Genomic DNA, 57,671 nt, shown 5'->3' on the forward strand with positions numbered 1-57,671 from the left:
AACGCTATCGCCAATGGCGTGGACATCGCGCACGTCAACATCATGGCGATGGACTATTTTGACCCGAGTCTGCCGTACGAGGGCAAGATGGGTGACTATGCGATTCAGGCGGCAACGGCTGTGCACGATCAGTTGGTGCCGTTGTATCCGTCGAAGACCGATGCGGAGATCTGGGCGATGGTCGATGTGACGCCCATGATCGGCGTCAACGACCATACGGTCGAAGTGTTCACCCTTGCCGACGCGCAGAAGCTCACCACGTTCGCCGAGGAAAAGGGCTTGGGTGGACTGCACATGTGGTCGATCAACCGCGACTACCCGGGTCCAGTGGGCACCCTGTCAAACACCAGCAGTGGCGTCTCGCAAGACGCCTGGGCTTACTCGCACATCTTCGGGGAGTTCGACGACTGATCCCAGACGTGGGCAGCACTGGACGAACGGGTCCATGACTTATGATCGGCACTTGCGCCATACCCGTGCCGTGAACCCACCCGCCCGCCCAGGGGACGGACCGAGGTGCGGTACCTCCCCTGCGTGGGGAGGACCGGGCGGTCCGATCAGCCTCGTCAGCAAGGAGAGTGTCGCCGCGTGGGTGATCCCCCCCTCGAGACGATAGTGTCGATGTCGTCGCCGGAAGCACTGACGAAGGCGGTCAACGCCGCCCAGCAGGCCATCGCCCTGGCGGACAATCTGGACGCGCTGGCGCGCATCAAGACCGAACACCTCGGTGACCGCTCGCCGCTGGCGCTGGCGCGACAAGCACTAGCCAGCCTGCCCAAACAAGAGCGCGCCGACGCCGGCAAGCGGGTCAACATCGCGCGCGCCGACGCCCAGCGCAGCTACGACGAACGGTTGGCGACGCTGCGCGCGGAGCGTGACGCGGCGGTTTTGGTCGCCGAACGAATCGACGTCACCCTGCCATCGACGCGACAGCCGACCGGGGCCCGACATCCGATCACGATCCTGGCCGAGCACATCGCCGACACATTCATCGCGATGGGATGGGAACTGGCCGAAGGCCCAGAGGTTGAGGCCGAACAGTTCAACTTCGATGCCCTGAACTTCCCTGCCGATCACCCAGCCCGCAGCGAACAGGACACCTTCTACATCGCGCCCGAGGATTCCCGCCAGCTGCTGCGCACCCACACTTCGCCGGTGCAGGTGCGCACCCTGCTGCAGCGCGAATTGCCGGTCTACATCATCTCGATCGGCCGCACCTTCCGCACCGACGAACTTGATGCCACCCACACGCCGGTCTTCCATCAGGTCGAGGGGCTGGCGGTGGATCGCGGACTGACCATGGCGCATTTGCGCGGAACTCTGGACGCTTTCGCGCGCGCCGAGTTCGGACCGTTGGCGCGAACCCGAATCCGGCCGCATTTCTTCCCGTTCACCGAACCCTCCGCCGAAGTTGATGTCTGGTTCGCCAACAAGAAGGGCGGCGCCGACTGGGTGGAGTGGGGTGGCTGCGGAATGGTGCATCCAAACGTGTTGCGTGCCGCTGGAATTGACCCCGAGGTCTACTCCGGCTTCGCGTTCGGGATGGGCTTGGAGCGAACCTTGCAGTTCCGCAACGGGATTCCCGACATGCGCGACATGGTCGAGGGAGACATTCGATTCACGTTGCCGTTCGGGGTGGGGGCGTAATGCGCGTTCCGTACAGCTGGCTGCGCGAGGTCGTTTCCGTCGGCGCACCCGGTTGGGATGCTGACCCCGGCGAGCTTGAGCAGACGCTGGTGCGCATCGGCCACGAGGTCGAAGAGGTGATCACCCTGGGTCCGGTCGACGGCCCGCTGATCGTGGGTCGGGTACTCGAGATAGAAGAGCTCACCGGGTTCAAGAAGCCGATCCGGGCCTGTCTGGTAGACACCGGCGACGGCCAACAGCACGAGATCGTGTGTGGTGCAACTAATTTCGTGGCCGGCGAGCTGGTCATGGTCGCGCTACCCGGCGCCGTGTTGCCCGGCGCCGTTACCATCACGTCCCGCAAAACCTATGGCCGCAACTCCGACGGCATGATCTGCTCGGCGGCAGAACTCGGGTTGGGCGCAGACCACTCCGGCATTCTGGTGCTACCACCCGGAACGGCCGTACCCGGAACCGCGGGCGCCGGGGTGCTCGGACTCGACGATGTCGTCTTTCACCTAGCCATCACCCCTGACCGCGGTTACTGCATGTCGGTGCGTGGCCTGGCCCGTGAAATCGCCTGCGCATACGACTTGGATTTTGTGGACCCGGCGGCAGTGCCGTCGTTGCCGGTCCAGGGGGAGGCGTGGCCGCTGACGGTAGAGCCGGAAACCGGGGTGCGCCGCTTCGCGTTGCGCCCGGTAACCGGGATTGACCCGACCGCCATATCGCCCTGGTGGCTGCAGCGCCGGCTGCTGCTTTCCGGCATTCGCCCCACCTCGCCGGCGGTGGACGTGACCAACTACGTGATGCTCGAACTTGGCCACCCGATGCACGCGCACGACCGTGGCCAGATCACCGGGGGTTTCGGCGTGCGCTTTGCCCGGCCCGGCGAGACCGTCGTCACGCTTGACGACGTCGAGCGCCGGCTCGCCCCGGCCGATGTGCTCATCGTCGACAACGTCGCAACCACGGCGATCGGCGGCGTGATGGGGGCGGCGAGCACCGAGGTGCGCTCCGATTCCACCGACGTGCTGCTGGAGGCCGCGGTATGGGACGCCGCCGCGGTGTCGCGCACCCAACGGCGGCTGCACTTGCCCAGCGAGGCAGCCCGTCGTTACGAGCGCGCGGTAGACCCGGCCATTTCGGTGGCCGCCCTGGACCGGTGCGCCGCGCTGCTCGCCGACATTGCCGGCGGAGCGGTGGACCCGACCCTGACCGATTGGCGTGGGGAGCCGCCGCGCGATGACTGGTGGTTGCCGCCGATCCGGATTGCCGTCGATCTGCCGGATCGCGTCGCCGGAGTGGCGTATCCGCACGGCACGGCCGCACGCCGGCTGGCCCAAATCGGTGCCCGGGTAACCCGAGACGGCGACAACTTGACTGTGACGCCGCCGAGTTGGCGACCGGATCTGCTGCAGCCTGCCGACCTTGTCGAGGAGGTGCTGCGGTTGGAGGGCCTGGAGGTGGTTCCGTCGGTCCTTCCGGCGGCACCCGCGGGTCGCGGGCTCACCGCGGTACAAAAGCGTCGCCGTGCGATCGGTAAGTCGCTTGCGCTGTCGGGTTACGTCGAGATTCTGCCGACGCCTTTTCTGCCCGCGAGTGTGTTCGACGTGTGGGGGCTTCCGACGGACGATCCGCGACGCATCACGACGCACGTGCTGAATCCGCTGGAGGCCGATCGTCCGCAGCTGGCTACCACGTTGTTGCCAGCTATGTTGGAAGCGTTGGGGCGCAACGTATCCCGAGGTCTCGTTGACGTCGCGCTGTTCGCCGTCGCCCAGGTGGTACAGCCCACCGAGCAGACTCGCGGCGTTGGGCTGATTCCAGTAGACCGACGACCGACCGAAGCCGAGATCGCCATGCTGGACGCTTCCTTGCCTCGGCAACCACAGCATGTCGCCGCGGTACTGGCCGGCCTGCGCGAACCGCGCGGTCCGTGGGGGCCTGGGCGGCCGGTGCAAGCCTGGGACGCGTTCGAAGCGGTGCGAATCATCGCACGCGCCAGTGGAGTTGACCTAACCCTACGGGCGGCCCAGTACCTGCCGTGGCACCCGGGCCGGTGCGCGGAAGTACGTATCGGTGAAACCGTCATTGGTCACGCGGGGCAGTTGCATCCCGCGGCGATTGAACGCTCGGGCCTGCCTCAGGGAACCTGTGCGATGGAGCTGAACCTGGACGCGATTCCGATCGTCGAGGGAGTGCCGGCGCCCTCGGTCTCGCCCTTCCCGGCCGTGTTCCAGGACGTCAGCTTGGTGGTGTCCGCGGATGTTCCCGCTCAGTCGGTGGCGGATGCCGTTCGGGAAGGGGCCGGCGACCTGCTCGAGCACATTGAGCTGTTCGACGTGTTCGCGGGCCCGCAGATCGGCGAGCACCGCAAGTCGCTGACGTTCGCCCTGCGATTCCGTGCGCCGGATCGCACGCTGACCGAAGACGACGCGAGCGCCGCCCGCGATGCCGCGGTGCGGAACGCGGCCGAGCGGGTCGGCGCTGTACTGCGCAGCTAAGCCGCGCCGATCCAGCCAAAATGCATTCACATTTGTTACTTGTGTACCGCTGACGAACGCCTGTTCTGGCATCGCCTGTCTAGGCCGAAGTTGCGTCGGGTGAGATGGCGAATTTGGCGGTTGAGCTGGGATCTGTGTGGGTTTGGGGCCTGGATATGTAGCCAGTGAATGTGGCGTGTTGATGACGCATATTGGTGAATTTGCCTGGTAGTATCCGGTTATGGTGAAGCCGATGCGAATGCATGTAGCCCGAACACCGAGCAGGTACGTGGACAAGGCCGGCAACGTGCACCGCTACGAGTCGGTGCTGGTGCGCCGCACCTACCGCGAGGGCAAGAAGGTCCGCCACGAGACCCTGGCCAATCTGTCCAAGCTGCCCGCGGAGGCGATCGCCGCGATCGAGGCAACGCTGAAGGGGCAGGCACTGGTACCCGCCGAGGCGGCGTGCACCATCACTCGCTCGCTGCCGCACGGGCATGTGGCCGCGGTCGCCGCGATGGCCCGCCGATTGGGGTTTCCGGGCCTGTTGGGCCCGGCCTGCCGATCTCGGGACCTGGTGCTGGGGTTGATTATCTCGCGGGTGATCCGCCCGGCCTCCAAACTGTCCACGCTGTCGCGATGGGCCGATTGCACCCTGGGGCCCGACCTGGCGGTGGCAGATGCGTCTACCGATGAGGTGTATGCCGCGATGGACTGGTTGGCCAATCGCCAGGACGCAATCGAGAAGAAGCTAGCCGCCAAACACCTTGGGCCAGAGGCGAACCCAAGCCGGATGGCGTTGTTTGATCTGACCAGCTCGTGGGTGACCGGGCGGTGCTGTGAGCTGGCCGCCTATGGCTATTCCCGCGACGGCAAGAAGGGCCTGCCGCAGATTGAATACGGGGTGCTCACCGACCCGGCCGGGCGCCCGGTGGCGGTACGGGTAGTGCCCGGGGACACCGCCGACCCGGTCGCGTTCAGCGACATCGTCGAGGTGATCCGCGACCGCTTCGGGTTGACCCGGCTGGTGCTGGTCGGCGATCGCGGCATGATCACCTCCGCGCGCATCGACGCGCTGCGCAAGCTCAACGACAGCCCCGACACCGCAACGGCTTTCGGGTGGATCACGGCGCTACGCGCCCCGGATATCGCCACACTGGCCGCCGAGCAGGGACCGCTGCAAATGAGCCTGTTCGACACCCAAGACCTCGCCGAGATCAGCCACCCCGACTACCCGGGGGAACGGTTGATCGCTTGCCGCAACCCCGCCCTGGCCACCGAGCGGGCCCGCAAACGCAACGAACTGCTGGCCGCCACCGACGCCGACCTGGCCGCCATCGCCGCCCGGGTGGCATCCGGGCGCCTGCGCGGAGCGGGCAAAATCGGCGAGGCCATCGGCCGGGTAATCGCCAAACGCAAAGTAGGCAAGCACTTTCGCCGCGAGATCACCGACACCACCTTCACCTACCACCGCGACCAGGCCGCCATCGATGCCGAAGCCGCCCTCGATGGCATCTACGTGCTACGCACACCGGTACCCGCCACCGAACTCGATCCGACCGCGGTCGTAGAAAGCTACAAGAACCTGGCCCACGTCGAACGCGACTTCCGCAACATCAAAACCGACGACCTGGATCTACGACCCATTCACCACCGCCTCGACGAGCGCGTCCGCGCCCACGTACTGATCTGCCTGCTAGCCTGCTACCTCATCTGGCACCTGCGCAAAGCCTGGGCGCCACTGACCTTCACCGACGAACACCCACCCACCCGCGACAACCCCGTCGCCCCCGCGCAACGCTCACCGCAGGCCCAAGCCAAGGCCTCCACCCAACACGACGCCAACGGCAACCCGCTACGCAGCTTCCGCGGCCTACTCGACCACCTAGCGACCCTGACCCGCAACGACATTCACTACCACGGCACCAACGCCACGGTGCCCACCTTGGCCGAACCCACCCCCGATCAACGCCGCGCCTTCGACCTCATCGGCACCCCGATCCCACTAACCGCAGCGTAGCCAGAACCACCACCCCAACAAGACCAGCAAAACCCCAGGTCAACTAGAAATCCACTCACCCATAACGCCGCAACTTCGGTCTAGAACCGTACAGATTACTGGCAATTTGCTGACAATTCGACACATGTAGAGCTGGGTGGGCAACGTGAGATTTAGATTCATCTTTGGGTGACCATCGGTCATTTTGGGATGAATCAGGGAGATGAATATGTCGTATGTGATCGCGGTGCCGGAACTCGTCGAGGCGGCGGCCCAAGAACTTGCCGGTATTCGTTCGGCGCTGAGCGTGGCCGCCGCGGTCGCCGCCGGCCCCACGACTGGGGTTGCTGCGGCGGCGGCCGACGAGGTGTCGATAGCGATCTCGCAATTGTTTGGTGCGCATGGCCAGGAATTTCAAGCCCTTAGCGCGCACGCTGCGGCGTTCCATGACGAGTTCGTCAGCTTGCTCAACGCTGGTGCCGCTGCCTACAGCAACGCCGAGGCCAGTGGTATGCAGGCCCTGCTGAGCGCGGTGACGGTGCCCGCACCGCTTCAGGCGGTCGCCGCTCCATATGAAAACCTCGTGTCGAATACCGCTACCAACCTGCAAAGCCTCGGAACTGCCGTCGCCGCCAACCCGGCGCCTTTCCTGCGACAGCTCGTCAACAACCAGATCGGCTACGGCCAGCTAATCGGCACTTCGTTGCAGAACACGGTTACCAACTTGCCTGCGGAATTGGCGGATTTGCCGGCGGACGTCCACGTTGCCTTCCATGGCGTGCAGGCCGCAAATCCGGCTGCCTTCGTGCAGCAGCTGGTAACTAACCAGGCGGGCTTCGCCCATACGATTTCCTCGGCGCTGCAGAGCGCCGGCCAGGACTTTGCCGCGGGGGTGCAAGCTTTGCCGGCGAGCTTCCAAGCCGCGTCCCAGGCCCTTGCGGTGGGTGATATCACCGGTGCGGCGAACGACATTGGCACCGGCATAACAAAGCTATTCATAACGGAATTCGACGTGACGGCGGGGGCGAATGGGGTCTTAACCATTACGCCCACGGGCACGTTGGGAGACTTGTTACCGATCTTCTCCGTCCCCGGACAGATGGCGCAGAACTTCACCAACCTGTTGCCCGCAGGTTCCGTCCCGGCAATGGTGTCGCAGAACATCACCAACTTGGTCCAGACCGCCACGGACACCGGCGTCACGTCAACAATCAGCATCTTCCTCGACCCAACGACCCCGACGGGCATTGGAGTGGGTATCGACACCGCCATGGGGTTGCCTCTGGCGTTGGGTATCGATGCGCTCGGTGGGCCCGTAAACGGGCTGAGCGCACTGGGTGCTAGCGCAACCACGTTTGTCAACGCGGTGCAGACCGGAAATGCGTTCGGAGCCGCCACCGCAGTGCTGGATGCGCCAGCCGTCGTCGCCAACGCCTTCCTCAATGGCCAGTCAACGTTCCCCCTCACAATCGACGCGCTGGGGATTCCCACCACCCTCAACCTGCCTTTGGATGGGGTTCTTGTTCCGCCGGGGCCCTACACCGCAACGATTCCGCTTCTTGGTTCAACCGCTACCGTCACGGGCACGCCCCTTGGCGGCATCGTTCCCGCGCTGCTGACGTTCCTGCCCGAACAGCTTGCGGACGTAATCGGCGCCGCTGCGTAACCTCTGGTGCCAAGTCGCTATGGGTTGACAACCCTCAGCGTATGCTACGCAGCGCCGCCCACGTACTTGCGCGCAAATGTTTGCTGTGCGCCTCTGCGGGGAGTGTGGATGACCGTCGAGTTTCGGTTGCTCGGCGACGTCGAAGTTCTAGTCGACGGGCGCCGGCTCGAGGCTGGCCATGCGCGGCAGCGATGCGTCCTTGCGGCCCTGCTGATCGATGTGAACCATCCGATCTCGCCAGAGCAGCTGATAGATCGAGTGTGGTCGGATCGGGCCCCCTATTCCGCACGAAGTTCGTTGACCAGTTATCTGTCCCGGCTAAGGAGTTTGATTGCACCTGTTGATGGCGTGGTGATTTCACGTGGGCCGGGGGGATATGTGCTCATGACGGATGCGTCTTCAGTCGATTTGCACCGGTTCCGAAACTTGGTCTCTACGGCGAGGGCTACCGACAACCCTGTTGAGGCGGCTGCACTGTTCGATCGTTTGCTGGCTCTGTGGTCTGGTGAGCCGTTCGCGTCCTTGGACACGCCGTGGGTAAACGATTTGCGCGGCGCTCTTGTTGCCGAGTGGCGGGTGGTGTCGCCGGGGCCTATCTTCGATCGGCCGCCTTCGGGCCTGCTGCGGCGGGCTACCAGCTTCGTTGGGCATGACGAGGAGGCGACGCGTGTCGCCGAGGCGCTGCGTGCCGGACCGCTGGTGACGTTGACCGGGGTTGGGGGCGTCGGAAAGACACGGCTGGCTATTGAGTCGCTCGCCACGAGCAAGAGCGGTTCAGCGATGGCGTATCGATTTGCGAACTGGCGCCGGTGGAGCACGGAAACGCGATCGGGCACACCATCGCAGCGGCCTTGCGGTTGCGCCAACAGTCACGCATGGACATCGAGGAATCGGTAGTCGAGTACCTGCGGTGGCGTCAGGTCCTGTTGGTTGTCGACAACTGCGAGCATGTCCTGGACGAGGCCGCTGGGTTGTCGGAGCGCATCGTGCAGCACTGTCCGGGCGTGTCGGTCCTGGCGACCAGCAGACAACCGTTGGGCGTCGATGGGGAGCGGATTGTCGTCCTGCCGCCGTTGCCGGTGGAGGACGCCACGCGGTTGTTTGCCGATCGGGCCCGGGCCTGCCGGCCGGACTTCAACCTCGACCAGCAGCCGAAAGGTGTGGTGGGTGAGATTTGTCGGCGGGTTGACTGCTTGCCGCTGGGTGTCGAGTTGGCCGCAGCGCGGATGCGGGTGATGAGCACGTCGGATGTGGTCCGGCGGTTGGACGGCCTGGGCATGTTGCGCGGCGGTCTGCGAGGCGGCCTTCCCTGGCACCAGAGCCTGACGGCGACCATCGACTGGTCGTATCGATTGCTCACCGAATCCGAGCAAGCGTTGTTTGCGCGGCTTTCGGTGTTCGCGGGCTCGTTCGACCTGGATGCCGCCCACGGTGTGTGTGGGGCCGACGGCGGCCCCGGGGACGAAGCCGCCGACGCGCTCGAGGACACGTTGGAGTCGCTTGTCGGTCTGGTCGACAAGTCGATGGTAATTGTACGCAGTGTCACTGACCGGACGCGCTACGGCGTCTTGGAAACGTTGCGTGCCTACGGTCGGGACCGTCTGAAAGAGCAAGGGATTGACAAGCAATTGGCCAAGCGCCACGCCGTCTACTTCACCGAGCTTGCCGAGCGTGCCGGGGCCGGCCTGCACACCGCCGAGGAGCGGGACTGGGTCCAGCGGCTGTTGCCCGACTACGACAACCTGCGCACGGCGTTCGAGAATGCGATGGCCGACAACGACGCCGATCTGGCGTTGCGATTGGTCGCCGCTAGTACTGAGCTAGTGGGCGTTCGCGTCGGGTACGAGCTGGGGGATTGGGCCGAACGCGCCGTCGCGGTCGCGGATCCGGACCATCCGCTATTCGCCGCGGTGGTGGGTGCGGCCGCCCGGGTTGCCTGGGTTCGCGGTGATTTTTCGCGTGCGCGACGCTTCGTGGCCTTGGCGGACGGGCGTGTTCCGGGCCGCGGCACCGGGCGAGTGGCCTACCCCGAAGACGTGCTCGCGGACGTGGTCCTCTTCGAGGGTGACGCGAGCGGATTCCTCGCGTACTGGGACAGGGAGGTTACCCGCGCACGTAGTAACGACGATCCGATCCGGCTGGTGCATACGATCTGCGTGCTCGCCACTTGTCAGGTTGTGTTGGGCAATCCCGATACGGCGTTGCCCGCCGCGTAGGAGGCCGTGGAAGTCGCCGACAAAACGGCAAACTCCACCGCGCAGTCGACGGCCTACTTCACTCTTGCCTACTTGCTGAAGAAGTCTGAACCCGCGCGTGCGTTGGGACTGTTCGACGAGGCGGCGCGGCTGGCTGGTGGGGTGCAAAACTTCTGGTGGTACGGCATCGCGTTGATGGAGGCAGCGGCCACGCGTGCCGTACACGGTGGTCCTGTAGTAGCCGCGGGATTGTTTATCGAAGTGCTCGACCACTGGGACCGGGTCGGGGACTGGGCCCAGCAGTGGATCACGCTGCGGCACGTCACCAGGTTGTTGGCTCGGCTCGGCGCCGACGATGACGCGGTGTTCGTGCACTGTGCATTGGTGAAAGCGGGCAAGCCGTCACCGTTGCACGCCGCGCAGTTGAGCATCTTGCAGGACCGCCTGGGCGCAGACCGGTTCGATGCCCACGTTGCATCGGCCGCCGACGGCACTGCCGCGGTCGCTCGGGCGCGATCCGGACTGCAGCAATTCGCCGAACGTACCGCGATGCTTGTGGTGTGACAGCTAGATTGAGCCGAGGGAATTGCGCCGGTGGATTCAGCCAGAAATATGGTGCAATTTGGGAGTTTGAATAGTGGGTCTCGGCGGGTATAGACCGCAGCAATACCCGCTGTCGTGTCGAGACGACGGGTTGAGGGTGCCCGGTTGAGTCGAGGAGAGGCCAAAATGTCGTTTGTTATCGCGCCGGAATTGGTGAGTGCGGCGGCTGGGGAAATGGAAGGAATTGGGTCCGCACTTGGCGCAGCAGCCGCGGCGGCGGCGGCTCCCACGACAGGGGTGGCCGCGGCGGCCGCCGATGAGGTATCGGCTGCCATCTCGCGGCTTTTCGGCATTTATGGGCAAGAATTTCAAGCAATCAACGCACAGGCGGCGGCATTTCATGCCGAATTCGTGCGGCTGTTGAACGGTAGTGCGGCCGCCTATCTCAGCACAGAAATCGCCAACGCTGAGCGGAATCTTCTCAACGCGCTCAGTGCTGGTGGCCTGGCCGCCGCGTCGAGCGGCGCGGCTGCGGCCGCGTCGAGCGGTGCGTCTGCGGCCGAGCCCCTTCTTGGCTTGCCGATCCTCGGCGGCGGCAGCGGGGGAATCGGCGGGCTTCTCGGCGGTAGCGGCGGGTTATTGGACCCGATCCTCTTCGGTGGCACTGGTGGACTGCTAGGCCCGCTCATCGGCGGCAATGGCTTCCTCACTTCGCTTGTCTCGGGTGGTCCCGTGGGCCCGTTCTTCGGCAGCCTTGGTCAGCAATTCGGTGCCGCCCTGTCTGCTCTGATCAGCGGCAACGGGGCCAGCCTGCTGGCCAACCCCCTTCCGCTGCTAACCGGCAGCCTCCCCAGCCTTCCCGTGCTGGGACCCCTACTTCCAGGGCTGCTACCCGGGCTGTTCCCGACGCCGCCCACCGGTGGTGCTCCGGCACCCGTCAGCCCGTGGGCGCTGCTCATCACGAACACCAACAACAACTTGTCAGCGCTCATTAGTGACTGGGCCGCTGACCCGTTCCCGTTCCTGCGCCAGATCATCGCCAACCAACAGGGCTATGCGGTGCAGGCTGCTAATGAGCTAGCACTTTTCGTCCAGAACCTGCCCAACGAGATTGCGCACCTGCCGGAGAACATTCCACTTCGTCTGCAGGCCCTCGCGGCTGCTAACCCGGGCGTATTCGTGCAGATGGCTGTCAACGACACTGTCAATGACTGGCAGACCATCGTCACGTCGCTCGACGCGGCGAACAGAGACCTACAGGTCGGATTGGCCGGCTTCCCGGCCGATTGGCAGGTCGTCCAACAGGACATTGCGACAGGCCAGTACAACCTCGCCGTTGTTGACGGGACGAAGGCGTTTCTGAACGTGTTCGTCACCGGATTCGATACCAGCAACCTGAACGACGTCAGGATGCTCGGTCCGGTGGCAGACCTGTTCCCGATCCTCGCCATCCCCGGCGAAAACGTGCAGGGCCTCGCCAGCCTCCTGCCTGCCGGCTCCATCCCCGCAAAGATGACCCAAAACCTCGCCAACGTGCTCAATACCCTGACGGATACCAGCATCTCGACGACGATCACCGGAACCCTGGACCCGCCGGCCTTGGTGCTTGGTGCCAACTTCGGATTGCCGCTGTCGGTTCTCTTTGGGGTAGCGGGTCCGCCGGTCGCCGCTCTCGATGGGCTGGCTACTGCCGCAACGATCATTGGAACCGGCGTAGCGACCGGAGATCCGTTGATGGTGCTCGGCGGCTTCGGGGACGCTCCGGCCTACGTGCTGAACGGCTTCCTCAACGGCGAAGTCATTGTCGATATGGCGTTGCCGGTGACGTTCAACGTGCCGATTATCGGGGACGTCAACATTCCGGTCGTCGTCCATCTGCCCTTCCAAGGGCTGCTCGTTCGACCGCACGCCATAACGGCGACGGTGCCGCTGGAGATCCTTGGCATCGATATCCCCATCAATCTGACCCTTGGTGGAACGAAATTTGGCGGACTGCTTCCCGCGCTGGTGAACACCGTCCCCCGGGCCCTAGCCGATTCGATTACACCCGCCGCATAGTCGCCCCCGACCTGACCGAGTATTGGGCGGTTGCGCCGCCAAATACGTCCCCGGAGCTGACCGCTCAGAAGCGCCGCTATTGCGGCGGCGGATCGGCCGTCGGCCGTAGTTTCACAAATCGGTTTGTCTGCCGACTCTATTCCTGCGTAAATGTCGCAGAACGTGCCAATGTGACCATGACGCTAGCCGACACAACTATCGCGACAAAAAGTCACCGAAACACATATGGTCAATTTCCCCGCGTGAGAGATGGACGCCTTGTTGGGGTTACTGTTGTCGCTCGGCTTCGCATCGGCGCGTCGGCTGATGGCGACCCTGAACGGCAACCTCGGAGCAGCCGTCGGTGCTTTCATCGCTGCACCGGGCGTCGTCGTGAACGGGCTTCCCCAATGGCTAAGACATGCTCGATCCGAGCATCAGTGTGGATGTCCTCGGCGTCTGCGCCCGTGACGATGCATCCGCAGGTCGATCGGATTCTCGTTGCGCCGCAGGACATTACGTCTCCGGCAACAGCTTCGCTTTCGCTGCTGAGCGCATTGCCCTTTCGCTGGGTGGCGCGCCCTTCCCGGGCTGTTCCTTCGCTGGTGAACTACATGACTCAACAGCTCGCCGGGCAGTCACACCCACGGGGTAGTCGGTCCTGATCCCGACTTGGGCATCGGGTCGTACCCTGCGTCGGCGCCGAGCGTCACAACCGAACTGCGCGCATTCTTGAGTCGACGTCTGCTCATACTTTGATGGTTAATTCGTGCACATTTATTCACAAATCTGCACATATCTGACCCTCGACGCGAAATGCCCCGACTCCTATTGCTCTGATCAACATGGCGCCGTTCTGCCCGCGATGGCAATTGAGTGAATGCTAATTTGCATCGACACGTGGCAGAATATGTCGTTCGTCCAACCCACACCAACGCCTGCCGTGTGATCGCAACCAAGGGCTGCCAGCGTGCGACGTGTCCTTGCACTACTGCGTTTGCTGTGCACCTTTGTCAGGCGGCCGTACCGGATGGCGGTTGAGTTTCGGTTGCTCAGTGACGTCGAGGTGCGAATTGATGGGCGAACGATGGTCGATTTGTCGGTGCGTTTCGTGGCGTAGCTGTATCGGGTGTGGTCGGATCGGCCGCCGCGTGGTGCATCGCATCGGTGGCGGGGTGTGTGTACGCCAGCCTGTGAGATCTTCCGGCGGTTGATTGCGGTCTAGGCGGCCGCGTTGAACCCGATGCTGGCCCTCAAGGCCGCTTCAAGAGCGAGTTGAAGGTTGATCAGGATATCGCGAACGTTGGCTGCAATTGCAACACCCGCACCGTTCACCGCCGTTAAGAACGCGACGCCGGTTTCGCCGAGCTCAGCCACGGCACCCTCAACGCTCGCCACCAGGGCCTCGCCGGTTTGTCCAAGGCCGGACAGCCCGACACCGAAGCTCGCACCCGTTGCTCCCTCAATTGCGGCGACTATTTGGGAAGTAGCGTTCAACCAAATCCTCGCGAGCGAGTTACCGGTTTGGGCAACGCTCGTCAGCCCCGCGCCGAGGCCGCCGGCTAGGGCCTCACCCGTCTGTACCAGCCCCGTCAACCCTGCACCCAAGTTGGTTACCAGCGTGCCCCCCGTTTGCACCAGCCCGGAAAGCCCGCTGCTAAGGCTCGCAGACAATGCCGCACTGATCTCCGCAGCCAGTTCGGCGCTGAGGCTAGCCGATAGGGCTGCGTTGAGTCCGCTGAAGGCGGCGTTCACCGCAGCGCTGAGGCCTGAGAGCCCGCCGGTAAACATGGCACTGAGGGCAGCGGACAGGCCGTTGAGTCCGCTGCCGAAGGCGCCATTGAGGGCGGCGTTGAGGCCCGCGAGGCTGGCGCTGAAACTACCGCTGAGGGACGCGGCCAGGTTGGGTAGGAGGGCGTTGAAGCCGGCGGCCAGGTTTTGGCTGGCGTTGATGAGTCCGGTCAGACCGGCCTGCAGCGCCGGTAGCCCCCCGGTGAAGGCGGCGTTGAAGGCACTGTTGATCGCGGCGTTGAGGCTGGCTAGGCCGGTGCCGAAGCCGCCGGACAGTTGAGCGGCCAGGGCGGGCAGGGTGGCGCTAAAGGTACCGGCTAGGTTTTGCCCAACGTTGATCAGCCCGGAGAGGGCGGCCTGGAATGCCGGCAGGCCGGCGCCGAAGGTTGCGTTGAAGGCGGCGCTGAGTTGGGCGGCCAGGTTGGGCAGTGCCGCGGTGAAGCTGGCGGCCAGGTTTTGGCTGGCGTTGATCAGCGCGGTCAGCGCCGCTTGCAGGGCCGGGGCGCCGCTCAGGGCGGCGTTGAGGGCGGCCTGGAACGCCGCGTTCAACCCGCTCAGGCTGGCCTGGAAGGCGGGCAGGTTGCCCGATAGTGCGGCGTTGAGGGTGGCGTTGAAGGCGGCGGTGAGGGCGGGCAGGGTGGCCCCGAAGGCCCCCGAGAGCGCGGCATTGAGTTGAGCGGCCAGGTTGGGCAGTGCCGCGGTGAAGCTGGCGGCCAGGTTTTGGCTGGCGTTGATCAGCGCGGTCAGCGCCGCTTGGAAGGCCGGGGCCCCGCTCAGGGCGGCGTTGAGGGCGGCCTGGAACGCCGCGTTCAACCCGCTCAGGCTGGCCTGGAAGGCGGGCAGGCTGCCGGACAGGACGGCGTTGAGGGTGGCGCTGAAGGCGGCGCTGAGGGCGGGCAGGCTAATGCCCAAACTGGCCGACAGCTCAGCGGCCAGGTTGGGCAGTGCCGCGGTGAAGCTGGCGGCCAGGTTTTGGCTGGCGTTGATCAGCGCGGTCAGCGCCGCTTGCAGGGCCGGGGCCCCGCTCAAAGCGGCGTTGAGGGCGGCCTGGAACGCCGCGTTCAACCCGCTCAGGCTGGCCTGGAAGGCGGGCAGGCTGCCCGACAGGACGGCGTTGAGGGTGGCGTTGAAGGCGGCGCTGAGGGCGGGCAGGGTGGCCCCGAAGGCCCCCGAGAGCGCGGCATTGAGTTGGGCGGCCAGGTTGGGCAGTGCCGCGGTGAAGCTGGCGGCCAGGTTTTGGCTGGCGTTGATCAGCGCGGTCAGCGCCGCTTGGAAGGCCGGGGCCCCGCTCAGGGCGGCGTTGAGGGCGGCCTGGAACGCCGCGTTCAACCCGCTCAGGCTGGCCTGGAAGGCGGGCAGGCTGCCCGACAGGACGGCGTTGAGGGTGGCGTTGAAGGCGGCGCTGAGGGCGGGCAGGGTGGCCCCGAAGGCCCCCGAGAGCGCGGCATTGAGTTGAGCGGCCAGGTTGGGCAGTGCCGCGGTGAAGCTGGCGGCCAGGTTTTGGCTGGCGTTGATCAGCGCGGTCAGCGCCGCTTGGAAGGCCGGGGCCCCGCTCAAAGCGGCGTTGATGGTCGCGCTGAACGCTGCACTCAAGGCGGACAGTGTGGCCCCGAAGCTGCCCGAGAGGGCTGCGGTGATGGCGGGGAAAGCCGCGCTGAAGTTAGCGACTAGGTTTTGGCTGGCGCTAATTAGTGCGGTCAGCGCCGCTTGGAAGGCCGGTGCGCTGGCGAGGACGGCGTTGAGGGCGGCCTGGAAGGCGGCGTTGAGTCCTGGGAGGCCGGCCTGGAGCGCGGCCAGGCTGCCCGATAGTGCGGCGTTGAGGGTGGCGTTGAAGGCGGCGGTGAGGGCGGGCAGGGTGGCCCCGAAGGCCCCCGAGAGCGCGGCATTGAGTTGGGCGGCCAGGTTGGGCAGTGCCGCGGTGAAGCTGGCGGCCAGGTTTTGGCTGGCGTTGATCAGCGCGGTCAGCGCCGCTTGCAGGGCCGGGGCCCCGCTCAAAGCGGCGTTGAGGGCGGCCTGGAACGCCGCGTTCAACCCGCTCAGGCTGGCCTGGAAGGCCGGCAGGCTGCCCGATAGGACGGCGTTGAGGGTGGCGTTGAAGGCGGCGCTGAGGGCGGGCAGGGTGGCCCCGAAGGCCCCCGAGAGCGCGGCATTGAGTTGGGCGGCCAGGTTGGGCAGTGCCGCGGTGAAGCTGGCGGCCAGGTTTTGGCTGGCGTTGATCAGCGCGGTCAGCGCCGCTTGGAAGGCCGGGGCCCCGCTCAGGGCGGCGTTGAGGGCGGCCTGGAACGCCGCGTTCAACCCGCTCAGGCTGGCCTGGAAGGCGGGCAGGTTGCCCGACAGGACGGCGTTGAGGGTGGCGCTGAAGGCGGCGCTGAGGGCGGGCAGGCTAATGCCCAAACTGGCCGACAGCTCAGCGGCCAGGTTGGGCAGGGCCGCGGTGAAGCTGGCGGCCAGGTTTTGGCCGGCGTTGATCAGCGCGGTCAGCGCCGCTTGGAAGGCCGGGGCGCCGCTCAGGGCGGCGTTGAGGGCGGCCTGGAACGCCGCGTTCAACCCGCTCAGGCTGGCCTGGAAGGCGGGCAGGCTGCCCGATAGTGCGGCGTTGAGGGTGGCGTTGAAGGCGGCGCTGAGGGCGGGCAGGGTGGCCCCGAAGGCCCCCGAGAGCGCGGCATTGAGTTGGGCGGCCAGGTTGGGCAGGGCCGCGGTGAAGCTGGCGGCCAGGTTTTGGCTGGCGTTGATCAGCGCGGTCAGCGCCGCTTGCAGGGCCGGGGCGCCGCTCAGGGCGGCGTTGAGGGCGGCCTGGAACGCGGCGTTCAACCCGCTCAGGCTGGCCTGGAAGGCGGGCAGGCTGCCCGATAGGACGGCGTTGAGGGTGGCGTTGAAGGCGGCGGTGAGGGCGGGCAGGCTAATGCCCAAACTGGCCGACAGCTCAGCGGCCAGGTTGGGCAGTGCCGCGGTGAAGCTGGCGGCCAGGTTTTGGCTGGCGTTGATCAGCGCGGTCAGCGCCGCTTGCAGGGCCGGGGCGCCGCTCAGGGCGGCGTTGAGGGCGGCCTGGAACGCCGCGTTCAACCCGCTCAGGCTGGCCTGGAAGGCGGGCAGGTTGCCCGATAGTGCGGCGTTGAGGGTGGCGTTGAAGGCGGCGGTGAGGGCGGGCAGGCTAATGCCCAAACTGGCCGACAGCTCAGCGGCCAGGTTGGGCAGTGCCGCGGTGAAGCTGGCGGCCAGGTTTTGGCTGGCGTTGATCAGCGCGGTCAGCGCCGCTTGGAAGGCCGGGGCGCCGCTCAGGGCGGCGTTGAGGGCGGCCTGGAACGCCGCGTTCAACCCGCTCAGGCTGGCCTGGAAGGCGGGCAGGTTGCCCGATAGTGCGGCGTTGAGGGTGGCGTTGAAGGCGGCGGTGAGGGCGGGCAGGGTGGCCCCGAAGGCCCCCGAGAGCGCGGCATTGAGTTGGGCGGCCAGGTTGGGCAGGGCCGCGGTGAAGCTGGCCGCCAGGTTTTGGCTGGCGTTGATCAGCGCGGTCAGCGCCGCTTGGAGGGCCGGGGCCCCGCTCAGGGCGGCGTTGAGGGCGGCCTGGAACGCCGCGTTCAACCCGCTCAGGCTGGCCTGGAAGGCGGGCAGGCTGCCCGATAGGACGGCGTTGAGGGTGGCGTTGAAGGCGGCGCTGAGGGCGGGCAGGGTGGCCCCGAAGGCCCCCGAGAGCGCGGCATTGAGTTGGGCGGCCAGGTTGGGCAGGGCCGCGGTGAAGCTGGCGGCCAGGTTTTGGCTGGCGTTGATCAGCGCGGTCAGCGCCGCTTGGAAGGCCGGGGCCCCGCTCAGGGCGGCGTTGAGGGCGGCCTGGAACGCCGCGTTCAACCCGCTCAGGCTGGCCTGGAAGGCGGGCAGGCTGCCGGACAGGACGGCGTTGAGGGTGGCGTTGAAGGCGGCGCTGAGGGCGGGCAGGGTGGCCCCGAAGGCCCCCGAGAGCGCGGCATTGAGTTGAGCGGCCAGGTTGGGCAGGGCCGCGGTGAAGCTGGCGGCCAGGTTTTGGCTGGCGTTGATCAGCGCGGTCAGCGCCGCTTGCAGGGCCGGGGCCCCGCTCAAAGCGGCGTTGAGGGCGGCCTGGAACGCCGCGTTCAACCCGCTCAGGCTGGCCTGGAAGGCGGGCAGGCTGCCCGATAGTGCGGCGTTGAGGGTGGCGTTGAAGGCGGCGCTGAGGGCGGGCAGGGTGGCCCCGAAGGCCCCCGAGAGCGCGGCATTGAGTTGAGCGGCCAGGTTGGGCAGGGCCGCGGTGAAGCTGGCCGCGAAGTTTTGGCCGGCGTTGATCAGCGCGGTCAGCGCCGCTTGGAAGGCCGGGGCCCCGCTCAGGGCGGCGTTGAGGGCGGCCTGGAACGCCGCGTTCAACCCGCTCAGGCTGATCTGCAGGGCCGGCAGGTTGCCCGACAGGACGGCGTTGAGGGTGGCGTTGAAGGCGGCGCTGAGGGCGGGCAGGGTGGCCCCGAAGGCCCCCGAGAGCGCGGCATTGAGTTGGGCGGCCAGGTTGGGCAGGGCCGCGGTGAAGCTGGCGGCCAGGTTTTGGCCGGCGTTGATCAGCGCGGTCAGCGCCGCTTGGAAGGCCGGGGCCCCGCTCAGGGCGGCGTTGAGGGCGGCCTGGAACGCCGCGTTCAACCCGCTCAGGCTGGCCTGGAAGGCGGGCAGGTTGCCCGACAGGACGGCGTTGAGGGTGGCGCTGAAGGCGGCGCTGAGGGCGGGCAGGCTAATGCCCAAACTGGCCGACAGCTCAGCGGCCAGGTTGGGCAGTGCCGCGGTGAAGCTGGCGGCCAGGTTTTGGCTGGCGTTGATCAGCGCGGTCAGCGCCGCTTGCAGGGCCGGGGCCCCGCTCAAAGCGGCGTTGAGGGCGGCCTGGAACGCCGCGTTCAACCCGCTCAGGCTGGCCTGGAAGGCCGGCAGGTTGCCCGACAGGACGGCGTTGAGGGTGGCGTTGAAGGCGGCGCTGAGGGCGGGCAGGGTGGCCCCGAAGGCCCCCGAGAGCGCGGCATTGAGTTGGGCGGCCAGGTTGGGCAGTGCCGCGGTGAAGCTGGCGGCCAGGTTTTGGCTGGCGTTGATCAGCGCGGTCAGCGCCGCTTGGAAGGCCGGGGCCCCGCTCAGGGCGGCGTTGAGGGCGGCCTGGAACGCCGCGTTCAACCCGCTCAGGCTGGCCTGGAAGGCGGGCAGGTTGCCCGACAGGACGGCGTTGAGGGTGGCGTTGAAGGCGGCGCTGAGGGCGGGCAGGGTGGCCCCGAAGGCCCCCGAGAGCGCGGCATTGAGTTGGGCGGCCAGGTTGGGCAGGGCCGCGGTGAAGCTGGCGGCCAGGTTTTGGCTGGCGTTGATCAGCGCGGTCAGCGCCGCTTGGAAGGCCGGGGCCCCGCTCAAAGCGGCGTTGAGGGCGGCCTGGAACGCCGCGTTCAACCCGCTCAGGCTGGCCTGGAAGGCGGGCAGGTTGCCCGACAGGACGGCGTTGAGGGTGGCGTTGAAGGCGGCGCTGAGGGCGGGCAGGGTGGCCCCGAAGGCCCCCGAGAGCGCGGCATTGAGTTGAGCGGCCAGGTTGGGCAGGGCCGCGGTGAAGCTGGCGGCCAGGTTTTGGCTGGCGTTGATCAGCGCGGTCAGCGCCGCTTGGAAGGCCGGGGCCCCGCTCAGGGCGGCGTTGAGGGCGGCCTGGAACGCCGCGTTCAACCCGCTCAGGCTGGCCTGGAAGGCGGGCAGGCTGCCCGACAGGACGGCGTTGAGGGTGGCGTTGAAGGCGGCGCTGAGGGCGGGCAGGCTAATGCCCAAACTGGCCGACAGCTCAGCGGCCAGGTTGGGCAGTGCCGCGGTGAAGCTGGCGGCCAGGTTTTGGCTGGCGTTGATCAGCGCGGTCAGCGCCGCTTGGAAGGCCGGGGCCCCGCTCAGGGCGGCGTTGAGGGCGGCCTGGAACGCCGCGTTCAACCCGCTCAGGCTGGCCTGGAAGGCGGGCAGGCTGCCGGACAGGACGGCGTTGAGGGTGGCGCTGAAGGCGGCGCTGAGGGCGGGCAGGGTGGCCCCGAAGGCCCCCGAGAGCGCGGCATTGAGTTGAGCGGCCAGGTTGGGCAGGGCCGCGGTGAAGCTGGCCGCGAAGTTTTGGCTGGCGTTGATCAGCGCGATGAAACCAGCTTGGAAAGCCGGGGCCCCGCTCAAGGCGGCGTTGAGTGCGGCGTTGAGGCTTGCTAGGCCAGTGCCGAAGCCGCCGCTGAGTTGTGCGGCCAGCTCCGGCAGGGTGGCGCTGAAATTGCCGGCCAGGTTTGCCCCGGCCGTGATCAGCCCGTCCAAACCGGCGCCAAAATTGGCCGCCAAGGCGCCACCGGTGGTGGCGAGCTGTGACAGCGCAGCAGAGAAGTTGCCTATCAGGATCCCGCCGGTTTGGGCGAGTTCAGCGAGCGTGGGGAGCTGAGCATTCAGGCTTGCCGTGAGGGCCGCACTGAGGTTGGCCCCCAGCGCACCATCGAGGAGCGCCGAAAGGGCAGCATTGCTCTGGGCGGTCAACGCGGCGCCGGTTTGCGACATACCGGCACCGATGTTCTCGAAGGCCAACCCAGCGTTGATGATGGCTTGGCCGGTCTGGGTGAGCCCACCGCCGAAGCCCGACGCAAGCGCACCACCGGTTTGGAGGGCGAGCCCTGCGGCGAGGCTCGGAAGGGCGTTCAGAGCGCGGAGAAGAAGCGAAATATCGAGGCCAAACGACAGCGTGCCGCCGAGTTCGCCGCTGACGCCAGCAGCGGCGGCGACGGCGTTTGATGCGGCTGCCGCGAAGGAGCCACCGCGGAGCAGCGACGCGACATTAGCTGCCTCGGCGGCGACATACGAGGACGCACCACGGCTCAACAAATTGACGAAGTCGTCGTGAAACGCGGTCGCCTGGGCGCTCATGGCTTGGTAGTCCTCGCCGAAGGTGCCGAACAGCGCCGCGATCGCGGTCGATACTTCGTCGGCGGCCGCAGGCGCCAACCTGGTAGTAGCGCTTGCCGCTGATGCAGTAACCTCGGCCAACGCCGTCCGAATGCCTGCCAAATCCCGGGCTGCTTCCTCTACGAGCTCCGGCACCGTGACCACAAAAGACATGTCCACCACCCCGTTGGACGCACCTGAATAAGCTCTGACAGTGACCCGACGACCCCGCGACCATCGAGGCAACATGTGCCCAATTGGTGCCCCGTTGCGGGCCTGGCTAAACCGACAATTTCAATAAATGTTTTTTCCCAATACGCAGGCATTTCGGGCGATCGAGCGGTACGATCCACCCCCCGAATTCGGCTGCGCGAAAGAGCAACTGCTCCAGTCGTAGGCCCGCATGCGTGCGCGTAGAACCGCGATTGCCCGAGCTAGGCCCGAACTGGCGGTAGCGCTGAACCGGCTACGAATGGATTTGCAAACAACTGTATAATCATGCAGAATCAGCGAAATGGCCGATCCGACAAAGGTAGCGGTTGCAGGTGCCAGTGGATACGCGGGCGGTGAGATCCTACGGCTGCTGCTGGGCCATCCGGCGTATCTGGATGGCCGGCTGATAATCGGTGCGCTGACCGCCGCAGCCAGTGCGGGCAGCGGGCTCGGTGAGCATCATCCACACCTGACGCCGTTGGCCCAACGGATACTCGAACCCACCGAGCCAGATGTGTTCAAAGACCACGATGTTGTCTTCTTGGCTCTGCCGCACGGGCATTCGGCTGTGCTGGCCGAGCAACTTGGCACGCAGACCCTGATCATCGACTGCGGTGCGGACTTCCGCTTGACGGACCCCGCGATGTGGGAGCGCTTCTACGGATCGCCCCACGCCGGCAGTTGGCCGTACGGGCTGCCCGAGTTGCCCGGCGCGCGGAAGCGGTTACAAGCAGCGCGCCGCGTCGCAGTGCCCGGCTGCTATCCGACCGCGGCGCTACTAGCGTTAGTACCCGCCGTGGCCGAGGATCTCGTCGAGGCCGCGGTCACTGTGGTCGCCGTCAGCGGCACCTCCGGTGCCGGTCGCTCGGCCAAGACCGAATTGCTGGGGTCGGAGGTCATCGGGTCGGCGCGGGCTTACAACATCGCCGGTGCCCACCGGCACACTCCCGAGATCGCGCAAGGGCTGCGGACGGTAACCGATCGCGATGTCACGGTGTCGTTCACACCGGTGCTCATCCCGACCTCACGCGGCATCTTGGCGACCTGCACCGCACGCACCCGCGCCCCGCTGTCGCAGCTGCGAGCTGCCTACGAAAAGGCCTACCAGGCCGAACCTTTCATCTATCTGATGCCCGATGGGCAGCTGCCCCGTACCGGAGCGGTGATCGGCAGCAACGCCGCGCACATCGCCGTAGCCGTCGACGACGACGCAGAGACGTTTGTCGCGATCGCGGCGATCGACAATCTGGTCAAGGGCACGGGCGGCGCCGCGGTGCAATCGATGAACCTGGCACTGGGATGGCCCGAGACCCACGGCCTGTCGGTGCTGGGGGTGGCGCCGTGACCCGCGCCGAGGACGATGATGCCGGCGCAGCCGGGATTGAGGAGTGGCTCCAAACGGGCGGAGTGATCGATGCAACAAGGCTGGTACGCGCCCAAGGCGTTACCGCACCGGCGGGCTTTCGCGCCGCCGGCATCGCAGCTGGGATCAAGGCATCCGGTGCGCCGGACCTGGCACTGGTGTTCAATGAGGGCCCGGACTACGCGGCCGCCGGAGTGCTCACCCGCAATAAAGTCAAAGCGGCGCCGGTGCTTTGGACTCAGCAAGTACTGACCACCGGGCAGCTTCGCGCAGTGATCCTCAACTCCGGCGGCGCCAACGCTTGCACGGGGCCGGCGGGCTTTCAGGACACTCACGCTACCGCGGAGGCGGTAGCGGCCGCGTTGTCGGATTGGGGGACTGAGACCGGGGCCATCGAGGTCGCCGTCTGTTCCACCGGCCTGATCGGCGACCGGCTACCCATGGACAAGGTACTCAACGGCGTTCGCGACATCGTGCACGAGATGCACGGTGGGCTAACCGGTGGAGATGACGCCGCCCACGCCATCATGACCACCGACACCGTGGCCAAACAGGTTGCACTGCACCACCAAAACAATTGGACCGTCGGCGGGATGGCCAAAGGAGCAGGTATGCTGGCGCCCTCATTGGCCACCATGCTGTGTGTGCTCACCACCGACGCGGTTGCCGAACCGCCAGCGCTCGAGCAAGCGTTGCGTCGGGCCACTGCCCGCACCTTCGATCGCCTCGACATTGACGGCAGTTGCTCCACCAACGACACCGTCCTGGTTCTTGCTTCGGGAGCCAGTGAAATCACCCCTACCCAAACAGATCTCAACGATGCAGTGCTCAAGGTCTGCGACGATCTGTGTATACAGCTACAAGCTGACGCCGAGGGCGTCACCAAGCGCGTCACCGTGACTGTGACTCGGGCCGCCACCGACGACGATGCCCTGATTGCCGCTCGGGTAGTCGCACGCGACAGCCTGGTCAAGACCGCGGTATTCGGGTCTGACCCCAACTGGGGCCGGGTACTTGCAGCCGTCGGCATGGCCCCAATAGCCCTTGATCCGAACCGAATTAGCGTGTCGTTCAACGGGTCTGCGGTGTGCATCGACGGTGTGGGGGCCCCGGGTGCGCGTGAGGTGGACCTGTCGGCCCCAGACATTGACATCACCGTCGACCTCGCTGTCGGCGACGGCCGGGCCGCGATCCGCACCACCGACCTGTCGCACGCCTACGTCGAAGAGAACTCGGCCTATAGCTCATGAGCGTGGAAGCGTTGCCCACCGAGATCAAGGCGCAGGTGCTGGCTGAAGCCCTGCCTTGGCTCAAGCAGCTGCATGGCAGGATCGTTGTCATCAAATACGGCGGCAACGCGATGACCGATGACACCCTGCGGCAGGCGTTCGCCGCGGACATGGCGTTCCTGCGCAACTGCGGTATCCACCCAGTGGTCGTCCACGGCGGCGGACCACAAATCACCACGATGCTGCGGCGGCTTGGCGTCGAAGGTGACTTCAAAGGCGGATTTCGGGTCACCACACCGGAAGTGCTTGACGTGGCGCGGATGGTGCTGTTCGGACAGGTGGGCCGCGAACTGGTCAACCTGATCAACGCGCACGGACCCTACGCCGTCGGAATCACCGGCGAAGACGCACAACTGTTCACCGCGGTACGGCGCAGCGTCACCGTTGACGGCGTCGCCACCGACATCGGCTTGGTCGGTGACGTTGACCAAGTCAATGCCGCAGCCGTTCTGGATCTCATTGCGGCGCGGCGGATTCCGGTGGTATCGACGCTAGCCCCGGATATCGACGGCGTGGTGCATAACATCAACGCCGACACCGCTGCGGCGGCCCTGGCCGAAGCCCTGGGAGCCGAAAAGCTGTTGATGCTCACCGATGTGGAGGGTCTGTACACCAGCTGGCCGGACCGCGCTTCGTTGGTCAGCGAAATCGATACGGCCACGTTGGCGCAACTGCTGCCCACACTGGAGGCCGGCATGATCCCCAAAATCGAAGCGTGTCTACGGGCGGTCACAGGTGGCGTACCCAGCGCGCACGTGATCGACGGGCGGGTCAAACACTGCGTGTTGGTGGAGCTGTTCACCAATGAGGGCACCGGCACCAAGGTGGTATCTGCATGACCAACACCGACACGATGCAGGCCAGATGGCAAGCAGTGATGATGAACAATTACGGAACTCCACCGATGGCGCTGGCCAGCGGTGACGGCGCGGTCATCACCGACGTGGACGGCAAGGCCTACGTTGACCTACTCGGCGGCATTGCCGTCAATGTACTGGGCCATCGGCATCCGGCCGTCATCGAGGCCGTCATGCACCAGATGTCGACGCTTGGACACACCTCGAACTTGTATGCCACCGAACCGGGGATCACTCTGGCCGAGGAGCTGGTAGCCCTGCTGGGGGCCGAAACCCAAGCGCGAGTGTTCTTCTGCAACTCTGGCACCGAGGCCAACGAGGTGGCGTTCAAGTTGTCGCGGCTTACCGGACGGACGAAACTGGTTGCTGCACAAGAAGCTTTTCACGGCCGCACGATGGGATCGCTCGCTTTGACAGGCCAGCCCGCCAAACAGGCGCCATTCGAGCCGCTGCCCGGCTATGTCACACATATTCCGTATGGCGATGCCGACGCACTGAGTGCCGCGGTCGATAACGACACTGCCGCAGTATTTCTCGAACCGATCATGGGGGAGAGTGGAGTCGTGGTCCCTCCCGAGGGCTACCTGGTGGCCGCCCGTGAGATCACCGCACGATACGGCGCCCTACTAGTCCTCGACGAAGTGCAAACCGGAATGGGCCGCACCGGAGCCTTTTACGCGCACCAGCACGACGGCATCACACCGGACGTGGTGACGCTGGCCAAGGGACTCGGCGGTGGCCTGCCGATCGGGGCGTGCCTGGCCGTGGGGCCAGCTGCGGAGCTACTGACTCCCGGTTTGCACGGCAGCACATTCGGCGGAAATCCGGTATGTACCGCGGCGGCGCTGGCGGTGCTGCAGGTGTTGGCCGCCGACGATCTAGTCCGCCGCGCCGAGGTGCTGGGCAAATCGCTAAGGCACGGCGTCGAATCGCTCGGCCACCCGCTGATCGACCATGTCCGTGGCAGGGGATTACTGCAAGGAATTGTACTGACGGCACCAGCTGCCAAGGGTGCCGAGGAAGCCGCCCGCCGCGCGGGCTACCTGGTAAATGCAGCCGCGCCCAACGTCATTCGGCTGGCGCCGCCGCTGATCATCACAGAGCCTCAGCTGGACGGCTTCGTCGCCGCCCTGCCGGGCATTCTCGACAGGGCCGGGGAGGCAAGGTGATACGGCATTTCCTGCGCGACGACGATCTCTCGCCGCAAGAACAAGCCGAGGTCCTGGAGCTGGCCGCCGAACTGAAAAAGGACCCGTTCGGCCGGCGTCCCCTTGGCGGTCCGCGCGGAGTGGCGGTTATTTTCGACAAGAACTCCACCCGTACCCGATTCTCCTTCGAGGTGGGCATCGCGCAGCTCGGAGGTCACGCTGTTGTCGTCGACGGACGTAGCACCCAGCTGGGACGGGACGAAACTCTGCAGGACACTGCAAAAGTGTTGTCCCGCTATGTTGATGCCATCGTCTGGCGGACTTTTGGCCAGGAGCGGCTCGCCGCAATGGCGTCCACCGCGACGGTTCCGGTCGTCAACGCCCTCTCCGACGAGTTCCACCCTTGTCAGGTGCTGGCCGATCTCCAGACCATCGCCGAACGTAAGGGGGCACTGAAAGGCGCGCGACTGTCCTACTTCGGAGACGGTGCCAACAACATGGCCCACTCGCTCATGCTCGGCGGGGTTACCGCGGGCGTGCACGTGACCGTTGCCGCGCCAGAAGGCTTTACGCCCGATCCGAAGGTGCTCGCCGCGGCCGAGCGGCGTGCCCAGGGGACCGGCGCTTCGGTAAAGATCACCACCGACGCCAACGCGGCCGCCGTCGGCGCTGATGTGCTGGTGACCGATACCTGGACATCGATGGGCCAGGAGAACGATGGGCTGGACCGGGTCAGGCCCTTCCGGTCGTTCCAGGTCAACGAGCGACTCCTCAACCTGGCTGACCCGGAAGCCATTGTGCTGCATTGTCTTCCGGCTCATCGGGGAGACGAGATCACCGACGAGGTGATGGACGGACCGGCCAGCGTGGTGTGGGACGAGGCCGAAAACCGGCTGCACGCGCAGAAAGCGCTGCTGGTGTGGCTGCTGGAGCGGTCGCGATGACGGGCGAAGCCAAGGCCCGAGCCGTTCAGGGGCCCGACGTCACCGTTAATCGGGCTGGCCGCCAAGCCCGCATCGTGGCGATCCTGTCGTCGGCCGAGGTGCGCAGCCAAAGCGAGCTGGCCGCGTTGCTGGCCACCGAGGGCATCGAAGTCACTCAGGCCACGCTGTCGCGCGATCTCGAAGAACTCGGCGCGGTGAAGTTGCGTGGCGCCGACGGCGGTACCGGCGTCTACATCGTGCCCGAGGACGGTAGCCCGGTACGCGGAGTAGCGGGGGGAACCGAGCGCATGTCGCGACTGCTTGGTGAGTTGCTCGTGTCGACCGACGCTAGCGGCAACCTTGCGGTGTTGCGCACACCACCCGGCGCGGCGCACTACCTGGCCAGCGCCATCGACCGCGCTGCCCTGCCCCACGTCGTCGGCACCATCGCCGGTGATGACACCATCCTTGTGGTCGCCCGCGAGCCGATGACCGGCGCGGAACTCGCCGGCATGTTCGAGAACAGTCAGTAAGGAGATTGGTTCATGTCAGAGCGCGTCATCCTGGCGTATTCCGGCGGTCTGGACACCTCGGTGGCGATCAGCTGGATAGGCAAGGAGACCGGCCGCGAGGTCGTGGCGGTGGCAATTGATCTCGGCCAGGGCGGCGAGGACATGGAGGTCGTGCGTCAGCGAGCGCTGGACTGCGGTGCCGTCGAAGCTGTCGTCGTCGATGCCCGAGATGAGTTCGCCGAGGGGTACTGCCTGCCCACTGTCCTCAACAACGCGCTGTATATGGACCGCTACCCGCTGGTGTCGGCCATCAGCCGGCCGCTGATCGCCAAGCACCTGGTCGCGGCCGCGCGTGAGCATGGCGGAAAAATCGTCGCGCACGGCTGCACCGGAAAGGGCAACGACCAGGTCCGTTTCGAAGTCGGATTTGCCTCGCTCGCACCGGATTTGGAAGTGCTGGCGCCGGTTCGTGACTATGCGTGGACGCGGGAGAAAGCGATCGCATTCGCCGAAGAAAACGCCATCCCGATCAATGTCACCAAGCGCTCACCATTTTCGATCGACCAGAACGTGTGGGGCCGCGCGGTGGAAACCGGGTTCTTGGAACACCTGTGGAACGCCCCCACCAAGGACATCTACGCCTACACCGAGGATCCCACCGTCAACTGGAACACCCCCGACGAAGTGATCGTCGGCTTCGAAACAGGCGTGCCCGTGTCGATCGACGGCAACGCGGTGTCGATGCTGCAGGCCATCGAGGAACTCAACCGCCGCGCCGGGGCGCAGGGGGTCGGGCGTCTCGACGTGGTCGAGGACCGGCTGGTGGGCATCAAGAGCCGCGAGATCTACGAGGCGCCCGGGGCGATGGTGCTCATCACCGCGCATACCGAGCTCGAACACGTCACGTTGGAGCGCGATCTGGGCCGGTTCAAGCGTCAGACCGACCAGCGCTGGGCCGAACTGGTGTACGACGGTCTGTGGTATTCGCCGCTGAAGGCCGCGCTGGAGAGTTTCGTCGCCAAGACCCAGGAGCACGTTTCCGGCGAGGTCCGACTGGTGCTGCACGGCGGCCACGTCGCGGTCAACGGTCGACGCAGCGCCGAGTCGCTCTACGACTTCAACTTGGCCACCTACGACGAGGGCGACAGCTTCGATCAGTCGGCCGCGAAAGGGTTCGTTTACGTGCACGGCCTGTCGTCCAAGCTCGCCGCCCGCCGGGATCTGCGGTGACGGTTTCCCGGCGAGCAGACACAAAAGTCCCCGAAACTCAGGGCGCAAGGGCGCTTTTGCGTCTGCTCGGCACAAGAAGGTGAGCACCAACGAGGGGTCGCTGTGGGGCGGCCGGTTCGCGGGCGGTCCGTCGGACGCGCTGGCCGCGCTCAGCAAGTCCACCCAGTTCGACTGGGTGCTGGCGCCCTACGACATCACCGCGTCCCGGGCCCATGCGAAAGTGCTCTTCCGGGCCGGGCTGCTCACCGAAGAACAGCGCGACGGGCTGCTCACAGGGCTGGACAGCCTCGCACAGGACGTCGCCGACGGCAGCTTCGGCCCGCTGGTCACCGACGAGGACGTGCACGCCGCGCTGGAACGCGGACTGATCGACCGGGTCGGGCCGGAGCTGGGTGGCCGCCTAAGGGCCGGCCGGTCACGCAACGACCAGGTGGCGACGCTGTTCCGGATGTGGCTTCGCGACGCGGTGCGCCGCATCGCCACAGCCACGCTCGACGTGGTGAAGGCGCTGGCCGATCAGGCCGCCGCGCACCCGACGGCCATCATGCCCGGCAAGACCCACCTGCAGTCCGCCCAGCCGATCCTGCTGGCACATCATCTGCTCGCGCACGCCCACCCGCTGTTGCGCGACGTGGATCGCATCGTCGACTTCGACGAACGCGCCGCGGTGTCCCCATACGGTTCGGGAGCGCTGGCCGGATCGTCGCTGGGCCTGGATCCCGACGCGATCGCCGCGGACCTGGGTTTCCATGCCGCGGCCGACAATTCCGTCGACGCGACCGCCGCCAGGGATTTCGCGGCCGAGGCCGCGTTCGTGTTCGCCATGATCGCCGTCGATCTGTCGCGGCTCGCCGAGGACATCATCATCTGGAGCTCGACGGAATTCGGTTACGTTACCCTGCACGACGAGTGGTCCACCGGTAGCTCGATCATGCCGCAGAAGAAGAACCCCGACATCGCTGAGCTGGCTCGCGGCAAGTCCGGGCGGTTAATCGGAAACCTCGCCGGGCTGCTTGCGACACTCAAGGCGCAGCCGTTGGCCTACAACCGCGACCTGCAGGAAGACAAGGAGCCGGTGTTCGACTCGGTGGCCCAGCTGGAGCTGCTGTTACCGGCGATGGCTGGATTGGTGGGCAGCCTGACATTTCATGTCGAACGGATGGCGGCCCTGGCCCCGGCCGGCTACACGCTGGCCACCGACATCGCCGAATGGCTTGTGCGGCAGGGTGTTCCATTCAGGTCCGCTCACGAGGCGGCCGGCGCGGCGGTGCGCGCCGCCGAGGAGCGCGGGATCGGCCTCGAAGAGCTCACCGACGACGAGCTGGCGGCCATCAGTCCCGAGCTGACGCCCCGGGTGCGCGACGTGCTGACGATCGAAGGCTCGGTGGCCTCCCGTGATTCCCGGGGTGGCACGGCGCCTGATCAAGTCGCCAAGCAGTTGAGTGCGGTGCTGGCCACCGCCGACCGGCTGCGGCAGCGCCTGACGGGCTGAGCGTTTCTTTGCCGGTCAGTTGCGGGCCGACTAAACTCGCAGCTCTAAGCGATCGGGTTGACTGCCGGTTGAACCTTGTGGCCTGATGATCCGTATCAAAGGGGTGGGACCAATGAGCGTCATCGCAGGTGTATTCGGTGCGTTGCCGCCATATCGGTATTCCCAGCGAGAGCTCACCGACTCATTCGTCAGCATCCCGGATTTCGAGGGTTACGAAGACATCGTTCGGCAGCTGCACGTCAGCGCCAAAGTCAACAGTCGCCACCTGGTCATGCCGCTGGAAACGTATCCGAAGCTGACCGACTTCAGCGAGGCCAACAAGATATTCATCGAAAAGGCCGTAGACCTGGGCGTGGAGGCGCTGGCCGGCGCGCTCGACGAGGCCGGCCTGCAGCCCCAAGACCTCGACGTGCTGATCACCGCGACCGTGACCGGTCTTGCGGTCCCGTCGCTGGACGCCCGGATCGCGGGCCGGCTGGGACTGCGCGCCGATGTGCGGCGGGTGCCGCTTTTCGGCCTGGGCTGCGTGGCCGGAGCGGCCGGGGTGGCACGACTGCACGACTACCTGCGTGGCGCCGCCGACGGTATCGCGGCCCTGGTCTCGGTCGAGCTTTGCTCGCTCACCTATCCCGGATATAAGCCGTCTCTCGCGGGTTTGGTTGGCAGCGCGTTGTTTGCTGACGGCGCCGCCGCCGTGGTTGCCGTCGGTGAGCGTCGTGCCCGGGAGGTCGGTGCGGCCGGGCCGGACATCATCGATTCGCGCAGCCATCTCTACCCCGACTCGCTGCGCACCATGGGTTACGACGTCGGCTCCGCCGGATTCGAGCTCGTCCTGGCCAAGGATCTGGCCGAGGTTGTCGAGCAATATCTGGCCAACGACGTCACCACGTTCCTGGCCGCGCACGGCATGACCACGACCGACATCGGCGCCTGGGTGACCCACCCCGGGGGCCCCAAGATCATCAACGCGATCACCGAGTGCCTCAAGCTGCCGCCGGAGGCCCTGGAGCTTACGTGGCGTTCATTGGGCGAAATCGGCAACCTGTCGTCGGCGTCAGTGCTGCATGTGCTGCGGGATACCATCGCCAAGCCGCCGCCCAGCGGAAGCCCGGGTTTAATGATTGCCATGGGGCCCGGTTTCTGCTCCGAACTGGTACTGCTGCGCTGGCACTGATTTCGCCGCGCATGGACAGCACTTATGAAGACCTCGTCAAGGCCCTCCGCAAATCACTCAAGGAAAACGAGCGACTCAAGCGAGAGAACCGCGATTATCTGTCTCTGATCACCGAGCCGGTCGCGGTGGTGGGAATGGCTTGCCGGTATCCGGGTGGGGCGGAGTCACCCGAGGCGTTGTGGGAAATGGTGGCCGACGGCCGTGATGTGGTCTCGGAATTTCCCACGGATCGTGGCTGGGATTTGGCGGGTTTGTTCGATCCGGATCCCGATGCAGTTGGCAAGTCGTACACGCGGTACGGCGGCTTCTTGACGGACGTGGCCGGTTTTGACGCCGAGTTCTTCGGCATTGCGCCCAGCGAGGTACTGGCGATGGATCCCCAGCAGCGGCTGTTGCTGGAAGTGTCGTGGGAGGCGTTGGAGCGCGCCGGGATTGACCCGCTGCGACTGCGCGGTTCGTCGACGGGCGTGTTCGCCGGGGTGTTCCACGGATCGTATGGGGGCCAGGGCCGGGTTCCTGGGGACCTGGAGCGCTACGGGTTGCGCGGTTCGACGTTGAGCGTTGCGTCGGGTCGGGTGTCGTATGTGCTGGGACTAGAGGGCCCCGCGGTCTCGGTGGATACGGCGTGTTCGTCGTCGTTGGTAGCGCTGCATTTGGCTGTGCAATCGCTGCGTTCCGGGGAGTGTGATCTGGCGCTGGTCGGTGGGGTAACGGTAATGGCCACCCCGGCAATGTTTATCGAATTCAGCCGGCAGCGGGCGCTGTCTGCCGACGGCCGGTGCAAAGCGTATGCGGGTGCCGCCGACGGCACCGCATTTTCGGAAGGCGCCGGTGCTCTCGTGGTCGAGCGGCTGGCCGATGCGCAGCGGCTGGGGCATCCGGTGCTGGCGGTGGTGCGCGGATCGGCGGTGAATCAGGACGGCGCCTCCAACGGGCTGGCCACGCCGAATGGGCCATCACAGCAGCGGGTGATTCGCGCGGCGCTGGCCAATGCGCGGTTGGGTGTGACGGACGTGGATCTGGTCGAAGGGCATGGGACCGGAACAACGCTGGGGGATCCCATTGAGGCGCAAGCGATTTTAGCGACGTACGGACAGGAACGTACCGAGCCCCTCTGGTTGGGCTCGATCAAATCGAACATGGGTCACACGTCCGCGGCTGCGGGGGTGGCCGGGGTAATCAAGATGGTATTGGCGATGCGCCACGGGGTGATGCCTAAGACGTTGCACGTGGATGTGCCTACGCCCCACGTGGATTGGTCGGCGGGTGCGGTCTCGCTGTTGACCGAATCGCGCGCCTGGGAGGTGCACGGTCGGCCGCGGCGGGCTGGGGTGTCGTCGTTTGGGATCAGCGGCACGAATGCACATGTCATTGTCGAGCAGGCGCCACCAGTGGAACGACCTGTCGCCGAAGGTAATCGACGGGTAGCGGTGGTTCCGTGGGTGGTATCTGCGCGGTCGGCGCAGGCATTGGGTCATCAGGCGGAGCGGCTGCTGGCGTGGGTCGGGGCAGATGAGGGCGTGCGCGCGTTGGATGTGGGGTGGTCGCTGGCATCGACGCGGTCAGTGTTCGAACACCGCGCGGTGGTCGTCGGCGGCGATCGCAGGGAGTTGATGGGTCGACTCGCCGGCTTGGCATCCGGTGAACCGGGATCGGGCGTGGTCGTGGGAAGGGCCCGGCCCGTGGGCAAGACGGTCTTCGTGTTCCCGGGGCAAGGATCCCAGTGGCTGGGTATGGGGGTTCGATTACTTAATGATTCGACCGTATTCGCCGATCAGTTGCACCGCTGCGGGAAAGCCCTTGCTGAATACGTGGATTGGTCGTTGATCGACGTCTTGCGTGGCACGCCAGGCGCGCCGGGGCTGGATCGAGTGGATGTGGTGCAGCCGGCGCTGTGGGCGGTCATGGTGTCGCTGGCCGCACTATGGCGCTCGATGGGTGTGATGCCGGATGCGGTGATCGGGCATTCGCAGGGCGAGATCGCGGCGGCGTATGTGGCCGGGGCGTTGTCGTTGGAAGACGCCGCAAAGGTGGTGGCGCTACGCAGCCGGCTGTTGCTGCAGTTGTCGGGCGCCGGCGGCATGGCTTCACTCGCCTGCGGGCAACAGCAAGCCCAGCAGCTGCTGGCTTCATGGGGCCAGCGACTGAATATCGCTGCGATCAACGGTGTTTCGGCAGTCGTAGTGGCCGGCGAGGGCGAGGCCATCGAGGAATTGATACAGCGGTGCGAGGTTGACGGCATCCGTGCGCGAAGGATCGAGGTCGATTACGCGTCACACTCACCTCAGGTGGAGGCGATCCGTGCGGACCTTGTTGCGGCGCTGGATGGCATCGATCCCCGGACCGTTCCGGTGGCGTTCTACTCGACGGTCGGCGGCAAACCGATCGACACTGCCGGTTTGAACGCCGAGTACTGGTATCGAAGTATCCGGCAGACCGTGCGGCTGGAGCAGGCTGTCCGCAGCGCGTTCGACGACGGATGCCAGGTGTTCATCGAATCCAGCCCGCACCCGGTGTTGATCGCCGGTATCGAAGAAACCCTGGCAGACGCCGGTCGGCGCGGTGCCGTTGAACCGATCATCGTGCCGTCGGTGGGCCGTGATGACGGTGGGCTCGACCGGTTTTGGTTGTCGGTGGGGCAGGCCCACGTTGCGGGTGTGGGTGTGGATTGGTCCGCAGCCTTTGCGGGACTGGGCGCCCAGCGGGTGGAGCTGCCGACGTATGGGTTTGTGCGCCGTCGGTTTTGGTTGGGGCCGTTGGGTCTTGACAGTGGCGATGTGAGCGGCATCGGTTTGGTGGGGGTCAGCCATCCGTTGTTGGGCGCGGTGCTGGAGCGGCCTGATGCCGGTGGAGTGGTGTTGACGGGTCAACTATCGATGACCGCTCAGCCCTGGTTGGCCGATCATGCGGTGGGCGGGGTGGTGTTGTTTCCAGGGGCGGGGTTCGTGGAGTTGGCAATCCGGGCCGGTGACGCGGTCGGATGCGGGGTGGTGGAGGAGTTGACCTTGTTGGCTCCGTTGGTGTTGCCACCGGCGGGTGGGATGCGGGTACAGGTGCTGGTGGGAGACGCGGGTGAGTCTGGCCGCCGGGCGGTGTCGGTGTATTCGCATGGTATGGCGGCAGATTCGGTGTGGGTCTTGCATGCCCAGGGCGTGTTGAACGGGGCGTCAAAGGCGTTCAGGGCGTCGACCACGGATCTGTCGGTGTGGCCACCGGTGGGAGCGCAGGCGGTCGGTACCGGTGATGTGTATGAGGTATTGGGCGGGCTGGGATATGGATACGGGCCGTCGTTCCAGGGTTTACGCGCGTTGTGGCGCCGGGGGCGTGAGGTTTTCGCTGAGGTGGGCCTTCCAGAGGGGGTGATGGTTGGGGGGTTCGGGATTCATCCGGTGTTACTGGATGCGGCCCTGCATGCGTGGGCGGTTGTTGAGGGTGGTGATCATACGGTGCTGCCGTTTTCGTGGCAGGGAGTGTGTTTGCATGCGGCGGGAGCGACACGGGTACGGGTGAGGTTGGCGCCGCTGGGTGCGGGGGCGGTGTCGGTGGAGTTAGCCGACACGGACGGGTTGCCGGTGTTATCGGTACGGGAGTTGGTGCTTCGTCCGGTCTCGGCGCATGCGCTGTCGGCGGCGGTGGCCGCGGCGGGTGGTGGTGCCGGCTCTGGCGGTGGGGTGCTCCTGGAGATCGCTTGGTTACCAATGTCGTTGAGCACCAGCCATGTTGGTCGCCAGAAGCTGGTGGTGGGCGAGCCCGGTGTCCGAGGCGACCCCGACGATGATGATCTCACGGGCTCGGTCCATGCGGGCGTGCACGCAGCGTTGGGGGAGTTGCGGTCGTGGTTGAGGGGTGCTGAGGACGCAGTGTTGGTGGTGGTAACACGGGGGGCGGTGGGCTTGATTGGCGAGGATGTCACGGACTTGGTGGGTGCGGCGGTTTGGGGGTTGGTGCGTGCGGCTCAGGCTGAGCATCCGGGTCGGGTGGTCCTGGTTGATTCCGATGGGTCGGTGGACGTTGCAGACGTAGTCGCGTGTGGTGAGCCGGTTTTGATGGTTCGTGGCGGTGTGGTGCACGCGGCTCGGTTGGCGCCGGTGGGTGCGGGATCGGTGTTGGACTTGCCATCGGGGTCGGTGGGGTGGCAACTCGCCGTCGGGGGCGGGGGCACGTTGGAGGATTTGGTGGTGGCGCCGGTTGGGCGAGCGGAGTTGGCGGCTGGGCAGGTGCGTGTCGCTGTGGCTGCTGTGGGGGTGAATTTCCGGGATGTGCTGGTGGCCTTGGGGATGTATCCCGGCGGCGGGGAGTTGGGCGCCGAGGGCGCAGGGGTGGTCGTGGAGGTTGGTCCCGGCGTGCAGGGGTTGGCTGTCGGCGACGCGGTGATGGGTTTGTTGGGTGTGGTGGGCGCCGAGGCGGTAGTGGATGCGCGGTTGTTGACTGCGGTGCCGGCGGGCTGGTCGTTGGTGACGGCCGCCGGCGTCCCGGTAGTGTTCTTGACGGCGTATTACGGGTTGTCAGTGTTGGCCGGCGCGGCGGCCGGGGAGAAGGTGTTGGTGCACGCCGGCACCGGTGGGGTCGGGATGGCGGCCGTGCAATTGGCCCGGCACCTGGATTTGGAGGTATTCGCAACAGCCAGCCGTGCTAAGTGGGACACCCTGCGGTCCATGGGTTTTGACGACGATCACATCGCCGATTCGCGCAGCCTGGACTTTGAGGAGAAGTTTCGTGCGGCCACCGGCGGTCGTGGGGTGGATGTCGTGCTCAACTCGTTGGCTGGTGAGTTCACCGACGCGTCGCTGCGGTTGTTGGCGCCGGGTGGGCGCTTTATTGAAATGGGCAAGACCGATCTTCGCGACCCGCGGATAGTGGCCGAGCGGTATGGACGGGTGCAGTATCGGGCGTTCGACCTCATCGAGGCGGGCCCCGAGCGTATCGCGGCAATGCTTGCCGAAGTGGTGCGGTTGTTGGCGGTCGGCGCGTTGACGCCGTTGCCGGTCAAGACCTTTGATGTGCGGTGTGCCTCGGCGGCATATCGGTTCGTCAGTCAGGCCCGTCACGTTGGAAAGGTTGTGCTGACCCTACCCGCAGGCTCGGAAGGGCGCGGTCATGAGGCACTCAGTGGGGCCGGTGCTGAGCTGGCCGGGGGCACTGTGCTGATCACCGGTGGTACCGGAATGGTCGGTTCGACGGTGGCCGCTCATCTGGTGGAACGCTATGGCGTGGCCAATGTCGTGTTGGCCAGTCGTAGTGGTGAGCGGGCCACTGGGACGGCACAGTTGGTGGCCCGGCTGCACGACGCTGGGGCTCAGGTGACGGTGGTGGCCTGTGATGTGGCCGATCGTGAGGCGGTGGCGGCGTTGTTGGCCGGTCTGGATCCGCGGTATCCGCTCAAGGGGGTGTTCCACGCGGCGGGGGTGCTCGACGATGCGGTGATTACGGGGTTGACAGCCGAGCAGGTGGATACGGTGTTGCGGGCCAAGGTCGATGGGGCGTGGAACTTGCATGAGCTCACCGCGGATCAGGATGTATCGGCATTCGTGATGTTTTCGTCGATGGCGGGAATCGTGGGAACCGCGGGCCAGGGCAATTACGCGGCGGCGAACGCGTTCTTGGATGGGCTTGCGGCCTATCGACGGTCACGGGGACTGCCGGGGCTGTCGGTGGCATGGGGACTGTGGGAGCACGCTTCGGCGATGACCCAACACTTGGGCGAGCGGGATCGCGCCCGGATGAATCGCATCGGACTCGCTGCGCTATCGACCGAGGCGGCGTTGGGCTTACTAGACACCGCGCTGCTAGCCGATCGCCCGGTGCTGGTGGCCGCCCGGCTGGATCCCGCCGCGCTCGCTGGGGCCGAGGTGCCCCCGCTTTTGAGCGGGTTGGTAAGCCATCCGGTCCGCCGAGTCATCGACGAGACCGACACCGCAGCGTCGATATCGGGATTGGCGCAGCGGCTCAACGGATTAACCACTGAGCAGCGTCGCCGAGAACTGAGCGAATTGGTCTGCAGCAATGCGGCAATGGTATTGGGGCGCTCCAGCATCGCAGACATCAACGCCCACCGCGCTTTTCAGGACCTCGGGTTCGATTCGTTGACCGCCGTGGAACTTCGCAATCGGCTCAAGACGGCGACGGGGCTCGCCTTGCCGCCCACCCTCATCTTCGATTACCCCACCCCCGCCGATCTGGCCGAACACCTAGCCATCCGACTCAACACCGTCACATCCGCCGGCAACGAGCCAAGCCCCTTGGCCCGCTTCAACGAAATCACCCATGAACTAGAGACGTTGCTCAACCGACCCGACTGGAGCCAGGACGACAAGACACAGCTGAGCAGCCGTCTGGAAACCCTGCTGACCAGCCTCAGCGTCCCACCCCCCGACGACGACATCACCAACGCCACGGAAAGCCAACTCTTCGCCATCCTTGACGAAGAACTCGGCCCCTAAGGCCATCCCGACAAGGAGCCACCATGGCGGGCAGCACCAAGCATGTTGATTACCTGAAACGCCTCACGGCGGATCTGCGGCGCACCCGAAGACGCCTCGCCGAGTTGGAAGCCAAGTTGACCGAGCCGGTGGCGGTGGTCGGCATGGGCTGCCGGTATCCGGGTGGGGTGGATTCGCCGGAAGCGTTGTGGGAGATGGTAGCGACGGGACGTGACGCCGTATCGGATTTTCCGGCGGATCGTGGTTGGGACGTGGCCGGGCTGTTCGATCCAGACCCGGACGCTGCCGGGAAAATGTATACCCGCCGGGGCGAGTTCCTAGACGATGCGGGCGCTTTCGACGCCGGCTTCTTCGGGATCGGGCCCAGTGAAACGTTGGCGATGGACCCGCAGCAGCGGCTGATGCTGGAGGTGTCGTGGGAAGCGTTGGAGCGCGCGGGGATTGACCCGACAACGTTGCGGGGTTCGGCGACCGGCGTGTTTGCCGGTGTCATTCATGCCGGCTATGGAGGTCAGGTACAGGGCGAGTTGGAGGGCTACGGCCTGACGGGTTCGACGTTGAGCGTGGCGTCCGGGCGGGTGGCGTACGTGCTGGGATTAGAGGGCCCCGCGGTGTCGGTGGACACGGCGTGTTCGTCGTCGTTGGTGGCGTTGCACCTCGCAGCCCAGTCATTGCGGTCGGGGGAATGCGATCTGGCGCTGGCCGGAGGAGTCACGGTGATGGCGACTCCCGCCGCATTCGTGGAATTCAGCCGGCAGCGGGCGCTCGCACCGGACGGCCGGTGCAAGGCGTACGCGGGTGGCGCCGATGGGACGGCATGGTCGGAAGGCGCGGGCGTGCTGGTGTTAGAGCGGTTGGTCGATGCACAGCGGTCGGGGCATCCAGTGCTGGCGGTGGTGCGCGGGTCGGCGGTCAATCAGGATGGTGCCTCCAACGGGTTGACGGCACCGAATGGGCCGTCACAGCAGCGGGTGATTAGGGCCGCGTTGGCTAGTGCGTGCCTGGGGGCGGGCGATGTGGATGTGGTAGAGGGGCATGGGACGGGCACCAGGTTGGGCGATCCGATTGAGGCGCAGGCGCTTCTAGCGACGTACGGTCGGGATCGGCCAGCGGATCGGCCGCTATGGCTGGGGTCCATCAAATCGAACATCGGCCATACGTCGGCGGCGGCGGGTGTGGCCGGGGTGATCAAGATGGTGCAGGCGATGCGCCATGGGGTGCTGCCGAAAACTCTGCATGTGGATGTGCCTACGCCGCATGTGGATTGGTCGGCGGGTGCGGTGTCGCTGTTGACCGAATCCCGTCCGTGGCCGGTCGCGGACCGGCCACGCCGGGCGGGGGTGTCATCGTTCGGGATCAGCGGCACCAATGCGCACGTGATCTTGGAACAAGCTCAGCCGGAAAGTACTGTTGCACAACTAGATAACGCCCTCTCGGTGGTGCCGTGGATTCTTTCGGCGCGGTCCGTGCCGGCGTTAACCGGCCAGGCAACGCGGCTGCTGGCATTGGTGCAGTCCGACGAAGCGCTCGACCCGATGGACGTGGGCTGGTCGCTGGTCAACACCCGCGCGGCGTTTGAACATCGGGCGGTGCTGCTGGGCAATGGTCGCGCAACTCTGTTAAAAGGGCTGTCGGAGTTGGCCGCTGGCGAGCCAGGTGCTCGGGTTATCGTGGGTCGTGCGCGGCCGGTGGGCAAGACGGCGTTCGTGTTCCCGGGGCAGGGTGCGCAATGGCTCGGCATGGGAGAGCAGCTGTATGCGGAGTTGCCGATCTTCACGCAAGAGTTCGACGCCGTAGCCGAGGCGTTGGACCCGCACCTGCGGCTGCCGCTGCGAAAGGTGCTCTGGGAGTCCGATGACGCGCTGTTGACCAGCACCGAATTCGCCCAGCCAGCTCTGTTCGCGGTCGAGGTGGCGTTGGCAAAGCTGTTGCAGTGCTGGGGCATTAACCCAGACTTGATGATTGGCCACTCGGTGGGGGAGATCGCAGCTGCACACGTGGCGGGGGTGTTGTCGCTGCCCGATGCTGCGCGGTTAGTCGCGGCCCGGGGGCGGCTGATGGGGGACTTGCCGGCCGGAGGTGCGATGGTAGCGGTGACCGCCGGCGAAGACGAAGTGTTGCCATTCCTGGTTGACGGAGTGGATCTCGCGGCGGTGAATGCGCCGGACGCCGTGGTGATTTCTGGCAGCGAGGCATCGGTTGGCGGTGTTGCGGATTGGTTTAGCCGCCAGGGCCGCCGCGCATATCGACTGACCGTCTCGCATGCGTTTCATTCGTCATTGATGGAACCAATGCTGGAGGAGTTCGCACGGATCGCTGCTGGTGTTGCCGTTTCCGATCCTCAGATTCCGCTGGTGTCGAATGTGACTGGACAGCTTGCGGGGGCGGGATACGGATCGGGGCGGTACTGGGTTGAGCACGTGCGTCACCCGGTGCGGTTCGCCGATGGCGTGCGGTCGTTGGAATCGGTTGGCGCTACCGCGTTTGTTGAGGTAGGTCCGGGCGGTGGGTTGGCGGCATTGATCGAGCGGTCGGTGTCTTCGGCGGAGCCGGTATCGGTCCCGGCGTTGCGGCGTGATCACCGGGAACTGGAGTCGGTGTTCGATGCCGCGGCGCGGCTGTTTGCCACCGGTGTGGCGGTGGACTGGCCGAAGATATATGCCGGCCGTGGTCGGCGGGTTGATCTGCCCACCTACGCGTTTGAGCGGCAGCGGTACTGGTTGCCGGTGGGATCGACAGCTTTGGGCGATATTAGTGGCATGGGACTGGCCGGGGCCCAGCACGGCCTGTTGGGTGCGGTTGTGGAGCAACCGGATTCGGGCGGGGTGGTCTTGACGGGCCGGTTGTCGACGGGGGATCAGCGGTGGTTGGCCGAACACGCCGTCGGTGGGGTGGTGCTGCTCGCGGGGGCGGCCTTCGTGGAGTTGGCGCTGCGAGCTGCTGACGAGGTGGGCTGCGGGGTGGTGGAGGAGTTGACGGTGGTGGCGCCGTTGGCGTTGCCGGCCGTGGGTGGGGTGCGGTTGCAGGTCGTCGTTGGGGCCCTTGATGACTCGGGGCAACGGGCGGTGTCGGTGTATTCACGCGCTGCTGAGTCGGATTCGGAATGGGTACTGCACGCCCAGGGCGTGCTGGGGGTGACGCCGGTTGCGCCGTCAGCGGGTTTGTCGTTCTGGCCGCCGGCGGGTGCTGCCGCGGTGGACATTGATGGTGCGTATGACCGGTTAGCTGGACGTGGCTATGAGTATGGTCCAGCGTTTCGGGGCTTGACCGCCATGTGGCAGCGGGATTCTGAGGTCTTCGCTGAGGTCGCGGTCCCCGCGGGGGCTGATGTCACCACGGCCGGCTTCGGCATTCACCCCGTGGTGTTGGATTCGGCTCTGCACGCACTGGGGATGGTTGACAAGCAGGAATCGACGATGTTGCCGTTTTCGTGGCAAGGGGTGTCGTTGCATGCCGCGGGTGCCTCGCGGGTGCGGGTGCGGATTGCGCCGGCCGGAGATGGGGCGGTGTCCGTGGAATTGGCTGACGCAGCGGGGGGGCCGGTGCTTTCGGTGCAGGCACTGGTCATGCGTGCGGTGTCGGCTCAGCAGTTGTCGACGGTGGTCGCTGGTGCCGATGCGGCGAGTCGCGGGCTCCTCGAGGTGGTGTGGTCGCCGGTGTCGTCTGCCGGCAACGACCTCGGAACAGACGCCGAAGTCTTCGAGTTGGGGCCCGCTGAGGGGACCGTGGAGTCGGTGCATTCGGCTGTCCATCGGGTGTTGGAGGCGTTGCAGTCCTGGTTGGCCGAGGAGCGAGCCGGGCTATTGGTGGTGCTGACGCGCCGGGCGGTGGGGATCGCCGGTGACGATGGCACCGATTTGGGCGGCGCTGCCGTGTGGGGGTTGGTGCGGTCTGCTCAAGCTGAGCATCCGGATCGAGTGGTGTTAGTCGATTCCGATGATTCGCTCAATGTCAGAGATGTAATCGGTTGCGGTGAACCACAATTAGTGATTCGTGCCGGCAAGGCGTACGCCGCTCGGCTACGGCCGCTGAGCCAGCCGCCGGTGTTGCGGGTGCCTGACGACCAGTGGCGCCTAGTCGCAGGCGGCGGCGGGACGTTGGAGGACTTGGCATTGGTGCCATCTCCAGCGGCGGAGTTGGCGCCCGGGCAGGTGCGGGTGGCAGTGCAAGCGATGGGGGTCAATTTCCGGGACGTGTTGGTGGCGTTGGGGATGTACCCGGGTGCGGCGGAGTTGGGAGCCGAGGGGGCCGGCGTGGTCACCGAAGTCGGTTCGGGAGTGGCGACCTTGACTGTTGGCGAACCGGTGATGGGGTTATTGGGGCTGGCCGGCTCCGAGGCGGTGGTGGACGCGCGGCTGGTTACGAGGGTGCCCACGGGCTGGCGACTAACCGAAGCGGCAGGTACGCCGGTGGTGTTCTTGACGGCCTACTACGCGCTGCGCGTGTTGGCGGACGTGCGGTCGGGGGAATCGGTGTTGGTGCACGCCGCTGCGGGCGGGGTGGGAATGGCGGCGGTGCAGCTCGCTCGGTTGTGGGGTTTGGAGGTGTTCGCCACCGCCAGTCGTGGCAAGTGGGACACGTTGCGGGCCATGGGGTTTGACGACACGCACATCGCCGATTCGCGCACCCTGGCGTTCGAGGATAAATTCCTTCTAGCCACCCAAGGCCGCGGAGTGGATGTCGTGCTCAACTCGCTAGCCGGCGAGTTCAACGATGCGTCATTGCGGCTGCTGCGGCGGGGGGGCCGCTTCATCGAGATGGGCAAGACCGACATCCGGGACCCGCAGGTCATCGCCCAGGCTCATCGCGGAGTGGTCTATCGGGCTTTTGATCTGATGGAGGCCGGCCCGCAGCGCATTGAGCAGATGTTGGCCGAATTGGTCGCACTATTCAAAGCTGGTTCGTTGCACCGACTTCCGGTCCGGTCCTGGGATGTGCGGTACGCCCCGGAGGCCTACCGTTTCCTCAGCCAAGCACGTCATGTCGGCAAGGTGGTCCTGACCATGCCGGACGCCTGGGCCGCGGGAACGGTATTGATCACCGGTGGCACCGGGATGGCGGGCTCGGCGGTGGCGCGGCACCTGGTAAGCCGGTACGGGGTGCGGCATCTGGTGTTGGCCAGCCGCGCCGGCGAGCGCGCCGCGGGGGTGAAAGAGCTGGTGGCCGAGCTAGGCGCGGCCGGCGCTCGGGCGCTCGCGGTGGCTTGCGATGTGGCTGACCGTGGCGAGCTGGCGGGCCTGGTGGCAACATTGCCGGATCTCAGCGCGGTGTTCCATGCCCCGGGGATCGTGGACGATGCGGTGATCGCCTCGTTGACGCCGGAGCGTGTCGATACGGTGTTGCGGGCCAAGGCCGATGGAGCCTGGAACCTGCACGAGCTCACCAAGGAGCTGAATTTGTCGGCGTTCGTGATGTTTTCGTCGCTGTCGGGGATCGTGGGAGCGCCGGGGCAGGGCAACTACGCGGCGGCGAACGCGTTCTTGGATGGGCTGGCGGTGCATCGGCGCTCCCGGGGGTTGCCGGGGTTGTCGGTGGCGTGGGGATTGTGGGAGCAGGCGTCAGCAATGACGCGACATTTGGGGGAGCGGGATCGCGCCCGGATGACTCGGGTCGGGCTGGTGCCGTTGAGCATCGAGCACGCGATGGGATTCCTCGACGCCGCGCTGCTGGCCGATCGGGCGGTGTTGGTGGCCGCTCGGCTGGATCGCGCCGCGCTGGCCGCCACCGGCGCGGCAATCCCCCCGTTGTTTAGCGGGTTGAGCACCGGCCGGGCCCGCCGGGTTATTGCGGCGGCCGATGCCGCGGTCTCGATGTCGGGACTGGTTTACCGGCTGCTCGGGCTGACGCCAGAGCAGCGGCACCGCGAACTCACCGAGTTGGTGTGCACCAACGCCCTCGCCGTGCTGGGCAACGTCGGCACTCCAGATATGGACGCCCACAAAGCATTCCAAGACCTCGGATTCGATTCCCTGACCGCTGTAGAACTGCGCAACCGCCTGAAAACCGCGACCGGACTCACCCTCTCGCCAACCGTGATCTTCGACTACCCCACACCGGCCGCCCTGGCCCAACACCTAGACAGCGAACTGAGCTCCGCCCCGACACCCGTCAGCAAAGAGTCAAACCTATTGGCCCGCTTCAATGACGTCGCGCGTGAACTCGACACACTCGTCAACCAACCCGGCTGGACCCCCGAAGACAAAGCACACCTGAGCAAGCGGCTGCAGATTATCCTGACCGAGCTGACCGCCCCACCTCCCACCATCGAGCTAACGCCGGACGACGAGGACATCACAACCGCAACCGAAAGCCAACTCTTCGGCATCCTCGACGAAGAACTCGAACCCTAAAGTGTGATATCTGTTGCGACTGTGTTCGACGCGGTCGTAATCGGTAGCGGTCTTTCCGGGCTTACTGCTGCGCTATACCTTCAGCAATACGGAATGCAGACGCTGGTACTGGAACGCCGCACGGTACCGGGCGGGCTGTGCGGGACATTCACCCTCGATGGGTACGAGTTCGTCATCGGGTGCAACGACTTCGGCAGCGGCATGATGCGAACCCTCCAAGGGCTCGGTGTCGACGTTGAGTTCTTGACGCCCAAGGCCCGGTTCCAGCTCGGAGACCACGTCATCAACTTGCCGCCGGACCTGCCGACGATCGGGAAGCTGGTGCGGCGGATCCCGGGCATGGCAACGGTGCTATGGCAGGCACGTAGGAACCCACAACAAACCATTGGTCAGCTGGTCGATGAGCACCTTCGCGATCCACTGCTTGCCGACGCGGCCTGTCTACCCGTCACCGGGATGATGCGTTCCGTCGACGACGTGACGGTCGGCGAGATCGGGGAGAACTTCTCCAAGGAGCACGACTACGGCTATGAGAAGAGCTGCACCCCAGTCGGCGGCCCGGGCTCGATGGTCGACGGGATGGTCAGCCGTTTCGAGCAGCTCGGCGGCGAACTGCGCCTCGGTTGCGAATTCCTAGCAGTGGATAGGCAGGGCGACAACAAGCGCGTGCTGACCTCCGCCGGCCCCGTCTTGGCGCGGACGGTGTTGTCCAGTGAGGGCCGCTGGAAGCACTACCCGCCCGGCACCAAGCCCGGTATCGAGGTGGCGGTGCTCCTGCTGGCTGTCGACAAATCCTTTCCCTACCCGCGCGGCTATCACACCCTGGCCTGGTTTACGCCCGGAGTCGCCGACCAACTACGCCGTCTGGACGCCGGGTTGCCCGTGCCGAAGCCGAGTTTTCACATATTTCGGTCGGATTTACCCGAGCAACCGCGGCACTACACGATAAATGCATACATGCCGCTGCCACGCGGTGAACGGAATCCGTCTTTGCAGCGGCGAACGTCCCTCAGCGAACATGTAATCGAGACAATCGAAGCGAGCCTGCCTGGATTCCGGCGGGCGCTGATTTATCAGCGGTTCCTGTCACCGGCCGACTATGAAAGTCAACTTGGTCTGCGCTGCGCACCAAGTCCGTACGTGCCACCCAAAGGGTTTCAAAAGCTGCCCAGCTACGACGCCGAGCTAGATATGCATTTCCTCGGTACCTCGGTCGGCCCGCCGGGCGAACACGCCGGCGCCGCATCGCGATCTGGAAAGCTGGGCGCTGAACAGGCCATCCAGCGCCTCACGAACCAAATTCAGGCGAATTGACACATGTCACAGTTCCCGGTGCGATACTCCCTCCGCCACCTATTCAAGCCACGGGCGACCCGGGAGAACTTGTGTCGACAACAGCAGAGCGCTTGGCGATTCTTGACCAGGCCGTGACCGAGGCTGTCAGCAACGGTCTGGCCCATCTCGAGCCTGAGGACGATGCGTTCGGTGGGCGACTGATCACGTTCGACGGGCGTGGGCGCGTCAGCTTCGGGTCGTGTAGCTACCTCGGACTCGAGCTGGATCCGCGAATGCGAGAGGCGACCATCGACGCCGTCCGGCGCTACGGCACGCAGTTCTCGTCGTCGCGTGCCTACTTGCAGTCGCCGCAGTATTCCGAACTCGAGGCCCTGCTTGACCGGATGTTCGGCGGCCACGTGCTGGTGGCACCGACGACCACACTTGGCCACCTCGCGACGTTGCCCGCGATCGTGAGTGAGCGAGACGCGGTGCTGCTCGATCATCAGGTCCACGCCAGTGTCCAGATGGCGACCAACCAGTTACGGGTTTTGGGCGTCGACATAGATCTGATCCGTCACAACGATATGGAGCGACTCGATGCAATGATCGAGCGCGCCGTCAAGACGCACGACAAGGTTTGGTATTTCGCCGATGGCGTCTACTCGATGTTTGCCGACTTGGCGCCGTACGCGCAGCTGCGTGAGCTGCTGGACCGCCACCAGCGGCTGCATCTCTACATTGACGACTCGCACGGCGTCGGCTGGGCGGGAAAGTGCGGGCGGGGCCGGGCGCTTGACGCGCTCGGCGGCCATCCGCGCGTAGTGGCGGCCTGCTCGCTGAACAAGTCGTTCGCGGCCGCCGGCGGTGCGATCGTATTTCCGAACGCCGAACTCTACCGCAAGGTGCGAACGGTGGGCGGTCCGATGATTTTCTCCGGTCCGATTCAGCCGCCGCTGCTGGGCGCCGCAATTCAGTCGGCGAAGATCCACCTGTCAGACGAGCTGCCGCAGTTGCAGGCCGCACTGCGCGAGCGCGTCCAGTTGTTCAACCGCCTCGCCTATGACTTCGAAATCCCGCTTGCTACAAGCGAATTGACACCCATCCGCTACGTGCCGCTGGGGTTGCCAGCGGTCACCCGCGACGTGATCAAGAATGTGATTGCCGACGGCCTCTACGTCAACCCGGGCATGTTCCCGGCGGTCCCGATGAATCACTCGGGCGTGCGCGCGACGCTGACTACGCATCACACCTTCGACGACGTGCGTGCCCTGGTCACGTCGCTGGTTCGGCACGTGCCGGCGGCACTTGAGCGCGGGGGAGCCGCAGCACGACTGCGTCATGCCAAGGTCATGACCGGCCTGGAGCTGCGGATCGAACACCGCCGCCGCGCCGACGAGCTCGACGCGGCCGAGTGGGACGCGTTGCTGGGCGACCGCGGCACGTTCACTGTCGACGGGTTGCGCTTCCTCGAGCGAGTGTTCGGCCGCCCCGGCGAGCGGCCGGAAGACGGCTGGGAGTTCCATTACTACGTCGTCCGCGACCGTGCTGGCCGGCCGGTGCTGGCCACGTTCTTCACCGCGGCGCTGTGGAAGGACGACATGCTCGCGTCGGTGGAGGTATCTGAGCGGGTCGAGCAGCGGCGTGCCGAGGACCCGTACTACTTGACATCCACGCACTTTGCCATGGGTTCGCTGTTGACCGAGGGCGATCATCTGTTCCTGGATCGCGACGCCAACTGGCGGGGAGCGCTCGAATTGCTGTTTGCGGCCGTCTCGGAACACGCGTCCGCTGCCGGCGCGGGCACCATCGTGCTGCGCGACCTGGATGCGGCCGACCACGAACTGGCGGCGGCGATCCACGAGAGTGGCTACGTGCGGACTTCGCTGCCGGTGTCGGTGGTCTACGAGCGGGTCGAAAGCACTGACGACGAATGGATGGCGCGGCTCACCCAGAGGCAGCGCCGACACCAGCGGCGCCAGGTGCTCCCATTCGACGAAGCCTACGAAGTCGAGATTTTGCGCCGCGGCTCCCGCTCGGTCAGCGAGGCAGAACTGGACCATTTTTATGAGCTGTACCGTGCCGTCCAAGCGCGCGGGCGTGCCCTGAACGTGTTCCCGCTTCCGAGGCGCATCCTGCGCAAAATGCTCCAGCATGAGGCATGGGAGCTGATGGTGCTGCGGTTGCGCGAGACGGGCGAGGTCGTGTCGTTCGGCGCGCTGTTCGTCGGTGCGCGCCACTACGCGCCGATGGTGATTGGGCTCGATTACCGCTACGTGGCCAGCCATGGGCTATACCGCCAGATGTTGCGGCGGGCGCTGCTGCGGGCCCGTGAGCTCGGCGTGCAGCGGGTGCTCTTTGGGATGGGCGCGACGCTCGAGAAGAAGCGTTTCGGCGGGCGCGGTGAGGAGCGCGTCGCGTTCGCCCAAGCCTCGGATCACTACGCCGCCGAAGTACTCGCAGGGCTGGCCGCAGATAGTCGCGGCGCATAGCGCTTCGTCCTCCTATGTTCGCGGTTCGTACCATGCGAACAAGCGCAGCAGGAAGTGGAGGGTGGCGTGCAACCGACGGATATCGCCATCATCGGGCTGGCGTGCCGGTTCCCGGCCGCCGCCAACCCGCGCGAATTCTGGCGTCTCCTGCAGGATGGGCGCGAAGCGACCGAATCCATCGGGGACGTCACAGCGTTCGACGCCGACTTTTTCAACCTATCGCCGCGCGAGGCGTGCGCGATGGATCCCCGGCAGCGACTGGCGCTGGAGCTGACCTGGGAACTGTTCGAAGACGCGTTCGTCGTGCCGGAAACGGTGCGCGGGCAGCAGGTTGCGGTGTATCTGGGCGCGATGAACGACGATTACGCGTTCCTGACGCTGCGCGACGCCGCGGACGCCGTTGACCACCACTCATTTGCCGGCACAAGTCGGGCCATGATCGCCAACAGGATCTCGTATGCCTTTGGACTGCGAGGCTCAAGCATGACCGTCGACTGCGGGCAATCGTCGTCACTGGCGGCGGTACACCTGGCGTGCGAGAGCCTGCGGAACGGTGCCTCGCCGCTAGCGGTAGCTGGTGGGATCCATCTCAACCTGGCACGCGAAACCGCAATGCTGGAAACGGAATTCGGAGCCTTGTCAACGGCGGGCCACACCTATGCGTTCGATGAACGCGCGGACGGCTACGTGCGGAGTGAGGGCGGCGGGCTCGTTCTGCTGAAGCCGCTGCGCGCCGCGCTGGATGACGGAAACCGGATCCGCGCAGTCATTGTCGGCAGTGCGGTTGGCAACGCCGGGCACAGTTCCGCCGGACTGGCGGTGCCCTCGGTTTCCGGAGAAGCCGACGTAATCCGCCGCGCGCTGTCCAGCGCCGGCCTCGACTGCACGCAGCTCGACTATGTCGAGGCACATGGAACCGGCACCGAAGTCGGCGATCCGATCGAGGCCCGGGCGCTCGGCGAGATCTTCGCCGAGCGTCGGCATTGTCCGGTGAGTGTGGGGTCGGTCAAGACCAACATTGGCCACGCCGGTGCGGCAGCGGGCATCGCGGGCCTGCTCAAGACGGTGCTGGCGGTTGAAACCGCCGTTGTTCCACCGAGTCTCAACTATGTCAGCTCGCACGTCGACATGGAAAGCCTTGGCCTGCGCGTCAACACCACGCTGACGCCTTGGCCCGCGAAAGGGCGGCCACGCCGGGCCGGAGTTTCGTCGTTCGGAATGGGCGGCACCAACGCGCACCTGATCGTGCAGCAGGCACCCACGACCGCGGAAAATGCTGCCGCACAACATGGTCCGGCAACCGTGCCATGGGTGCTGTCGGCTCGGTCGAGGCAGGCGTTGGTGAACCAAGCGCGGCGATTGCTGGCATGGTTGGGTGCGGACGAACGGTTGGGCGCCATCGACGTGGGTTGGTCGTTGGCTAGTACCCGGTCGGTGTTTGAGCATCGAGCCGTGGCGGTGGGTGCCGAACGTGGCCAATTAATGGACGGACTGGTGGGTCTTGCGGCAGGTGAGCAGGTCGCGGCTGTGGTTGTGGGTCAGGTCCGATCGCCGGGCAGGACGGCGTTTGTGTTTCCGGGACAGGGCTCGCAATGGTTGGGCATGGGTCAACCGCTGTATCAACGATTCCCCGTGTTCGCCCGGGCTTTTGATGAGGTCGCCGCCGCGTTGGATGCGCAGCTGAGGTTGCCGTTGCGGCGGGTGTTGTGGGGCGCCGATCCCGGGTTGGTGGAGAGTACGGAGTTTGCGCAGCCGGCGTTGTTCGCCGTGGAGGTGGCGTTGGCGACGTTGTTGGGGAACTGGGGTGTGGTGCCCGACGTTGTGCTGGGGCATTCGGTGGGCGAGCTTGCCGCGGCGCATCTGGCGGGGGTGATGTCGCTGGACGACGCCGCAAAGGTGGTGGCGGCGCGGGGTCGGTTGATGGCAGCGTTGCCAGCGGGCGGGGTGATGGTCGCGGTAGGCGCGAGCGAGCAGGAAGTGGCGCCGTTGCTGCATGCGGGTGTGAGCCTTGCCGCGGTGAATGCGCCCGATTCGGTGGTGATTTCGGGTGAGCTGGCTGCGGTGGACGCGGTGGTGGAGCGGCTAACCAGCCAAGGACGCCGGGTGCATCGGCTGGCGGTGTCGCACGCGTTTCACTCGGCGTTGATGGAGCCGATGGTCGAGGAGTTTTCGCGGGTGCTGGCGCAGGTGTCGGTGTCGCAGCCCCGGATCGAGTTGGTGTCGAACGTAACTGGTCAGCTGGCCGGTCCCGGGTACGGATCACCGGGGTATTGGATAGAGCATGTGCGTAAGCCGGTGCGGTTTGCCGACAGTGTGGCGTACGCGGAATCGCGTGGGGCCAGGGTGTTTGTCGAGGTGGGTCCCGCTGCCGGGTTGACGGCGTCGGTGGCGCTGTTGGTCAGGGATCGCCCCGAGGTTGATTCGTTGTTCGGCGCGGTGGGCGAGTTGTTTACCGCGGGGGTGGAGATGGACTGGCGCCCGGCTTTTGACGGGTTGGGTGCCCAGCCGGTGGAATTGCCGACGTATGGGTTTGCGCGACAACGGTTTTGGCTGGACGCCACTGGCGGGCCGCCCGCTGGTCGCGCCGCCGCCGAAAGCGACGCCTTGGTGCGGTTGCGGGCCCTGCCCCCGGCCGAACGGCGCCGTCAGCTTGTGGAGTTGATATGCACGCATGCGGCGATCGTGTTGGGCCACTCGAATGGTCATGACATCGATCCCGAACGCGCCTTTGAATACCTCGGCTTTGAGTCAATGACCGGCGTTGAACTACGTAACCGCCTTGCGACGGCTACCGGGTTGGTGTTGCCGCGCACTCTGATCTTTGACTATCCGACACCGACAGCCTTGGCCAATCATCTCGTAGAACAACTGTCAACCAGTTATCACCCGGGATCGGGTGAGGAGAATGTTTGGTCTGTGCTGAGAAATATTCCTATCCAAGAGCTTCGACGGACCGGATTACTTGACAAGCTATTGCTGCTGGCCGGGCAATCCCAGGAGTCCGTATCCCAGCCACCTGTCAGCGACGATGTCATCGACACTTTAAGCCCCGAAGCTCTAATCGCAATGGCGCTCAATCCAGAACCCAAGAATGACATTCACTGACGTGTAAATGCGACAGGTGTTGAATACGTTCGACTTTGCGGGAATGCGGAAATCCGCCTAAACTTCGGACTTCGGGGAGTCCAATGGGGCCGGCTTTAGTTACTTATGAAGGCAGGGCATGAGCGTCATCGCAGGTGTGTTCGGTGCGTTGCCACCACACCGCTATAGCCAGAGTGAGATCACCGAGTCGTTCGTTGAGTTCCCCGGCCTGAAGGAGCACGAGGAGATCGTTCGACGCCTGCACGCCGCCGCCAGGGTCAACGGTCGTCACCTTGTTCTACCGCTCGAGCAATATCCGTCGCTCACCGACTTTGGTGATGCCAACGAGGTCTTTATCGACAAGGCGGTCGATCTCGGTATCGAAGCCCTCACCGGCGCCTTGGACGAGGCAGGGCTCAAACCACAGGACATCGACCTGATCGCCACCACGACGGTCACGGGCGTCGCGGTGCCGTCACTGGATGCCCGGATCGCCGGACGGATGGGGCTGCGTCCCGACGTACGCCGGATGCCGCTGTTCGGTCTGGGCTGCGTGGCCGGGGCGGCGGGGGTGGCCCGCCTGCACGACTACTTGCGCGGAGCGCCCGATGACGTCGCGGTGCTGGTGTCGGTTGAGCTCTGCTCGCTTACTTACCCGGCGGTCAAGCCGACGGTATCGGGCCTGGTCGGGACCGCATTGTTCGGCGACGGCGCCGCTGCGGTGGTCGCCGTGGGCGACCGGCGTGCCGAACACACGCGCGCTGGCGGGCCCGAGATCCTCGATTCCCGAAGCAGTCTTTACCCCGAGTCGCTCCACATCATGGGCTGGGACGTGGGCTCCCACGGCCTGCAGCTGCGGCTGTCTCCGGACGTGACGAACCTGATCGAGCGTTATCTGGCCGACGACGTCGATGCTTTCCTGGCGACACACCAGCTGACCAGGGACGAGATCGGCGCCTGGGTGAGCCACCCGGGTGGTCCCAAAGTCATCAACGCCATCACCAAGACCCTCGATCTGCCCCCGGAGGCGCTCGAGCTGACCTGGCGTTCGCTCGGTGAAATCGCCAACCTGTCGTCGGCCTCGGTGCTGCACATCCTGCGCGACACCATCGAAAAGCGGCCACCGAGCGGAAGCCCGGGGCTGATGCTTGCGATGGGCCCCGGATTCTGCGCGGAACTCGTGCTACTGCGCTGGCGCTGAGCTGACTATTTCGACCGTCAATCCCGGCAGCGGGCATAGCGCCGCCAGATGTCCCGCGCGGATGCGCTGAGCGGGCAATCGAAGCCGTGTCCTGGCGATGAGCCGGGCGAGCATCACCGTCATCTCAGTGGTAGCCATGACGGCGCCGATGCAGCGATGCAGGCCGCCGCTGAACGGGATGAATTCATGTGGCGCGGGTTTGCGGTAGTCCGGTGTGTCGGGGTCCCAGCGCTGCGGACGGAATTCTGTTGGTGCGGGCCATAGTTCGGGAAGCCGGTGGGTGACGTAGGCGCTGAAGATCAGCAATCGTCCCGCCCGGATGCGGTGCCCGTCGAACCAGAGGTCTCGCATCACCCTGCGGGCCGAAATCACCCCAGGCGAGTACAGCCGAAGCGTCTCGTGCACAACACCATTGAGGTAGGTGAGCTTGTCTAGATCGGTTGCGGCGGGTGGTCTGTCGCCGAGTACCCGATCGATCTCGTCGGCTGCGGTGTCCCAGGCGCCCGGCAGCGTCAGCAGCGTGTAGGCCGCCCAAGCCAGCGCGCCGCTGGTGGTCTCGTAACCGGCCGTGATGAGCGAGACGATCGAATCGCGAATCTCGTTGTCGCTCAACGTGTAACCGTCTTCAGAGCGGCCGTTGATCAGCATGGCCAACATGTGGTCGTCCGGCTGGGGTTCGGCGCGGGCTTCGACAACTTGGGCGTCGATGAGGTCGTCGATGCGCTTGCGGGCCGCCATCGCCCGCTTCCAGGCGGGGGAGTTTAGCCGGCGTTGCAGTTTCATAACCTGCGGCGGCCGGTGCGTCAGGTTCAGCAGGGGCTGTAGTTGTTCGCCGAGGAAGTCCGAGTGGACAGCCAAGCGCTGGCCGAACAGGCTATCGGCGGTGCTGCGCCGGACCGCCGACCGGAACGCTTGATAGATGTCTAGCCGCTGCCCCGGCCGCCAGCTATCGATGACGGCATCGATATTGGACACCATCGTGTGCACATAGTCCTGAATCTGGCCGTGACGCAGCCCGGGCGCCACCACGGCGCGCCGGCGCCGATGGTCCTCGCCGTCGCTGACGATCAGCGCGGTCGGGCCGTCGACCGGGGCCAGGCTCTCAAAGGTCTCGCACCAGGAGAACGCGTCGGCATTGGCGAAAACAAACTTGTTTGCCTCGGCGCCCAGCAGGTAAATGTAGCCGTGTCCGCCGAATCCGGAATTAATCACCGCTCCGCGGCGCCGATACAGCGCCAACAGCGCCTCGCCCGGCCGGTAGGGCACGGTCCGATAGGACGTCATTCGAGCGCCTCCGATAGCTTCAGCCAGTTCGCCTCCGTCTCGGCCACCTCGTCTTCAAGGGCACGCAACTCGTGGGTCAGGCGGGTTATGCCGATGTGGTCGGACTGGTCATGCTCGGCGAGTTCATCGTGTTTGGCCCCGATCCGGTCCGCCAAGCGCTCCAATTGCCGCTCTATCGCAGCCAGCTCCTTCTCGGCGGCGCGTCGCCGCGCACCCGACATCGCCTGCCGGTCCCGCGGGACCGGTACCGCCTTCGCTGCCGGGCGGGCCACCAATCGCAGGTACTCATCGATGCCACCGGGAAGATGCCGCAGCCGACCGTCGAGAATCGCGTACTGCTGATCGGTGACGCGTTCGAGCAGATACCGGTCATGGGAGACGACGATCAACGTGCCCACCCAGGAGTCGAGCAAGTCCTCGGTGGCGGTCAGCATGTCGGTGTCCACGTCGTTGGTGGGTTCGTCGAGCAGCAGCACGTTGGGCTCAGACAACAGCGTGAGCATCAGCTGCAGCCGCCGGCGCTGACCGCCGGAGAGGTCACCGACCCGCGCGGACAGCTGGCCGCGGGCGAATCCGAGTCGCTCCAGCAGTTGGGCCGGAGTGACCTCGCGGCCCTCGACCTCATAGCCGGTTCTAAGCCGGCCGAGCACATCGGCGATTCGCTCGCCGCAGAGTGCTGCAAGTTCGTCGCCTTGCTGATCGAGTACCGCCAGCCGAACGGTCTTGCCGTGCTTGACGCGCCCCGCGTCAGGCCGGATGGTGCCGGCGATCAAACCCAGCAAGGTGGACTTGCCGGCCCCGTTGGCGCCGACGATCCCGGTGCGTTCACCGGGGGTGATCCGCCATTCGATATCGCGCAGCACCGGCCGCCCGTCAAAAGAGACAGACACGTCGAGCAGATCGATGACGTCCTTGCCGAGGCGCGCGGTCGCCAATTTGGCCAGCTCCACCGTGTTGCGCAGTGGCGGTACATCGGCGATCAATTGGTTGGCGGCCTCGATCCGGAACTTGGGTTTCGAGGTCCGTGCCGGTGCGCCGCGACGCAGCCAGGCCAACTCTTTGCGCATCAGGTTCTGTCGCTTGGCCTCCGCCGCAGCGGCAAGCCGGTCCCGCTCGACGCGCTGCAGAACGTAGGCGGCGTACCCACCTTCGAAAGGCTCGACGATTCCGTCGTGCACCTCCCAAGTGGTGGTGGCCACTTCGTCAAGAAACCAACGGTCGTGGGTCACCAGCAGCAGCCCGCCGGTGTTGCGGGCCCAGCGTTGTTGTAGATGGCCGGCCAGCCAGGTGATGCCTTCGATGTCGAGGTGGTTGGTGGGCTCGTCCAGAGCGATCACGTCCCATTCGCCGACGAGCAGCCTGGCTAGCTGGACTCGTCGCCGCTGGCCGCCGCTGAGCATGGAAATGGTTGCGTCCCAGTCGATGTCGGAGACCAGGCCGGCGACCACATCGCGGATGCGGGCGTCACCGGCCCACTGATGTTTGGGTTGGTCGCCGACGAGCGTCCAGCCGACGGTGTGATCCGGGCTCAGGGTGTCCGCCTGGCTCAACGCGGTTACCCGCAAGCCGGTGCGCCGGGTGACCCGGCCGGAGTCCGGCTGCAGCTGGCCGGTGAGCAGACCCAACAGGCTGGACTTACCGTCGCCATTGCGACCGACGATGCCGATGCGTGCGCCGTCGTTGACCCCGAGCGTGACCGACCGGAATACCACCTGGGTCGGATATGCCAGGTGTACGGCCTCGGCTCCGAGCAGGTGCGCCACAGGACTGACGCTACCGACCAAGTTGCTCAGCTATCGCTTACCCGTGCCGGATGCAACAATGTCACGCGTAAGGCGATGACGATGCAGGAAGCCGGTGTGAATCCGGCGCGGTCCCGCCACTGTAATCGGGGAGCGACCCTCGTATGCCACGGCGTCCAGCTGGAAGGCGAGGCGAGCAGCGATCCGAGAGCCAGGAGACTCGCGTCATCGCGTCCTGCAACCCGGGGCGGTGTACCCCGAGAGAGCGGTATTGCGATGACCGTCCCGATCTGGATGGCCTCGCCGCCTGAGGCGCACTCGGCGCTGCTGAGCAGCGGCCCGGGGCCGGGCCCGTTGCTGGCTGCTGCGGCGGCCTGGAAGTCGCTGAGCATCGAATACGCGGAGACGGCCGCGGAACTCGCGGCGCTGCTGGCGGCGGTGCAGGCCGGGACCTGGGACGGTCCGACCGCTGCGGCATATGTGGCCGCCCACGCGCCGTATCTGGCGTGGCTAATGCAGGCCAGCGCCAACTGCGCGGCCATGGCAGCCCAACAGGAGACCGCGGCCGCCGCCTTCACCGCCGCGCTGGCCGCCATGCCCACGCTGCCGGAGCTGACCGCCAATCACGCCGTACACGGTGTGTTGGTGGCGACGAATTTCTTTGGCATCAACACGATCCCGATCGCACTCAACGAGGCCGACTACGCGCGGATGTGGATTCAGGCCGCCACCGTAATGAGTGCATATCAGGGTGTTGCTACCGCGGCGGTGGCCGTCGCGCCCCAGACGCCGCCGGCGCCGCCGATCATGAAAGGCAACGCGCCAGCGGCGGCGGAGTTGCTGCCGCAACCCCGCGACTGGCAGCAGCTGATTCTGCAGTTCTTGCAGGAAATCGGGTATACCGCCTTCTACGACAACGTCATCCAACCGTTCATAACCTGGCTGGCGAACATCCCGTTCCTGCAAGCGCTGTTCGCATTTGATCCTTACCTGCTCATCCTGGGCAATCCGCTGACCTACCTCAGCCCGCTCAACATCGCGTTCGCCATCGGCTACCCGATGGACATCGGTACATATGTTGCTTTGCTTTCACAAACCTTCGCATTCATCGCGGCGGATCTTGCAGCGGCGTTCGCCTCGGGTAATCCCGCGACCATCGGTTTCGCCCTGCTGTTCGCCACCGTCGAAGCCGTCGGCACGATCATCACCGATACCATCGCGCTGCTAAGGACGCTCCTCGAACAGACGCTTGTGCTCCTGCCCGCGATCGTGTCGCTGGTGAGCGCCCCGTTGGCGTCGTTGGCTACGGGTGCTGTGTTGGTGCCGATCGGCGCCAAGGGCTTGGCGGCGCTCGCTGCCGTTGCGCCACCCGCGCTGCCCGCCGTGCCCGCCACGCCGCCGGTCGTTGCGGCTGCCCCCAGCGTCCCGACCTCCACCTCGTCCCCGTCACCGGCTCCCCCAGACGTGACGGCCCCGGCTCCTACGCCCGGTTCGCCACCGCCACCGGCGACCTCAGCACCGCCGGTGACCGGTGCGGGCATAGCTGCGGGCATGGGTGCGGGCATGGAGAATTTCGGCTACCTCGTCGGTGACTTGAACTCCGTTGCCAAGAGGTCGGCGCGCAGCAGCGCCCGAAAGAAGGCGCCGGAACCCGACAGCGCCGAGGCTCCGGCGGCCGCGCCAACGCCCGAGGAGCAGGCTCGATCACAGCGGCGCCGGCGGACGAAGGTCAAACAGATCGACCGCGGTTGGGGGTATATGGATCTGGAGCCCGATATCGGGGCTTCGGATCGTGGGGCCACAACCCTGGGTTTTGCCGGAACCGTAGCTAAGCAGACTGCCACTGCGGCGGCGGGCTTGACGACACTGGCCGATGCCGAGTTCGGCGGCGGTCCGCGCACGCCGATGACGCCGGCGACCTGGGATTGCGACGCGGGCACCGGCAAGGGGCGCGGCGGTCAGCACGCACACCCCGATTGTGCTGGCCAAACGTAGGCGTCAACGCATATCGAGACATTGCCGATACAGTCAACAGTCGCTATAGTCGACAGTTGCTTAATGCAATGAAGAAATTGTATGCCGACGACATGGAAAGGACGGACTGCACATGGAGGACAAGAGCTATTTCGAGCCGCTAGTCGAAGAGGATCTGGCTTTCGTGGGCGCAGACGGACTGGCCTACAGCTGTACATTGACGTGCTGAGTCCTGCCTAGCAACGATGGCGGCTCCCGCGCGGGCGTGACCGGCACCATTTGTTGCTGGGTCAGCGCGAAAAGGGCCCGGATGGGCGTGTCAGCCGAGATCGGTACCCCAGGCCAGGACCGCAGGCAAGGCTGGACGCGATGCCTGCGC

29 protein-coding genes and 1 riboswitch (2 of these 30 running past the window's edge) are annotated in these 57,671 nt (G+C 65.8%); of the genes, 25 read left to right on the forward strand and 4 right to left on the reverse strand.

Features of this window, described 5'->3' with window-relative positions; translation table 11 throughout:
* The 9 genes from AADZ78_RS12225 to AADZ78_RS12265 all read left to right on the forward strand — a co-directional run.
* Window positions 1-411, forward strand: the final stretch of a protein-coding gene (locus AADZ78_RS12225; protein WP_204803093.1) for a PE domain-containing protein. It extends 1,761 nt beyond the left edge of the window; the window shows 411 of its 2,172 coding nt (coding positions 1,762-2,172); the start codon falls outside the window, past its left edge; it ends in the stop codon at window positions 409-411.
* A 210-nt stretch (window positions 412-621) separates the two neighbouring features.
* Entirely contained in the window at window positions 622-1,647 is a 1,026-nt protein-coding gene (gene pheS, locus AADZ78_RS12230) for a phenylalanine--tRNA ligase subunit alpha (protein WP_139828522.1), read from the forward strand.
* The gene (gene pheT / locus AADZ78_RS12235; protein ID WP_085249083.1) at window positions 1,647-4,133 is read left to right on the forward strand and encodes a phenylalanine--tRNA ligase subunit beta; all 2,487 of its coding nucleotides are present in this window, start codon (window positions 1,647-1,649) and stop codon (window positions 4,131-4,133) included. Before pheS ends, pheT begins: the two co-directional genes overlap by 1 nt.
* A gap of 232 nt (window positions 4,134-4,365) precedes the next feature.
* Entirely contained in the window at window positions 4,366-6,132 is a 1,767-nt protein-coding gene (locus AADZ78_RS12240; protein WP_239655096.1) for an IS1634 family transposase, read from the forward strand.
* 208 nt (window positions 6,133-6,340) lie between these two features.
* Window positions 6,341-7,777 (forward strand): PE family protein, encoded by a 1,437-nt coding sequence (locus AADZ78_RS12245; RefSeq protein WP_085252129.1) that lies wholly within the window; start codon window positions 6,341-6,343, stop codon window positions 7,775-7,777.
* Between the two features lie 108 nt (window positions 7,778-7,885).
* Window positions 7,886-8,674 carry an AfsR/SARP family transcriptional regulator gene (locus AADZ78_RS12250; RefSeq protein WP_239655180.1) on the forward strand — a complete coding sequence of 263 codons (789 nt, stop codon included), beginning with the start codon at window positions 7,886-7,888 and terminating at the stop codon, window positions 8,672-8,674.
* Window positions 8,587-9,993, forward strand: a complete 1,407-nt coding sequence (locus AADZ78_RS12255; protein ID WP_239656744.1) for an ATP-binding protein — start codon at window positions 8,587-8,589, stop codon at window positions 9,991-9,993. Before AADZ78_RS12250 ends, AADZ78_RS12255 begins: the two co-directional genes overlap by 88 nt.
* Window positions 9,994-9,999: 6 nt before the next feature.
* On the forward strand, window positions 10,000-10,536 hold the full coding sequence (locus AADZ78_RS12260) for a hypothetical protein (protein ID WP_239656743.1): 537 nt from the start codon (window positions 10,000-10,002) through the stop codon (window positions 10,534-10,536).
* A 165-nt stretch (window positions 10,537-10,701) separates the two neighbouring features.
* Window positions 10,702-12,573, forward strand: coding sequence for a PE family protein (locus AADZ78_RS12265; RefSeq protein WP_085252128.1), 1,872 nt, complete (start codon window positions 10,702-10,704; stop codon window positions 12,571-12,573).
* A 1,200-nt stretch (window positions 12,574-13,773) separates the two neighbouring features.
* Here AADZ78_RS12265 and AADZ78_RS12270 read toward each other — a convergent pair.
* Window positions 13,774-21,423: a PE family protein gene (locus tag AADZ78_RS12270; protein ID WP_341343638.1), complete on the reverse strand. Its 7,650-nt coding sequence runs from the start codon at window positions 21,421-21,423 to the stop codon at window positions 13,774-13,776.
* A gap of 340 nt (window positions 21,424-21,763) precedes the next feature.
* On the opposite strand from AADZ78_RS12270, the gene argC reads away from it, so the two are divergent.
* From argC to AADZ78_RS12345, 15 genes are all read left to right on the forward strand, one after another.
* On the forward strand, window positions 21,764-22,807 hold the full coding sequence (argC, locus tag AADZ78_RS12275) for an N-acetyl-gamma-glutamyl-phosphate reductase (RefSeq protein WP_085249726.1): 1,044 nt from the start codon (window positions 21,764-21,766) through the stop codon (window positions 22,805-22,807).
* Window positions 22,804-24,075, forward strand: coding sequence for a bifunctional glutamate N-acetyltransferase/amino-acid acetyltransferase ArgJ (gene argJ, locus AADZ78_RS12280; RefSeq protein WP_372510625.1), 1,272 nt, complete (start codon window positions 22,804-22,806; stop codon window positions 24,073-24,075). Before argC ends, argJ begins: the two co-directional genes overlap by 4 nt.
* Entirely contained in the window at window positions 24,072-24,953 is an 882-nt protein-coding gene (gene argB, locus AADZ78_RS12285) for an acetylglutamate kinase (protein ID WP_085249724.1), read from the forward strand. Before argJ ends, argB begins: the two co-directional genes overlap by 4 nt.
* Window positions 24,950-26,140: an acetylornithine transaminase gene (locus AADZ78_RS12290; protein ID WP_085249723.1), complete on the forward strand. Its 1,191-nt coding sequence runs from the start codon at window positions 24,950-24,952 to the stop codon at window positions 26,138-26,140. Before argB ends, AADZ78_RS12290 begins: the two co-directional genes overlap by 4 nt.
* A complete protein-coding gene (gene argF, locus AADZ78_RS12295; RefSeq protein ID WP_085249722.1) occupies window positions 26,137-27,063 on the forward strand; it encodes an ornithine carbamoyltransferase in 927 nt (308 codons plus the stop codon). Before AADZ78_RS12290 ends, argF begins: the two co-directional genes overlap by 4 nt.
* Window positions 27,060-27,575 (forward strand): arginine repressor, encoded by a 516-nt coding sequence (locus AADZ78_RS12300; RefSeq protein WP_085249731.1) that lies wholly within the window; start codon window positions 27,060-27,062, stop codon window positions 27,573-27,575. The genes argF and AADZ78_RS12300 overlap by 4 nt, the downstream gene beginning before the upstream one ends.
* Before the next feature lie 12 nt (window positions 27,576-27,587).
* Window positions 27,588-28,784 (forward strand): argininosuccinate synthase, encoded by a 1,197-nt coding sequence (locus AADZ78_RS12305; RefSeq protein WP_085249721.1) that lies wholly within the window; start codon window positions 27,588-27,590, stop codon window positions 28,782-28,784.
* A gap of 79 nt (window positions 28,785-28,863) precedes the next feature.
* Window positions 28,864-30,276, forward strand: coding sequence for an argininosuccinate lyase (gene argH / locus AADZ78_RS12310; protein WP_085249720.1), 1,413 nt, complete (start codon window positions 28,864-28,866; stop codon window positions 30,274-30,276).
* 112 nt (window positions 30,277-30,388) lie between these two features.
* The gene (locus AADZ78_RS12315; RefSeq protein ID WP_085249730.1) at window positions 30,389-31,450 is read left to right on the forward strand and encodes a type III polyketide synthase; all 1,062 of its coding nucleotides are present in this window, start codon (window positions 30,389-30,391) and stop codon (window positions 31,448-31,450) included.
* Window positions 31,451-31,461: 11 nt separating this feature from the next.
* Window positions 31,462-37,890, forward strand: coding sequence for a type I polyketide synthase (locus AADZ78_RS12320; protein WP_085249719.1), 6,429 nt, complete (start codon window positions 31,462-31,464; stop codon window positions 37,888-37,890).
* Window positions 37,891-37,913: 23 nt separating this feature from the next.
* Window positions 37,914-44,240, forward strand: a complete 6,327-nt coding sequence (locus AADZ78_RS12325) for a type I polyketide synthase (protein ID WP_085249718.1) — start codon at window positions 37,914-37,916, stop codon at window positions 44,238-44,240.
* A gap of 21 nt (window positions 44,241-44,261) precedes the next feature.
* Window positions 44,262-45,554 carry a phytoene desaturase family protein gene (locus AADZ78_RS12330; protein WP_085249717.1) on the forward strand — a complete coding sequence of 431 codons (1,293 nt, stop codon included), beginning with the start codon at window positions 44,262-44,264 and terminating at the stop codon, window positions 45,552-45,554.
* A 254-nt stretch (window positions 45,555-45,808) separates the two neighbouring features.
* Window positions 45,809-48,007 carry an aminotransferase class I/II-fold pyridoxal phosphate-dependent enzyme gene (locus AADZ78_RS12335; protein ID WP_239656836.1) on the forward strand — a complete coding sequence of 733 codons (2,199 nt, stop codon included), beginning with the start codon at window positions 45,809-45,811 and terminating at the stop codon, window positions 48,005-48,007.
* Window positions 48,008-48,073: 66 nt separating this feature from the next.
* On the forward strand, window positions 48,074-51,112 hold the full coding sequence (locus tag AADZ78_RS12340; protein ID WP_085249729.1) for a type I polyketide synthase: 3,039 nt from the start codon (window positions 48,074-48,076) through the stop codon (window positions 51,110-51,112).
* A gap of 118 nt (window positions 51,113-51,230) precedes the next feature.
* Window positions 51,231-52,292 carry a type III polyketide synthase gene (locus AADZ78_RS12345; RefSeq protein WP_085249715.1) on the forward strand — a complete coding sequence of 354 codons (1,062 nt, stop codon included), beginning with the start codon at window positions 51,231-51,233 and terminating at the stop codon, window positions 52,290-52,292.
* On the opposite strand, the gene AADZ78_RS12350 is transcribed toward AADZ78_RS12345, so the two are convergent.
* A complete protein-coding gene (locus AADZ78_RS12350) occupies window positions 52,275-53,558 on the reverse strand; it encodes a cytochrome P450 (protein ID WP_139828595.1) in 1,284 nt (427 codons plus the stop codon). The two genes, AADZ78_RS12345 and AADZ78_RS12350, sit on opposite strands and share 18 nt — an antisense overlap.
* 14 nt (window positions 53,559-53,572) lie before the next feature.
* A complete protein-coding gene (locus tag AADZ78_RS12355; RefSeq protein ID WP_085249713.1) occupies window positions 53,573-55,339 on the reverse strand; it encodes an ABC-F family ATP-binding cassette domain-containing protein in 1,767 nt (588 codons plus the stop codon).
* A 41-nt stretch (window positions 55,340-55,380) separates the two neighbouring features.
* Window positions 55,381-55,560: riboswitch (cobalamin riboswitch) on the forward strand.
* A gap of 34 nt (window positions 55,561-55,594) precedes the next feature.
* Here AADZ78_RS12355 and AADZ78_RS12360 point away from each other — a divergent pair.
* Window positions 55,595-57,313, forward strand: coding sequence for a PPE family protein (locus AADZ78_RS12360; RefSeq protein WP_085249712.1), 1,719 nt, complete (start codon window positions 55,595-55,597; stop codon window positions 57,311-57,313).
* 298 nt (window positions 57,314-57,611) lie between these two features.
* Here the strand turns inward: AADZ78_RS12360 and AADZ78_RS12365 are convergent, their stop codons facing one another.
* Window positions 57,612-57,671, reverse strand: partial view of a type 2 lanthipeptide synthetase LanM family protein gene (locus tag AADZ78_RS12365; RefSeq protein WP_169726255.1) — the end only. The gene runs 2,946 nt beyond the window's last position; only the last 60 of its 3,006 coding nucleotides appear in the window; the start codon falls outside the window, past its right edge — the gene reads right to left on this strand; the stop codon is at window positions 57,612-57,614.

The organism is Mycobacterium riyadhense (genome assembly GCF_963853645.1).
Lineage (GTDB): Bacteria > Actinomycetota > Actinomycetes > Mycobacteriales > Mycobacteriaceae > Mycobacterium > Mycobacterium riyadhense.

Bases quoted from the DNA above. Each gene is read 5' to 3' on its own strand.
- AADZ78_RS12240 (WP_239655096.1), top strand. From the start codon at position 4,366: ATGCGAATGCATGTAGCCCGAACACCGAGCAGGTACGTGGACAAGGCC.
- pheT (WP_085249083.1), top strand. From the start codon at position 1,647: ATGCGCGTTCCGTACAGCTGGCTGCGCGAGGTCGTTTCCGTCGGCGCA.
- AADZ78_RS12315 (WP_085249730.1), top strand. From the start codon at position 30,389: ATGAGCGTCATCGCAGGTGTATTCGGTGCGTTGCCGCCATATCGGTAT.
- argB (WP_085249724.1), top strand. From the start codon at position 24,072: ATGAGCGTGGAAGCGTTGCCCACCGAGATCAAGGCGCAGGTGCTGGCT.
- AADZ78_RS12335 (WP_239656836.1), top strand. From the start codon at position 45,809: ATGCGAGAGGCGACCATCGACGCCGTCCGGCGCTACGGCACGCAGTTC.
- AADZ78_RS12325 (WP_085249718.1), top strand. From the start codon at position 37,914: ATGGCGGGCAGCACCAAGCATGTTGATTACCTGAAACGCCTCACGGCG.
- AADZ78_RS12300 (WP_085249731.1), top strand. From the start codon at position 27,060: ATGACGGGCGAAGCCAAGGCCCGAGCCGTTCAGGGGCCCGACGTCACC.
- AADZ78_RS12290 (WP_085249723.1), top strand. From the start codon at position 24,950: ATGACCAACACCGACACGATGCAGGCCAGATGGCAAGCAGTGATGATG.
- AADZ78_RS12345 (WP_085249715.1), top strand. From the start codon at position 51,231: ATGAGCGTCATCGCAGGTGTGTTCGGTGCGTTGCCACCACACCGCTAT.
- AADZ78_RS12360 (WP_085249712.1), top strand. From the start codon at position 55,595: ATGACCGTCCCGATCTGGATGGCCTCGCCGCCTGAGGCGCACTCGGCG.
- pheS (WP_139828522.1), top strand. From the start codon at position 622: ATGTCGTCGCCGGAAGCACTGACGAAGGCGGTCAACGCCGCCCAGCAG.
- AADZ78_RS12245 (WP_085252129.1), top strand. From the start codon at position 6,341: ATGTCGTATGTGATCGCGGTGCCGGAACTCGTCGAGGCGGCGGCCCAA.
- AADZ78_RS12250 (WP_239655180.1), top strand. From the start codon at position 7,886: ATGACCGTCGAGTTTCGGTTGCTCGGCGACGTCGAAGTTCTAGTCGAC.
- AADZ78_RS12265 (WP_085252128.1), top strand. From the start codon at position 10,702: ATGTCGTTTGTTATCGCGCCGGAATTGGTGAGTGCGGCGGCTGGGGAA.
- argC (WP_085249726.1), top strand. From the start codon at position 21,764: ATGGCCGATCCGACAAAGGTAGCGGTTGCAGGTGCCAGTGGATACGCG.
- AADZ78_RS12305 (WP_085249721.1), top strand. From the start codon at position 27,588: ATGTCAGAGCGCGTCATCCTGGCGTATTCCGGCGGTCTGGACACCTCG.
- AADZ78_RS12320 (WP_085249719.1), top strand. From the start codon at position 31,462: ATGGACAGCACTTATGAAGACCTCGTCAAGGCCCTCCGCAAATCACTC.
- AADZ78_RS12270 (WP_341343638.1), bottom strand. From the start codon at position 21,423: ATGTCTTTTGTGGTCACGGTGCCGGAGCTCGTAGAGGAAGCAGCCCGG.